Source organism: Achromobacter sp. GQ309, assembly GCF_059759315.1.
The window spans coordinates 110,189-156,346 of sequence record NZ_JCAXDP010000011.1; the positions used below are offsets into that span (position 1 = coordinate 110,189).

Consider the following 46,158-nt stretch of genomic DNA (forward strand, 5'->3'; position numbering starts at 1 on the left):
GAGGAGGGCAACTTCCCGAAGTGGACGCTAAAGGTGCAGATCATGCCCGAGGCCGAAGCGGCGACGTATCACATCAACCCGTTCGACCTGACCAAGGTCTGGCCGCATGGCGACTACCCGCTGATCGAGGTCGGCGTGCTGGAGCTGAACCGCAACCCCGAGAACTACTTCGCCGAGGTCGAGCAGGCCGCCTTCACGCCGGCAAACGTGGTCCCGGGCATCGGCTTCTCGCCGGACAAGATGCTGCAGGGCCGCCTGTTCTCGTATGGCGACACGCACCGCTATCGCCTGGGCATCAACCATCACCAGATCCCGGTGAATGCGCCCAAGTGCCCGTTCCACAGCTTCCATCGCGACGGGGCTGGCCGGGTGGACGGCAATGCCGGCGCCACGATCAACTACGAGCCCAACAGCGCGGGCGAATGGAAGGAAACGCCCTCGGCGGCCGAACCGCCGCTGGCGCTGGACGGCCAGGCCGCAGCCCGCTGGAACCATCGCGTCGACGACGACTATTACTCGCAGCCGGGCGCCTTGTTCCGCCTGATGACGCCGGCCCAGCAGGAATTGCTGTTCGGCAACATCGGCCGTCACATGGCCAGCGTGCCGGAAGTCATCCAGCGCCGCCAGCTGGATCACTTCCGGAAGGCCGATCCGGCCTATGCCGAAGGCGTCGCCAAGGCGTTGGGGCTGAAGCTGTAAACGCTACGCACCATCCATGAGAGGGGGGCGGCATCATGGCCGCCCCCCTTTTTCATTCTGATTGCACGATCGCTGCAACAATCGCCTCAATCATCCCGCAGCATCCGCCGCAAACCGCACGCCAATCACCGCTGCATCCCCCACCGCCGCACCGTCAGCCGCTCCAGCGTATCGAACGCCAGGTTTTCCACAAGCAGACCAATGATGACCACCGCGGCCAGGCCCGCGAACACCCGGTCTGTGTATAACTCGTTGCGGTTCTGAAAGATGTACCAGCCCAGCCCGCCCTTGCCGCTGGACGCGCCAAACACCAGTTCGGCGGCAATCAGCGTGCGCCACGCAAACGCCCAGCCGATCTTCAATCCGGCCAGGATGGCGGGCAGGGCAGCCGGCACCAGAATCTGCAGGACGTAGCGCAACCCGGTCAGCCCGTAATTGCGCCCCGCCATCCGCAGGGTGTCAGACACCCCCAGAAAGCCCGCATACATGTTCAGCGCCAGCGCCCACAGTACCGAGTGGATCAGCACGAACACCAGGCTGCCTTCGCCCAGTCCGAACCACAGCAGCGCCAGCGGCAGCAGGGCAATCGCCGGCAGCGGATTGAACATCGCCGTCAGGGTGGACAGCAGATCACGGCCGAACCGCGTGGACACCGCCAGCGTCGTCAGCACAAAGGCAAGCACGACACCCGCCAGGTAGCCCTGCACCAGCACGCGCATCGACTGTCCGGCGCGCGCCAGCAGCTCGCCGCTGGTCACGCCATCGACAAAGGCCTGGGCGGTCTGCCACGCGCCAGGCAACAGCAGATCATTGTCGGTATAACGCGCCGCCAGCTCCCACACCGCCGCCAACAGGACAAGGATCACGCCCTTGCGCAGGGCGGCGTGCTGCCACAGCCGCTCGTGCAACAGCAGCGGCGCTTCGGCGGCCTGCGGGGGCAGGGGCGGCAGGTCGTATTCCACCTCGGGGCGAATGAACGCCGATCCGGCATGGCTGATGCTCATGCGCGCTCCTTTCAGGCCGCCGCGCGCTCGGCCTGAGCCAGCGGGGCGGTTTCGAACAACAGGTCGTGAATGCGGCGCGACGCCGCCTGAAACGCCGCCGAGCCCTGACTGTGCAGGTCAAAGCCGTGCGCATTCAGTTCGGCGCGCACGCGGCCCGGATGCGGGGACAGCAACAGGATGCGGCTGCCCAGCACCAGCGCCTCTTCGATCGAGTGCGTGACGAACAGCAGCGTGAACCGCACGTCGTCCCACAGCGCCATCAGTTCTTCCTGCATGCGCCGCCGCGTCAGCGCATCCAGCGCCGCGAAGGGCTCGTCCATCAGCAACACGCGCGGCTGCATGGCCAGCGCCCGCGCAATGGCCACGCGCTGCTTCATGCCGCCCGACAGCGTATGCGGATAGGCATCGGCAAAGGCCGCCAGCCCCACCTTGTCCAGGTAATGCATCGCCCGTTCATCGGCCTCGCGCCGGTTGAGCTTGCGCGAGGCCAGCAGCGGAAACGCCACGTTCTGGCGCAGCGTCTTCCAGGGCGGCAACTGGTCGAATTCCTGGAACACCACGATGCGGTCCGGGCCAGGCCCTTGCACGGTCTTGCCATCGATCGCGATCCGTCCCTCAGTGGGTTCGATGAAGCCCGCAACCGCCTTGAGCAGCGTCGATTTCCCGCAGCCGGACGGCCCGAGCAGAATGAAACGCTCGGCGCCGTGCACGTCAAAACTGACCTGATGCGTCGCGCGAACACGCCGTTCGCGCGTCTTATATTCGATAGACACCTTATCCACAGCCAGCAAAGGCGTGGGCCGTTGAACGTTATCCACAGGGGCGGCGGGGCTCACAGCCATGTCAGCTGCCCTGCGCCGTGACGGGATCGTCGAAGAAATAGTCGCGCCAGCTTGCCGGTTCGTTCTTGATCGCGCCGACCTTGTGCATGAACTGCGCCAGCGCGAACGTGTTCTGCGGCTGCAGCTTGAACTGCACGTCGGGATTCTTGATGACCTTGATGAGGAAGTCGCGATCCTGCTTGGCGCCGGTGACGCGCAGGTAGATGTCCGCGGCCTTCTCCGGATTGGCGGCGGCAAAACTGGCGGCTTCCTTCAGCGCTTCCTGGAAGGCCTTGTAGGTCTTGGGATTGTCGCGGCGGAATTTCTCGGTGGCGAACAGCACCGTCGACGAACTGGGACCGCCCAGCACGTCATACGAATTGAGCACGATGCGCGCCTTGGGGTTCTCGGCCAGCTCCTGCTCCTGGAAAGGCGGGTTGCCGAAGTGGCCGGTGATTTCCGTGCCGCCGGCAATGATGGCCGCCGCGGCGTCCGGGTGCGGCAGCGCCACCGAGATCTTGTCCAGCTTGTTGTACTGCGCGTCGCCCCACAGCTTGGACGACGCCAGCTGCAGCACGCGCGATTGCACCGACACGCCCACGGCGGGCACGGCGATGCGGTCCTTGTCCGTGAAATCGGCAATCGTCTTCACGTTCGGGTTGTTGGTGACCAGGTAGTACGGAAAGTTGCCCAGCGACGCCACGCCTTTCACGTTCTGCTTGCCGTGCGTGCGATCCCAGATCGTCAAGAGCGGTCCCACGCCCGCCCCCGCGATATCCACAGCCCCCGACAGCAGCGCGTCATTCACCGCCGAGCCGCCGGACAGCTTGGCCCACTCGACCGAGATATCCACACCTTCGGCCTTGCCGTGCTTTTCGATGAGCTGCTGATCGCGCGCCACGTTCAGCAGCAGATAGACGATGCCGTACTGTTCGGCAATGCGGATGCGCCCTTCGGCCATGGCCGGCGTCGGCGAAGCCAGCGCCAGCACGGCAAGTATCAGCGCGAGGCCCGCGCCCGTGGCGGTCTGGACCAGTCGATCCCGTAGCGTGGAGGTCAAACGCATGGCGTTCCTTGTGGATAAGTGGTTTAAGGCCGAAATACGCGCGTCAGAACGGCACATCGCCTTCGATCGTGGTGCGGTAGAGCTTGCGGCGCAGGTGATCCGGCGTGCCGCCCGCCAGGTGGATCAGCGAGCGGTTGTCCCAGAACACCAGGTCATGCGGCTGCCATTTGTGGCGGTAGATGTGTTCCGGCCGCACGCTGTGGGCGAACAGCTCGGCGAGGAGCGCGCGGCTCTCGTCTTCGGGCAATCCTTCAATGCGAGTCGTGAAGCCTTCGCTCACGAACAGCGCGCGGCGGCCGTTCTCCGGATGCGTGCGCACGACCGGATGCACCACCTCCTGCACCTGCGCAATCTGCTGCGCGCTCAAATTCGGGCGCCAATTGCCTTCCTTCTGCAATTGCCCGTATTGGGCCAGGTAGGAATGCACGCCGCGCTTGCCGTCGATTGCGTCTTTCAACGCCTGCGGCAAGGTGTCGTAGGCCAGGTGCATGTTGGCGAACAAAGTGTCGCCGCCTTCGGCCGGCAGCTCCTGCGCATGCAGCAACGACCCCAGGCTGGGCAGTTCCTTGTACGAGATGTCCGAGTGCCAGTATTTGCCCGCGTCGCCCAATCCGATGGGCTTGCCATCTTCCAGAATGTTCGAGACTGTCAGGATCTCGGGATGGCCCGGCAGGTGGAATTGGTGCAGCACGTGGATCATCAGGCGGCCGAAGCGGCGGCTGAAATCGATGTGCTGCTGGGGCGTGATGCGCTGGTCGCGGAACACGAGCAGGTGATGGTCCAGATGCGCCTTGTGCACGCGCGCAAAATCGGCGGGCGCCAGTTCCTGCGACAGGTCCAGGCCGATGATCTCCGCGCCAAGGGGACCGGGCAGGGGGCGCACGTCAAAGGACTGCGGCTGGGGGGCGGCGTGCGCTTCGCGCCGCAAGGCATTGCTCTGGGACATCGATCGCTCCGAATTCGCCTTGCGGCATGGCTGGAACGACCGATTATGAAAACCGCGCCATGTATCTCAAACGAAGATATCGGCGTTTGATCAAAGCTTTACGTCATATAGCAAAAAGCCGCGGGGCGCCCCCGCGGCTTCATGGCCATCCGCATATAAGCAAATAGCGTATTGGTCCTTACTTGGCCGGCATGAAGGCCTCGACCAGCTTCACCCAGTACGTCGCGCCCACCGGCAGCAGCGCGTCGTTGAAGTCGTAGTTGGGGTTGTGCAGCTGGCACGGACCCATGCCGTGATACGACTCCATGCGGTGATCGCCGTCGCCGTTGCCCAGGAACAGATACGAGCCCGGCACGGATTCCAGGAAGAACGAAAAGTCCTCCGCGCCCATGAACGGAGGCATGTCGCGCAGCACGTTTTCCGCGCCAAAGGTGTCTTCGGCAACCTTGGCTGCGAAGGCGGTTTCGTTTTCCCAGTTCACCAGCGGCGGGTACGCGCGCACAAAATCCAGCTCGCCCGTGCCGCCATAGACCTGCGGCAGGGTGGTGGCGATGCGGCGCATGTCGGCTTCGATCTTGTCCAGCGTCTCCACGGAATACGTGCGCACCGTGCCGCGCAGCACCGCCTCGCCGGGAATCACGTTGTAGGCATCGCCCGCGTGAATCTGCGTGATCGACAGCACCGCCTGATCCAGCGGATTCTTGCTGCGCGAGATGACCGTCTGCAGCGCGTGCACCATGTCGGCGGCCACGATGATGGGGTCAACAGACGAATGCGGCTGAGCCGCATGCCCGCCGACACCCTTGATCACGATGTCCCAGCGATTACTTGACGCCATCGTCGGCCCCGACCGGAAGCCGAACTGATTGACCGGCATGCCCGGCATGTTGTGGATGCCGAACACCGCATCGCAGGGAAACTTGTCGAACAGCCCGTCCTGCATCATGGCGCGCGCGCCGGCGTTGCCGCCTTCCTCGGCCGGCTGGAAGATGAACACGACCGTGCCGTCGAAATTGCGATGCGTGGAGAGGTATTGCGCGGCGCCTAGCAGCATCGTCGTGTGCCCGTCATGACCGCAGCCGTGCATGCGCCCGCTGATCGTGGACTTGTGGGCAAACCGGTTGTGCTCCGGCATCGGCAGCGCGTCCATATCGGCGCGCAGGCCGATGGTCTTGCCGCCGCTGCCGGCGCGCAAAATGCCCACCACACCGGTTTTCCCCAGCCCCGTGTGGACTTCGAGTCCCCAGCCGCGCAGGCGTTCGGCCACCAGGTTGGACGTGCGCGTTTCCTGGAACGCCAGTTCCGGATGCGCATGGATGTCGCGTCGCAGGGCCGTCAGATCCCCGTGTACGCGTTCGATTTCGGCAATGGTTTTCATGGCTGTGGATAAGCTGTCTGGATTGAAGGAGGGCGCACGCGCAAATGGCCTGCTGGTCGGGGAATTCTCGCGCTGCCCCGCGTGCCGCGTCCAGCCCTTTTTCGGCGCAGGTCAGGCGGCATCGTTCAAATGGCAGGCGCTGAACTGGCCTGGCGTGATCTCGCGCAGGAGCGGGCGCTCGGCCTTGCAGCGCGGCATGGCATGGGGACACCGAGGGTGAAACGCGCACCCCGTGGGCGGATCCAGGGGCGAGGGCAGCTCGCCCCGGATGGGCTGATACGCACGCCGCCCGGGCACGAGCGTCGGCAGCTCCTTGAGCAGCGCCTGCGTGTACGGATGATTGGCGCGCGCGAACACCGTATCGGTATCGGCCAGCTCGACGATGCGTCCCAGATACATGATCGCCACGCGGTCCGAGATATGGCTGACCACGCTGAGGTTATGGCTGATGAACAGATACGTCAGGTCCAGCTCATCGCGCAGCCGTTCGAACAGATTCAGCACCTGCGCCTGGATCGACACGTCCAGCGCGGCCACGGCCTCATCGCAGACGATGACCGATGGTTTCAGCGCCAATGCCCGCGCAATGCCGATGCGCTGACGCTGGCCGCCCGAAAACTGATGGGGATAACGCTGTGCAAAGCTCGGATCAAGCCCCACCTGGCGCATCAAACCGGCCACGTACTCCTGCTTGTCCCGCGACCGGATCAGGCCATGCGCCGCGGGCGCCTCGCCGATGATCTCGCGCACACGCATGCGCGGATTCAGGGACGCGTACGGATCCTGGAAGATCATCTGCACGCCCAGCTCGTAAGCGCGCCGCTCCGGGCCCTTCATGGCTTGCACGGGCTTGCCCTGATAATCCACCTGCCCGGCGGTCGGCGGCAGGATGCCCGACACGATGCGGCCCAGCGTGGATTTTCCACAGCCTGATTCACCGACGATGCCGATCACTTCGCCCGGTCTGACCGCCAAGTCCACGCCGGCCACGGCATGCACCACCTGCGTCTTCAGTCCCGCGCCCAGCAGGTTGGCGATGCGGCCGGCCAGATCCACCGGCTGCACGAAGCGTAGTTCGACGTCGCGCAGGGCGAGGATCGGCGTGGGATTGTTCAGGGCGTCGTTCATATCGCGTCCGGCGCTCCAGCATGCCAGCAGCGCACCCATTGCGCCGGGCGGACTTCAACAGGCGGCGGTTCGACCAGACAGGCGTCCGTCGCGCGCGGACACCGCCCTCGGAATGCACAGCCCTGCGGCAGGTTGAGCAGCGACGGCGTCATGCCGGGAATCGGCACCAGTGGCTTGCCGCGCGACTGCGGCGTCGGGATCGACGCGATCAACCCGTGCGTGTAGGGATGCATCGGGTGGCGGATGACCGCCTCGGTGCTGCCGGTTTCCACGACACGCCCCGCATACATCACCGACACGCGATCGGCCAGACCCGCCACCACGGCTAGGTCATGCGTGATCCAGATGAGACCGGTCCCCGTTTCGCGGCAGAGTTTCTGCACCTCGAACAGGATCTGGCCTTGAATCGTGACATCCAGCGCCGTCGTGGGCTCGTCCGCAATGATGAGGCGCGGAGAATTCAACAGCGCAATGGCGATGGCCACGCGCTGGCGCATGCCGCCCGACAGCTGATGCGGATACGTCCGCAGTCGCTCTTCGGGCGACGGAATGCCAACCATGGCAAGCGTCTGCAGCGCGCGCTGACGCGCCGCTTCGCGAGACACCTTGGCATGCGCCTGCACCGCTTCGATCATCTGCGTATCCACGCGCAGCACCGGGTTAAGCGTCATCATCGGGTCCTGGAAGATCATCGCGATCTCCTGTCCCCGCAACTGCCGCCATCGCGCAGGCGTGGCCGCGCGCAAGTCTTCACCGTTAAGCAATACTTGGCCTTCGACGATACGGCCGGGTTCATCCAAGAGGCCCATCAAGGAAAAACCCGTGATGCTCTTGCCCGATCCGGACTCGCCGACTAGGCCCAGAATTTCGCCCTCGGCCAGCGTCAGGTCCACGCCGTCCACGGCCTTGACCACGCCGTTGCGCGTGAAGAAATGCGTCTTCAGCCCATGCACCTCAAGCACCGGGGAACGGTCAGGCAAGGGGCGTTGCGCCGCAAGTGTCTGCATCGCTCCCGTCCTCAATTCGCATGCCGCGGGTTGAGCACATCGCGCAGGTGGTCGCCCACCAGGTTGATGGCGATGATGGCCAACGCCAGCGCGATACCGGGAAAGAACGAAATCCAATACTGGCCCGACAGCAGGTATTCAAAGCCGTTGTAGATCAGCATGCCCAGCGACGGTTCCGTCACCGGCACGCCGACACCCAGGAACGACAGCGTGGCTTCCAGCGCGATCGCGTGCGCCAGGTCGATCGTGGCGATCACGATGAGCGGCGGCATGCAGTTCGGCAGCACGTGCCGGAACAGCACGCGCGACCACGACAGCGACATGCAGCGCGCCGCCTCCACATATTCCTTGCCGCGCTCGACCAGCGCCGCGCCGCGCGCCGCCCGCGCAAAATACGCCCACTGCACGACGATGAGCGCGATGATCACCTTATCCACACCCTTGCCCAGAATCGCCAGAAGCATCAGCGCGACCAGGATCGCCGGGAACGACAACTGGATATCCACAACCCGCATCAGCAGGGCATCGATGCGTCCGCCAAAATAGGCGGCAATCAGCCCAACCGTCGCGCCAATGCCGAAGGCGGCCAGCACCGACACCGTGGCCACCATCAAACTGGTGCGCATGCCGTACAGAATGGCGGAAAAGAGATCGCGCGCCTGGCCGTCGGTTCCTAGCAAGTAGCGCATCGAACCATCCCCGCTTTCGCTGCCAGGCTTGAGCTTTGAATCCATGATGTCCAGGCTGGCCAGATCGTACGGATTCTGCGGCGCGATCCAGGGCGCCAGCAACGCCGCCCCCACGATCACGATCAACATCACCAGCCCCAGCGTGGCGAGCTTGCTGGCGAAGAAATCCGACACGAAGCGGCGCCAGGGCGTCTGCTCTTTCGTCGGGGCCGGGGGCGAGGCGACGGTGGCGGGCGAGTTCATCGGCGGCTATCCAAACGTACGCGGGGGTCCAGCACCGTGTAGATGATGTCCACCACCAGATTCAACATGACCAGGAAGAACACGATCAGCAGCAGATACGCCACCACCACCGGACGATCCAGGTTAATGATGGAATCGATCAGCAGCTTGCCCATGCCCGGCCACGAAAACACGGTCTCGGTCACGACGGCAAACGCCATCACCTGGCCGAACTCCAGGCCCGCCACCGTCACCACCGGAATCAGGATGTTCTTGAGCAGATGCACGCCCAGCACGCGCTTTTCGGACAGGCCCTTGGCGCGCGCGAACTTGATGTAATCCATGGGCAGCGCTTCGCGTGTGGCGGCGCGCGTCACGCGGATGATCATCGCGCACTTGGCGAAGGCAATGGTCGCTGCAGGCAACACCAAGCTAAGCCAGCCATCGAACGTCAGCACGCTCAACTGCAGCGAACCGAGGCTGACCGTGTCGCCACGGCCGCCGGCCGGCACCCAGCCCAGCATCACCGCGAACACCATGATGAGCATCAGGCCCACCCAGAAGTTCGGCAACGAGAACCCCAGCACCGAGCCCGTCATGATCGCTCGCGAACCCACTGCTGCAGGTTTCAGACCGGCCAGAATGCCGAGCGGCACGCCGATCAGCACCGACAGCAGCATCGCCACACAGGCCAGCTCCACCGTTGCGGGCATGCGTTCCAGGATCAGGTGCATGGCCGGCTCGCCGGTCAGGAAACTGTTCCCGAAATCGCCGCGCACGGCCTGGCTCATGAAGATCAGGTACTGCCGCCACAACGGCTGGTCCAGTCCCAGCGACGCGCTAATCGCGGCGCGTTGCGCCTCGGTCGCTTCGGGACTGGCCAGCATCGAGACGGGATCGCCGACCATGTAAATGCCGGCAAAGACCAACGCCGACATGACGAGCATGACGACGATGGTCTGCAGCAGCCTTCTGACAATGGTTGCAAGCACGAGAGATCGCCCGGCGCGCTTACTTCTTCAGCGTTGCGTTCTGCGCCAGCGTGACCTGGTCCGGACGGCCCTGGTAGCGGATGTCGTTCTTCATGGCCCAGACCGACAGCTCGAAATGCACGGGCAGCATGGCGAAGTCATCCATCGCGATATTGCTGGCCGTCGACAGCAGTTCCGCCCGCTTGGCGTCGTCCATCGTGGACGAGGCCTGCTTCACCAGCTCGTCCATCTTGGGATTGGAATAGCGGCTGCGGTTCGTCGTGCCCTGGCCGGCTTCCGGATTGCGCGTCATCAGCAGCGACGTCAGCGCGTTGGACATTTCACCGCTCGTCACCGACCATCCCGCCAGATATGCCGAGAACGAATAGCTGTCACGGTTCTTGAAGAACACCGGGGGCGCCATCGCGTCCACGCTGGTCTTCACGCCGATGCGCGTCCACATCGATGCAATGGCCTGCGCCACCTTCGAATCGTTGACATACCGGCCGGACGGAGAGCCCAGCGTGATCGAAAAGCCGTTCGGATAGCCCGCTTCCTTGAGCAGCGCCTTGGCCTTTTCCACATCGGCCTTGGGCGCCTTCGAGTGTTCCTTGCTGGCGCCAAACATTGGATACGGCAGCAGGTTGCCCGCGGGCAGGGCGACACCGCCCATCACGCGTTCGACCAGCGCATCGCGGTTGATCGCCAGCGACAAGGCCTCGCGCACACGCTTGTCCTTCATCGGATTCTTGTCGGTGCCTTGCACGCCGGGCGACGGCTCCGCGTACTGGTCCAGCGCCACGTACACCACGCGCACCGACGGCGTTTCCTCGACAAAGAGCTTCTTGTCGGACTTGAGCTTGGGCAGGTCGTCGGTGGGAGGATCTTCGATCATGTCGACGTCTCCCGCCAACAGCGCGGCAACGCGCGCGGCCGCGTTGCTGATCGGGCGGTAGACCACGCGATCCCATTCGGGTTTCTTGCCCCAGTAGTTGTCGTTGCGCGCCAGCACGAATTCCGCGCCGCGCTTCCAGGACACGAACTTGTAGGGTCCGGTTCCGATCAGGCCATCGCCGCTGTTCAATTCGGTCGTCGTCTTGCCTTCCGCAGCCGGGCCCGACGCGGCCTTTTTCGACAGGATGGGCAACTGCGCCAGATTGACCAGCAGGTTCGGCGCGACTTCCTTGGTGGTGATGCGGATGGTCATCGGATCCACGGCTTCGGTCTTGGCGACGGACCCCAGATACAGCGTGAACGGCGACGGGCTGTTCGGCACCTTCGGGACGCGGTCATACGTGAACACGACATCCTCGGCGGTGAAGGGCGTGCCATCCGAGAATTTCACGTTCGGCCGCAGCTTGAAAGTCCAGACCTTGCCATCCACGGTCCACGATTCCGCCAGCGAAGGCTGCGGCTTGAGTTGCGCGTCCGTGGCAACGAGCGTATCGAAAATGGTTTGGGAGATCTGCGTGTTCGGGGTCAACGCGTGGTATTGCGGATCCATCGACGAGGGCTCGGTCTTCAACCCGATCACCAGGTCGCGAGCCATGGCCGAACTGTATGTGCCACAGGCCATCACCACCGCGGCAGCGCCGCAGGCCAATACACGCGAAAACCGAGATGCCATCGTGATCTCCCAGAGTTGTTTCGGGTTTTGAACCTCGGGGCCACAGTAACCAGCAAACAACGCGCCGCGCAACAGTTATATTCCCCTATTGTTTAGCCCTGTCTTCTGCCCCTGATATGTCCGCCTACGCCCCCATCGCCGCCATCGCCACCGCCCCCGGAAGAGGCGGCATCGGCGTCGTGCGCATTTCTGGTGCGGACCTGTCCGGATTGGTGCGGCGCCTGTTCCAGCGCGATCTCACTCCCCGCCATGCGCACTATCTCCCCTTCAAGACGGTGGACGGCGAACTGCTGGATGAAGGCATTGCCATCTACTTTCGTGGGCCTCATTCCTACACCGGCGAAGACGTGCTGGAACTGCAGGGCCACGGCGGCCCGGCCGTGCTGCGACGTGTGCTGGATAGCTGTCTGGTCGCCGGCCGAGATCTGGGCGTGCGATTGGCCGAACCCGGCGAATTCACGCGCCGCGCGTTTCTGAACGACCGCATGGATCTGGCGCAGGCCGAAGCGGTTGCCGACCTGATTGAAGCGTCGTCCGTGGCGGCCGCGCGCGGCGCCATGGCGTCGCTGTCAGGCGAATTCTCGGCGCGTGTGAACGACCTGTCCGATCGCATCATTCATCTGCGCATGCTGGTCGAGGCGACCCTGGACTTCCCCGAAGAAGAAATCGACTTCCTGGAAAAGTATCAGGCCCGTCCGACGTTGGACGCGCTGGCGAGCGATCTTTCCGCATTGATTGCGCAGGCGCGGCAGGGCGTCATCCTGCGCGAAGGCCTGCATGTGGTGTTGGCCGGCCAGCCCAACGTAGGCAAGTCGAGCCTGCTCAACGCGCTGGCCGGCGACGACATCGCCATCGTCACGCCCATCGCCGGCACCACGCGCGACAAAGTGGTGCAGGAAATCCATATTGATGGCGTGCCGCTGCACATTGTCGACACGGCCGGCCTGCGGGAAACCGAAGACACGGTGGAAAGCATCGGCATTGCCCGCACCTGGCAAGAGATCGAGCGCGCCGACGTCATCCTCCATTTGCAGGATGCCACCCAGCCAGGCGACGAGCTGGACGCGCAGATCACCGCGCGGCTGCCGCCGCGCACGCCGGTGCTGAAGGTGTTCAACAAGGTGGATCTGTTGCCCGAGCCCTTTTCCGCCGGCCCCGGCGAACTGGGCATCTCGGCCAAACGCGGCGCCGGCCTGGATGCGCTTCGCGCGGAACTGCTGCAAATTGCGGGCTGGAATCCGGGTGCGGAATCGCCTTGGTTGGCGCGCGAACGTCATTTGCATGCGTTGCAGGAGGCGGCGGAGCATCTGGAACTGGCTGCCGCGCATGCCAGCCAGGATGACCGGGTGTTGGACTTGTTTGCCGAGGAACTGCGGTTGGCGCATGACAGCTTGTCGAGCATCACTGGCAAGTTCACCAGCGATGATCTGCTGGGGGAGATTTTCTCCAGTTTTTGTATTGGGAAGTAGCGGTTTCATTGCGTGCACAAAGCCGCGTCCTGCCGCAATCCAATGGAAACCTGCAGTCTGACTGAAACCACCTGACGAAGATCAAAACTCGTTGGGCTGGGAGTGTCTATTGTCACTTAACCGCATCCACGCCTCTCTGCGAAATCACCAGTCTGGTTTTCAGCGGCACGGATCGCGCACGCGTCGCGACGATAGCCACAACAACCCCGATACCCACCGGAGGAGACCCAGCACGATGGATGTGAACTTCGACGACTACCATTACTTCCCCACCCTCCGGGCGCGACAAGCGGAGCTTAAGGGCTTGGAGATGCTCGATCCTGCCCGCAAAGCGAAAATCATGCCCATCCTGACTTTGGGCAAGTGGCGCAATGCACAGGACTTCGGCAGGGGCGCGGAAAAGGCGCAAGAGGCCATGGGCGGTCTTCCCTACTTTCTCGACCTCACCACCGACGCAACGCACTTACCTGAACAACAGAAAGCTTTGCGCGACCGAACCGGCGCTTTTGGTGCATGGCGAGAGTTTGCAGCCACGTATCCAGGTGCAATCCCCGTCGTTCAAATCAGTTCAGACTCCGGCGTTCGTGACGTCATCAAGCAAGGCCAGCAGATCGAACGAACGTGGGGAAGGGTGGCGTTCCGAATTCGTGACTTCGACGCACAGACGTCAATCGTCGTGAACGCGCTAAGCGCGCTCGACGACGCCAGAAGTGCCATAGTGTTTATTGATTGCCAATACGTACGCGAGGCGATGACCGCTTACACGACGGCATGCATCCACACCATCAATCAAATACGTGCCGAATTCCCGGAAGTCGTGATCTCGGTGTTAGCCACCAGCTTTCCCTCTTCAACAATTCCGTACACGGATGACGACGGAAAAAGCCGAGGATCCATCGGAATCCTCGAGCGCCAGTTGCATGCCCGCATTGGTGGCGACACGGTTGCAGTATATGGTGACCACGGCTCGATTCATTCGGTCGTCTACGACGCTGTGCCGGCGGTAATGAAGATCGTTCCCCGCATCGACTATCCGCGTGAACTAGAGTGGTCATTCGAAAGGCGACCCAGAATCAAAGACCTTGAGGAAGGTTATCGATCAGCGGCGGAGGCGATTCTGGACGCAGACCACGACATTGGCGCCAGGAAAATTTGGGGTGAATCCAAAACCGTCGATACGGCAAAAGGCGATCCATATGCCCGCGCAGCAGGCCCCTGGATTGCGGTGAGGGTCAATATTCACCTCGCCCGACAAATAGATTTTTCCGAGGCCATTGCCAGCGGTGCCATTAGCCATGGTGAAGACGACGACCTATAAAGCGGCGACCTTACGCGGAATCGCGACCGGCGCGGACTGCTGAATCTTCAGGAGGTATTGCGCCATGCGGGAAAGGGGATCGGCGCAATCGGATCCCCGCAGCATTCCCTTTTTTCGCTCTTGCAGGTTGTGAATTCGTTGCGCCCGCCGCTTCATGTATGACAGCACATACGCACGCACAACCTTCACGGGAACACTGTCGATTGCCTGCACCAGTTCGCCGCGAGTACCAACTGCGCGTATTTCATTCATACGCAAGAGCGCCCGCAACTCGTCGACCGGCAAAAAGCTGACCCAGCTTTTTTTCGAGGATATGCTTCGGGCGCGTGCCCGTCGGACGATGCGCATCGATCCATCACCTTGAGCTTCCCAGATCCCTACGCCACTCGGCGCCACCGCTTCGACACCTGCGAGGTGCTTTGAGGCGCACACGATCGTCACGTGTTCAAAAAGGAGCAAATAGGTTTCCAACTGGCCTACCAATCGATCGAGCGTGTCGCGGCTGCTTTTGATTTCAAAAACTGCCAGCTTGCCGTTAGCCATCACAAGATCCGCTCGACGCGAAAAGTTATCGAGGAATAGCTCAGAAATGAATGACGCGTCTGCGCCTGCCGGGGAGGAGGCCAACCGCGTTATCAGTGAATTGCGGATCTCTACTTCTGTCATGGCCCTGTATGGTTCGATTGCAAGAAAGAAAGTTCCTTGCGTAGCCCGCGCTAAATTTTACGAATCATAGACTTTCTGGCAAGAGCTATGCGATACGCGGAAGCACTATCTGGGGCAATTTTCGCGTTCTCAACACTCTAACGCGCTGCGTTGACCGACACCGCTTCTTTCTGTCCTATCCTGCGCAGCACCTGACTTGCAACGGTCGTTAGGTCTGCTCACCACCATCGTTCGCGTTCGGCTATTGGAAAAGCGAACATCACCAGGACGAAACGATCGCGCACGCCGCACTGAATTCCTTTCGGGATATTCTCGATCACGTCGACCGCGAAAAAGCCTGGATTGTCTCGCCGTGAATAAGAATCCCCTCGCACTTCTTATCCGCGTCGCCCTCGCCGGCGACGTCCCCGCCCTCGAGCGCATCGTCCGCGACGCGTACACCCCTTACATCGCACGCAACGGCGCCACGCCTGGTCCCATGCTGGACGACTATCCGGCGCGCGTCGCGCAAGGCGTGGTTCACGTCCTGGAATCGGAAGACGGCATCGAAGGCCTCATCGTGCTGATTCCAGAAACCGACGACAGTTGCATGTTGCTGGACAACATCGCCGTATCGCCAACCGCGCAAGGCAAGGGCCACGGCCGGACGCTGCTGCAGTGGGCCGAAGACGCCGCGCGCCGCGCCGGCTTTTCACGCATCCGGCTTTACACCCAGGAAGTGATGAGCGAGAACATCGCCATCTACACGCGGCGCGGCTATGTGGAAACGCATCGCGCCACGGAGATTGGGCTGAAGCGCGTCTTCATGCAAAAGCCCCTTGATTAATGGGCTCTTGCAAAACTCTCAAATATCCAAAGAGCCGATTCGGAAATATGAGCTTTTACTCATAATTTATCGGCCTGCCTTTTCTGGCCTTAAAATGCGCGGCGATCCTGTTTTTCGCCAGCGATTTCGCATAGACGGACTCCGGCCGGATGCGCTGCGCAATGACGTACCCCGTCATGCACGCCAGCATCAACGGCAACATGACTTCATAGCTCAGCGTCATCTCGAAAATCATCAAGATCGACATCAGCGGCGCATGCGTGGTGGCCGCCAGCAGCGCGCCCATTCCCACGACGGCATAACTGGACACCGCCGACAAACTGCCGGTCGGAAACAGGCCCTGCAGCGCAGTCCCGTACAAGGCGCCCAGCGCCGCCCCCACGAACAAGGTCGGCGTGAAGACTCCACCTAGAGCGCCGGACCCGACACTGGCCGCCGTAGCCAATGTCTTGAGCAACAGCAGTGCGGCTACCGCCTGCCACGCCCAATCCGTATGCAATATGCTGTTCACCACGCTGTAGCCGTTGCCCCACACCGCGGGATCGATCACGGACAGCGCGCCGACAACCAGCCCGCCTACCGCCATCCTCACCCAGATCGGAAACGGCAACCGGCGAAACGCCGCGCGGGACAAGTCCAGAAATCGCAGGAATTGGGGCGCGGCCAGACCTGCAATCAGGCCAAGTCCCAGGTAATTGATCACTTCCCACCCCGACACGAACTCGAAATGCGGCATCTGAAAGACCGCGTCGTAGCGCAGCACCTGGCGCGTCACGATGTTGGCGACCACGGAAGCGACGGCCAGCGGCACCAGCGTCGCCGTTGAAATCACGCCGTACACAATCTCTGAAATGAACACCGCGCCGGCAATCGGCGCGTTGTATGCGGCGGTGATGCCCGCCGTCGCGCCGCAGGCCACCAGCAGCCGGAGATGGCGGGGCGGCAAGACCAGATAGCGGCCCGTCAATGATGCACACATTGCCGCCAGTTGCACCATCGGTCCCTCGCGGCCGATCGATGCGCCGGATCCGATTGAAAAAATCGAGGACAGGCTGCGCGCGACCGTCTGGCGAAAGCCGATGACGCCACGGCCGATCGAGATGGCTTCCATATAGTCGGCTGCCCCCCGCCGGGGCAGCCATCGGGTGGCAGCCTGCAGGATCAGGCCGGCGATCGCGCCCCCGGCCGCTGGCATCAGAAACCGCTGCCAGGGGTCCAGCCCACGCGCCAGCGACACCATGCCGTGGGGAACCTCGTCGCCCCCTACCAATAATTGCATCCAGCCAAGCAGTTCGCGAAACACCACCGTTGCCAGCGCCCCCAGGGCGCCAACCAACGCGGCCGCACACAACGTCAAGGCTAAATTTTCCGCCAAAAGTCCGCGTTTCAACCGCCTGGCCCAGGCCGGTCGGCGCAGTTTCAAGTCGCTATCCATGGCCGGATTCTACGGCGGATCCTGCTCACTTTTTGTTCAGCGCACCGTCAACAAACCGCTCAGGTCACCCCTCGAATACCCGATTCCAATCGCCGCGTAGCGGCCCGTTTTGGGGCGCTGCAAGGGCAAAAATCCGGGTAGGCGTAGGGCGGTTTTCCGGAGTAAAAGGGCGCTTCCCGGGACCCAGTTGCCAAAAATGCCCTGTGGATAACTCCTAAGTAGCGCGCTTGTGCACATGTTGTGGAGGCAAGTTGAACAAGCAGGGGTTTCGGACGCGGTCCAAAATCTTGTCCAACTTCAGCTTTTTTCCCACACAGAGTTCTTGCACAAGCAAAAACGGACGCAAGGCAATGAAAAGAAAGAGGTTTTCAGGGTTAAGGTAGTTATCCACAGCCCTTATTAATCATTAGTCTTTATATAAAGAAAAAAAAAGGAAAAGCCAAACATGCTTTCCCATTCCGCCCATCCACCGCCCCCCGGACTGCGTCCATGCGTATCCTCCTGATCGAAGATGAAGCTGAACTTGCCCGCTGGCTGTCTAGAAGCCTGGCCAGACATGCCGGCTTTGTCGTGGAATGGGCTGATGACGGACTTGTCGCCGAAAGAAGGCTGGCCGTCGAAGATTTCGATGCGGTCATCCTGGATCTCGGACTTCCCGGCATGGATGGCCATACTTTGCTGGCGAAGATTCGCGCGCGGGACGACCGTACGCCGGTGCTGGTCTTGACCGCGCGCGATTCACTGGCCGAGAGAATCGGAACACTTCACGAGGGAGCGGACGATTTCCTGCCGAAACCCTTTGTTGTGGAAGAGTTGGAAGCGCGATTGATTGCGCTGATTCGCCGCAGCCGCGGGCGCGAACATCCGCGCCTCGCGCTGGGAAACCTGGTTTTTGAAACTTCCGCGCAGAAATTTACGGTCAATGGACAGCCTTTGCAGTTATCCCCACGTGAACATGCGGTCCTTCGGGTGCTGATCCAGAAAAGCGGCGAACCCATCAACAAGCAGCAGATCCTGGACCGCATCCTCACGGACGATGCCGACATCAACCTGGAAGCCATCGAGGTCCTGGTTCACCGATTGCGCAAAAAATTGGCGGAAACTGGTGTGCAGATCGTGACCATGCGCGGCATGGGCTACTGCCTGGAGAACCTTGTTGACAACTAGAAGTCCGCAAAACAGCGTTGATTTTTCGGCGAAAAAACGCGCCCGAACGCTGAAAACGCAGTTGCTCTGGTGGCTGATTCCGACTCTCGTCTTCGTGATGATGGGTGCGCTCTGGCTGTCCAACCACCAGCTGCGCAACCAGGTCGACAATGCCTACGACCGGTCTCTCGCCGGCGCGCTTCGCGCGATCGACCACAACATATCCACAGCCAGCGGTGGATTAGCCATGGAGCAGCCCTACCTGATGCTTGAATTTTTCGAGCTGACGGCCAATGGCAGCGTGTTCTACCGGGTGGCAACCGAAGACGGGCTGGCCGAGATCGGCCATCCCGGGCTGCCTCTGCCGGAGCAGCCCCTCGTGTCGGGCGAACCGCGGTTTTTCTACGCGACCTACCAGGGCCAGCCCGTCCGGGTGGCGGCATTGGCCCGGCCCATGGATCCGCCGCTGTATGCGAACCAGGGCGGCCGGGTGATCGTGCAGGTCGCGGAGGGCCTGGAAAGCCGTCAGGCGTTCCTCCACAAGGTTTTGGTGCGGTCGGTGGAGCGGGACCTTGCCGTGATCCTCATCAGCGTCCTGGTGATCATCCTGGGCGTTTTCATGGCCCTGCGCCCCCTGGAGCGGCTGCGTCAGGAAGTCAAAGGACGCTCTGCAGACGATTTAAGCCCCGTCAGCGCGTCCGACATGCCGGGGGAGGTCCTACCCCTGGTGGCAGCCGTAAACCTCCATATGGCCCGTTTTGCGGCCTTGGGGAGGGTGCAGGCGCAGTTCCTGGACGACGCGTCGCACCAATTGCGCACGCCCTTGTCCGTTTTGCGGACCCAGACCGCCTATGCCCTGCGCGAAACAGACCCCCAGGAGGTCCGTACAGCCCTTCTGGCGATGCAAGAGGGGTTGGACAGGGCCGTACGCACCACCAACCAGATGCTCGCGCTGGCGCGCGCTAAAGACGCTTCTCTGGCCGAAGGCGGTTTGGCGCCCGAATCGGTGGACCTGGTGGACCTCGCGGACGGGGTGATCCGTACCCAATTACCCAATGCCCGAGGCCGGCAGTTGGACATCGGCCTGGAGGCGGACTGCAGGCCGGTTGTCGTCGGCGGGGCGGAGTGGCTGTTGCGGGAAGCGGTCAGCAACCTGGTCGACAACGCCATCCGCTATGCGTGCGCCGGTGGTGTGGTCACCGTCCGGATCGAGACCGGCACAGACCAGGCCCGGCTACTGGTGGAAGACGACGGCCCGGGCATGTCGGACGAGGACATTGCCCGGGCGTGCGTACGCTTCCGGCGAGGCGCGGCAGGCAAGAACACCACCGGGGCCGGCCTGGGCCTGGCGATCGTGGGCACCATCGCTGAAATCCTGGGCGCCCGGCTCGTGCTCGAGAACCGGGTGGGGCAGCCGGGCCTGCGCGCGGCGTTGGTGTTTACCCTGCAAACGGGACCGGATGCTGCGCCGCGTCACGAAATCGGCCGAAATTGAAAGCTTATGGAAAGCTTCGGTTTTGTACGGTTGCGTCCACTGGAGCCGCTGGACGCGATCATTCGCCGTAGCCGCTGCCAGCGATACCTAGACCTATAAATCCTGGAGACGCAAGAATGCAGACGACCCTGAAGCTGCGCATCGCAGCCATGGCGGCGCTTGGCGCCATCACCCTGTCCCTCGGCGCGGCCCATGCGGCCGATGAACCCCGCCGCCCGGAGTGCATTGCGCCGGCGCAGCCTGGTGGCGGATTCGACCTGACGTGCCGCCTGGCCACCGAAGGCCTGAAGCAGAGTGGGGCGCTCAAGAGCGCCATGCGCATCGTCTACATGCCGGGCGGCATTGGCGCGGTGGCATACAACAACATCGTGGCCCAGCATCCGAATGAGCCGGGCACCATCGTTGCGTTCTCCGGCGGCTCGCTGCTCAACCTGGCGCAGGGCAAGTTCGGCAAGTACAACGTCAACGACGTGCGCTGGCTGGCCGCGATCGGCACCGATTACGGCGTGGCCGTGGTGCGCAACGACTCGCCGTACACCGACCTGAAGAGCCTGATGGACGCCTTCAAGCAGGATCCGACCAAGATCGTGCTGGGCGCGGGTGGCACCGTGGGCAGCCAGGACTGGATGAAGGCGGCGCTGACAGCCAAGGCGGCGGGCGTGGACTTCAAGAAGATGCGCTTCGTCGCCTTCGAAGGCGGCGGTGAGGCCGTGACGGCGCTGCGCGGTGGCCATATCCAGGCCTACATGGGCGATGCGGCCGAAGCATTCACGATGCTGGAAGGCGGCGCCCCGATTCGCGTGCTGGCGGTCTTCAACGACCAGCGCCTGCCGGGCAAGCTGGGTTCCGTGCCCACCGCCAAGGAACAGGGCTACGACATCGTCTGGCCGATCATCCGTGGCTTCTACGTGGGTCCCAAGGTGTCTGACGCCGACTACCAGTTCTGGGTGGACGCGTTCAACAAGACGACGGCCGCACCCGAGTTCGAGAAGCTGCGCCAGCAGCAGGGCCTGTTCCCCTTCAACAAGACCGGCCCCGAACTGGACGCCTACGTCAAAAACCAGGTCAAGCAGTACGGCGAACTGGCCGACACCTTCGGCCTGATCAAAAAGTAAGCCGGCCGCAAGGCCCGACCCCCGATCGCGCCCGCCAGGGCACACCTGCCGCCATTTCAGGCCGGCGGCAGGTCCCGCTGCGCCGCGCGATCGGATTTGAACGGAACCTGGACCATGAACGATCGAATTCTGGGCATTGCCGCCCTGGCGCTGGCCGTCTTCATGACGGCGGCCGGATGGAGCATCGAGGCGCCTTTCGCCTACGAACCCGTCGGGCCACGCGCCTTCCCGCTGCTGCTGGCGCTGATCATCGGCCTGTGCGGGCTGTGGCTCGTCTACAAAGGCGGCCACGCCGTCGAGCGCAACCCTGTCGGCGCCAACGGGCGCATCGCGCTGATGGTGGTGTTTGTGACCGCCTATGCGTTTCTCTTCCAGTGGCTGGGCTTCATTGTCGCCACGTCGCTCATGACGATCTTCGTGGGCCGCCTGTTTGGCGGCAGTTGGCTCAAGTGCGCGATCGGCGGCGGCGTCATGAGCATTTTCTTTTTCGTGCTGTTCGACAAGGTGCTGGACGTAGTCCTGCCCGGCGGACTGCTGGAGAACCTGATATGAGCGGCATTCTCGATCATCTGTCGATAGGCTTTGGCGTCGCGTTTTCGCTGACGAACCTGCTGGTGGCTGCCATCGGCTCCTTCATCGGAACCATGGTGGGCGTGTTGCCGGGGCTGGGGCCGGTCAATGGCGTGGCGATGTTGATCCCCATCGCCTTCGCCATGAATCTTCCGCCCGAAACGGCGCTGATCCTGCTGGCCGCGGTATATGTGGGCGCGGAGTATGGCGGCCGCATCACCGCGATCCTGCTGAACGTGCCGGGCGAAGCGAGTGCCATCATGACGACGCTGGACGGCTATCCGCTGGCGCGGCAGGGCCTGGCCAACGTGGCGTTGTCCTTGTCTGCATGGTCCGCATTCTTTGGCGCCATCGTGTCGGTCGTGGGCATCATCCTGCTCGCGCCGCTGCTGGCGAAATGGGCGCTCGCATTTGGCCCCGCCGAATACTTCGTGCTTATGATCTTTGCGTTCTGCTGCCTGACCAGCCTGCTCGGCAAGCAGCCGGTCAAGGGCGTGCTGGCGGCGATGATCGGCCTGTCCATTTCGGTGGTGGGCGTGGATTCGAATTCGGGCGTTTACCGCTATACCTTCGAGTCCGTGCATCTGGCCGACGGCATCGATTTCGTCGTGGTCGTCATCGCGTTGTTCGCGGTCAGCGAGATGCTGGAGATGCTTGAGAAGGTGATGGCCGGCCACAGCGTCGAGGTCAAGCCCAGCGGCCGCAAGCTCTTCAACCTGAAGGAGATGGCTTATACGTGGTGGAGCGTGGTGCGCAGTGCATTCGTAGGCTTCGGCGTGGGGGTGCTGCCCGGCGCAGGCGCCAGCGTGGCTGCGGCGGTCGCGTACTCGCAGGAAAAGCGCATCATCGAAGCCAAGGATCCCGAGGCCAAGTTCGGCAAGGGCGACATGCGTGGACTCGTCGCGCCGGAAGCCGCCGCCACGGCGTCGGCGATCGGTTCCTTCGTTCCGATGCTGACGCTGGGCGTGCCCGGTTCCGGCACCACCGCCGTGATGATGGGCGCGCTGACGCTCTACAACATCACGCCGGGACCGGTCCTGTTCGATACCAAGCCGGAATTGGTGTGGGGCCTGATCGCATCGTTGTTCGTCGCAAACGTGCTGCTCTTCGTGATGAACGTGCCGCTGGTGCGGTTCTTCTCCAAAGTGCTGTCCGTGCCGGGCTGGCTGATGGTGCCGGGCATCCTGTGCATCAGCTACATCGGCGTCTATGCAATCAACGCGGGCACCTTCGATCTGCTGCTGGTTGCGGGCATTGGCACGCTGGGCTACTTCCTGCGCAAGTTCGGTGTGCCGATGGCGCCGCTCGTGCTGGGTGTCGTGCTGGGCAACATGATGGAACAGAACCTGCGCCGTGCGCTGTCGATGACGGATGGCGACGTGGGCGTGCTGTTCGCAAGCCCCGTGTCGATCGCCCTGTGGGTGGGCGCGGCGGCAGTGGTGATCGTGCCGCAGATTTTGCGCCGTGTGCGCGCCGCAAGAAAGGTTGCCGCTGGGCCGGTCTGATGAAGCGGGTCCGCGCACCGGCCGATGCGCGGGCTGACGCATTGCGGGACCGGCAAATGCTTAGGGGTGCCTTTTGGCGCCCCTTTTTTTTCAAACATAATGAGGTCGATTCGACCGCATTTTCATATGTGAGCTTTTACTCAGATATTGACCCTCAGACCTGCTTCAGACGCTCCAGCGCCGCGTCCAGCGTTGCGTCCTTCTTGGCAAAGCAGAAGCGCACGATCCGATGATTCGATTCAGGCGCGTCGGGCTGGCGATAGAACGCGGACACCGGAATCACGGTCACGCCATGGTTGACGGTCAGGTCGCGCGCGAAGTCGGCTTCGTTCTGTTTGGAGATCTGGCTGTAGTCAGCCAGCAGGAAGAACGTGCCGGGACTGGGCAGCGGCCGGAATCGCGTCTGCGCCAGGCCTTGCGACAAGCGGTCCCGCTTGGCCTGATAGAACGCCGGCAGATCCAGGTAAGGCTTGGGATCACGCATGAATTCCGCCAGCGCAAACTGCATCGGCGACGGCACCGTGAACACCATGAACTGGTGCACCTTGCGCAGCTCGGCGCTCAGTTGGCGCGGTGCGCAGCAATAGCCGATCTTCCATCCGGTGGTGTGATAGGTCTTGCCGAACGACGAGATCACGAACGCATGTTCGGCAAGCAGCGGGCGGCGCGCCACACTGGCATGAGGTTTGCCGTCGAACACGATGTGCTCGTAGACCTCGTCCGAGACCAGCAGCACGCCCGTATCGCGGACGATCGCTTCAAGCGCGTCCAGGTCGCTCTCGTCAAGCACCGCGCCGGTGGGGTTGTGCGGAAAGTTCAGCATCAACAGACGGGTCTTGGACGTGATGGCGTCGCGCACACGCTGCCAGTCGATGCGGTAGTACGGATCGGCTTCGGTGGGCGCGCGCAGCGGCACGGGGACGGCGGTGCCGCCGGCCAGGCGAATCGCCGGCAGGTACGAGTCATAGCAGGGCTCGATCACCACCACTTCGTCGCCGCTGCCTACCGCCGCCAATACCGTGGCCATCAACGCCTCGGTGGCGCCACTGGTCACCGTGATTTCGGTTTCGGGATCGTATGCATGGCCGTAGAGTTCGCGCGTCTTGGCCGCGATGGCTTCGCGTAGCGGCGCGACGCCCGGCATGTATGGATATTGGTTGTGGCCGTCGGCCATCGCCTTGGTGACCAGCGCACACAGCGCTGGGTCCGGATCGAAGTCAGGAAAGCCCTGGCCCAGGTTGATGGCCTTGTGCTCGATGGCCAGGCGGCTCATCACGGTGAATATGGTGGTGCCGACGTCGGGGAGTTTGGAGCGGATCATGTTGGACGCGAAGTGAACACGGGTAGCCGAGGAAAGTTTTCGTAAGTATCCCACTAACTCATAATTCATTTTTCATGAGCTTCTAACGCGGATCGGATTGTGGTTCAGAACATGCGGGTGCGAGTGCTGGGCGGGTTTGGTATTGCGCTGGCCGGCGCGTTGCTTGCGGTGTGGGCCCACCTGCCGCTGCCATGGATGTTGGGCGCGCTGCTGTTGACTGCGGCCACGCGGATTGCCGGCATGCGCACTGCGTGTCCGCGGCCGGCGCGCAATGCGGGCCAATGGGTCATCGGCGCATCGCTGGGGCTGTATTTCACGCCACAGGTTATAGGACACATTGGCAGCAACGCAGGCCCTATTGTCGTGGGGATGCTGTTCGCGCTGGCGCTCGCATTTCTGGGCACCGCCATTCTTCGGCGTTTCACGGATGTGGACTTCAAGACGGCGTGGTTCTCATCGGCCATCGGCGGCGCAAGTGAAATGGCCAACCTGGCCGAACGCCATGGCGCGCGGATCGATCGCGTTGCCACCGCGCACAGCGTGCGCGTATTGCTGGTGGTGGTGACGGTGCCCTTCATATTCCAGTGGTGGGGCGTGGCTGGCCTGGATCCCACCGTGCCGGGACCGCGCGACGTGCATGCGCTTGGCCTGGCCGGGTTGGTGGCCCTGACCATTATGGGCGGTGCCACGTTTACGAAGCTGCGGTTGCCCAATCCCTGGGTGCTTGGGCCCATGCTCGTCGCAATGGTGCTGACCGCGTCCAGCATCGAGCTTTCCGCATTGCCGGACTATGTGCCGAAAGCAGGGCAACTGCTTATCGGCTGGTCACTTGGCGATCGGTACCGGCCAGACTTTTTCCGCGCAGCGCCGCGTTTCATGGCGGCAGTGGCGGGCTTTACGGTGCTGGCATTGGCGCTGGCCTTCGGCGTGGGCGCCTTGCTGTCGTTGTGGTCTGCTGCGCCCATTCCCACCTTGATTCTGGGCACGACGCCGGGCGGTATTGCGGAGATGGCGATCACCGCCAAGGTGCTGCAGCTGGGCGTTCCGGTGGTGACAGCGTTTCACGTCACGCGCATGGTTTTTGTGGTGATCGTGACGGGTCCCATTTATACGGTTTTGGCGCGTCGGCATGGCTAATTCCGCCTGGCGGTACTGCCGTTCCAGTGAAAAAAAAGCGACATTGGGGTAAACAACTATATGACTCGGTAATGCCGGATGAGTATGCTGATTCCGCAGTTGATTCAAGCGCGAGCAGACTCGTTTCTGCCGCTCTGGCGACAAGCGGGAACACTGGTTTTGCACCGATCGTTCAGTTCGCACGGCGTCCTTGATTCATTGCATTTCGATTTAATTACAGGACGCTAGAGAAAATGGCTCAGAAGGGCAAAGTCAAGTGGTTCAACGCTGACAAGGGTTTCGGTTTCATCACGCCGGACGTGGGCGGCACCGATGTGTTCGCACACTTTTCCGCCATCCAGGGTCGCGGCTATCGCAGCCTGAACGAAGGCCAGGAAGTCGAATACGAAGTTAAAGATGGTCCGAAAGGACCTCAAGCGGCCGAAATTCGCCCGCTCTAAATCGGGAAATCCCAATTTCCCGTCAGCCAGGCTAGGCCTGGCTACAACGCCCCAAGACCTCACGGTCTGGGGCGTTGTTTCATTTGGGCAGCCATTTCGGTTTGTGAAGTGATTTTGCTGCAGCTCTGCAGCGCTCGTTTCTATCTGCTCAATAACGCTGAACCGCTCGCGTCGCGACGTGCGCTGCAGCCCTCAACCCTGGCGTGTATCTTCACACTGTTAGTGTTCACTAACATATCCTCGAGCACTGGATAACTCTGTGGATAATTATTTCCGGACATGAGCTCGCGGGTGATCAGTTATGAAGCAATCGCGCGTCAGTGAACGGGGTTTTGCACAGATTTCTGCATTAATGCAGGCGATGTCTTTTTGCTCCCCGTGAATAGATTCCCTGCTTGCGTCAGGCGTGCTTAGAAGCCGTTTAATCAACGTTTTCATAGGGAAACTCGTCTTTTGCCCGGGTGTTCGCGAGGTTTGTTTACCCGAATCCGAGCGTCTACATGCGACTTTGGCGTCGGTCATCGTGCGTAAATTCGTGGTTTGGCGTTTGTTGTTCACAAAGATATCCCCATGCCGGTTATGCACAGAATTACGCCACTCACTATCCAAATTGACGGCCTGCGCCTGTGGATAGAAATGGGGATATCGCCGAAAGGGTGAGGTCGCGGGAACAGGAATTGCGGATGATTCGGCGGCTCGGGTTGACCGGTTGGGGGGTTGCGCGCTGCGCTGGGCAAACTAGTTTTCGCGTCGGAATTTTCCTTGCGACCTGTCCACAGGTTTCACATGAAGCCAGAGGCGCCTCGCCCATATGGATGATGGCGGCGCAGCGGGAGTGCGAGCAAGATTAGCTTCGGGTCAGTGACCATGCCCGATGGCCGCGAACCGCTCATTCAATATTGGGGTGGGGATAATTTTGTGCATAAATCGCCCCGATGTTTAGGCTGCGCGATTTGACCGTGCACTCGTGGAAGAGTTCAGCGGTTATTGAACTCCGCTTCCGCAGTGGCCTCAGGTTTCGCTTTTCGGCTTTCTCTTTGATTTCTAACGCGGAATTGCTTTCGTGATTTTGGGTCCGCCGGCAACCAGTTGCCGTCGTGCATCGGTGTGCACCGCATTGCCATCTTGAGCTCGTTGCCTTCGAGGCTATGGATAAGAGATCTCTCTCTCTGAATAGAGGAATGGGCGGGTCAGGGAAGATACTCGGGTGCCCGGCTTCTCGGGGCTGACAGGTCCGCCTGTGTGTTCTTGTGGTGATTCGGCCGCTGCGTCCTGGTCGTTTCGCGGCCTTGCCTGTTGATAAGAATGTGCGTAACCCTGGCTTTGCGCTTCGCTATCCGATTCTTTTCATAGAGTCTTGTCGTTGATAGGCGTCTGTGGATAAACCCAATGTCTGATTGGGAGCATCACAGCCGGATCTGGCCGACGTCCCGAATTTTGGTCGCGTCGCCGAACTCAATGGACGAAGGACTGTTGGCAGCTTGATCTGGTTTGTGGACAACGCTGTGGTTAACACTTCGTCGAAGCACGCGCCGACATGCGAATTCAGAAACGACCTACCGCCGTTGGTTTGGGCTATCGCTCACAGTTCAGCGAGCCATGAACAAAAAAATATGAATTTTCGGGTAGGGGGTAGGTAAGGGGGGAATAAATCGATATTTTTCATCTTTCTTACCTTTTCGCCGCGGTGACGTCAGGTATCGACGATCTGTCGCGACATAGGTTGGGGGGCCGTGAGGGCAGCTATCCGCATGCGGGCTGGCACCTGCGGCAACTGAGATCCCGACCCAGGCGTTTAAAGCCCGGAACGCTCTGAGGGGTGTTTCACGTGAAACACCGACGCTACTTTTCCTCATGCCCGTCAATGTGTTTCACGTGGAACTTCCTCTACGAAGCGAGGACGCGTAAGGGAATCGGCTTTTTGGGGTTTTTTGTTGGAGCGCAGCGCGGCCTTTGTGGCTCTCAATATCGGCGTTCATTTCTGAAAAGGCCAGAAGCCTTGATACGGCCGTCGCTCCAATGAAGCTGCATCGGCTTGCGTGGCCTACCGCCAGACTCGACGTATCAGGGTAGTGATATGCCTTCTCAATGTTGCAGGCCGGGTAGTGTTCCACGTGAAACAGCCTTTTTCCCCCTGACTTTGCAGCGCGTTATCGCACGCATGCCCAGCCCATTCGCACGATTCAGCGAGTTTATGCAGCGCACATCCCGAAGCGAAACGCTGTCTTCAGCTCTTTGCGGACGGCCGGACGCAGAGAAAATGGCACGTTGACGTTCCAGTAAACGGTTGAACAACGTAGCAGTCGACCGAAGCCGTTGTTTCACGTGAAACAACGATCGGCCGTTGGCTGCGAGGGCGGGGAACCGCAGCCGGTGAATGAAGGCAGGGGGGCCAACAGCATTTCTCCACACGCGCTGAGACGTTCTCCTCAGTCTAGCCAGGTGGAGTGTCGCTGCCCGGGGTTCCGTGCATAAGCGGACCTCTTGCGCGCGTCTAGAGCAGGATACGGAATAGAGCAGCCAAATGGACTTGGATGCCCCTTCCAGAACGTAATCGCGGGACCAGGCAAGTGATGTGAGTGTTCTGGCTATAGCCGGACGCACTTGGCAACGGCCTCTGTCCGATACTCCCGCGTCGGCGATCTCTGATATCCGCAGTGTGGGACGGCCGCGTGTAGCGGGGTCCAATTGGGTGTGCGATGTTCCACGTGAAACTTCGCAGCGACCAGAGTTTGGATATGTGCAAAACTTGCGACGTGTGGGCGAATACGTTTGCCAGACAGGCCCTGCGGTGGACTTGCGGGATTGCTTTGACCAGGGTGTATTGGGCCGCCGACTATTGAATGTTCAATTGTTATCGATCATTCAGGTCAGTTGCAGCAGGGAAGGGCGGGCCGAGTCATTCCTCTGGTGCCCCGGATGTTTCACGTGAAACATCGGCTAGGTCATCCTCATTGGCCTTCGAAGCTCGCACTTGGCGACACCTACGGCAGCCGAGCTTGCTGAGGCCACTCCCGACGCCGCCGACATCATCAGAGAGACCACACTCGACTCGCTCCCAATTCAGAGCGCCTCGGTCCAGCTACTCCCGATAGCCGTCCCTATTCCACGTGAAACGTTTTACCGACTGGAGCATCGTACTCAGTCGACAAACGACCCAGGTGTTTCACGTGGAACACTCCGATAAACACCGGCAAATGCCGATATCCCTGGCTACCCCAAGCTAAGGATCACATCCCCCCGAGCCACCACGCTTCAAACAGCACATAAAACAACCAGCCCTCATGTTTCACGTGAAACATGCAACCCCTGCCTCTATAATGAGCGCCGATCGCTCTCTTCTTTACCTCCCCCCATCATGGACTATCCCCGCGAATTCGATGTCATCGTCGTCGGTGGCGGCCACGCCGGCACCGAGGCGGCACTGGCTGCTGCCCGTACCGGTGCGCAGACGCTGCTGCTCACGCACAACATCGAGACCCTTGGCCAAATGTCTTGCAATCCGTCCATCGGCGGAATCGGCAAGGGTCACCTCGTCAAAGAGGTGGACGCGCTGGGCGGGGCCATGGCTCTGGCAACCGACGAGGCCGGCATCCAGTTCCGCATCTTGAACGGATCGAAAGGTCCGGCCGTTCGCGCAACGCGGGCGCAGGCTGATCGTGTCCTGTACCGCAAAGCCATCCGCGGACGCCTCGAGAATCAACCGAACCTCTGGTTGTTCCAGCAGGCTGTCGAAGACCTGATGGTGGAGGGTGATCGTGTCGTCGGCGCCGTCACGCAAGTTGGGCTGAAGTTCCGTGCCAAGACGGTAGTGCTGACCGCCGGCACGTTTCTGAATGGCCTGATCCACGTGGGCCTGCAGAACTACTCCGGTGGCCGCGCTGGTGATCCGCCCGCGATTTCGTTGGGCCAGCGCTTGAAGGAACTGCAGCTTCCCCAAGGCCGCCTCAAAACCGGCACGCCGCCGCGCATCGATGGACGCACGATCAACTACGCCATCCTTGAAGAACAGCCCGGCGACTTGGACCCGGTCCCCGTGTTCTCTTACATGGGCAACGTGGCCATGCACCCGCGCCAGCTGCCGTGCTGGATCACCCATACGAACGCGCGCACCCACGACATCATCCGTGGCGGCCTCGATCGCTCGCCGATGTATAGCGGCGTCATCGAGGGCGTGGGTCCTCGCTATTGCCCGTCCATCGAGGACAAGATCCATCGGTTTGCCGACAAGCAGTCGCACCAGGTCTTCCTGGAACCGGAAGGGCTGGACACGCACGAGGTCTATCCCAACGGCGTGTCGACCAGCCTGCCGTTCGATGTGCAGCTGGATCTGATTCATTCGCTGCCCGGCCTTGAAAACGCGCACATCATGCGGCCCGGCTACGCCATCGAATACGACTACTTTGATCCACGTGGACTCAAGAGCACGCTGGAAACCAAGGCCATTGAAGGGCTTTACTTCGCCGGGCAGATCAACGGCACCACCGGCTACGAAGAAGCCGCGGCCCAGGGGCTGCTGGCTGGCGTCAATGCCGCACTGAAGTCTCAGGACCGCGAGCAGTGGACCCCGCGCCGCGACGAAGCGTACCTCGGCGTGCTCGTCGATGATCTGGTCACGCGCGGCGTGACCGAGCCGTACCGCATGTTCACGTCCCGCGCCGAATACCGCCTCAGCCTGCGCGAAGATAATGCCGATCTGCGCCTGACCGAAATCGGCCGCCAGCTCGGTATTGTCGACAATGCGCGGTGGGATGCGTTCAACCGTAAGCGCGACGCAGTCGCTGCCGAAGTCGAACGCCTGAAGTCTTCGTGGGTCAATCCGCGCCTGCTCCCGGCCGAGGTGGCCGAACCCCTGCTGGGCAAGGCAATTGAACGTGAGTACTCACTAGCCGACCTGTTGAAACGGCCGAACGTGACCTACGAAGCCTTGATGGCCGCCCAGAACGCGGACGGCACGTTGCTGGCCGGCCCGGGCGTTGTCGACGACGACGTGCTCTCGGAGCAGGTCGAGATCCAGGTCAAGTACGCCGGCTATATCGCGCGCCAGCAGGACGAAGTGCAAAAGCACATCGCCCATGAACAGCAGCCGATCCCGGCGGACGTCGACTACGACGCCGTGACCAGCCTGTCCTTCGAAGTGCGCCAGAAACTCAAGACGCATCGTCCGGAAACGATCGGCCAGGCCGCGCGCATTTCCGGTGTCACGCCGGCTGCCATTTCGCTCCTGCTCATTCACCTGAAGCGCCTGCATTACGGCTCGCGCAAGCAAGCGGCATGAGCGCGCCCGCCAATCAGGCCGGCATCGACATGGCCGGCCGACTCACTCGCGCATGCGAGCAGCTGGGCGTGACCGCCGATGACGGCGCCATCGCCAAGCTGCTCAATTACCTGGCGCAGATGCAGCGCTGGAATCGCACGTACAACCTGACCGCCATCCGCGATCCGCAGCAGATGCTTGTGCAGCATCTGTTCGATAGCCTTGCGGCCGTAAAGCCCTTTAGCGAGGCGCTGGCTGCGCCCGATGCGCCGGCCAAGGTCTACGACGTCGGCTCGGGCGGCGGGCTGCCTGGCGTCGTTCTGGCCATCATGCGGCCCCAGTGGTCTGTGACCTGCGTTGACGCTGTCGAAAAGAAGACCGCGTTCGTGCGTCAGATGAGCGGTGCGTTGGGGCTGCCCAACCTGCAATCGCAGCATGCGCGCATAGAAACGATCGATCCTGCCGAGTGCAACATCGTGACGTCGCGAGCGTTTGCATCATTGGATGATTTTGCGCAACTCGCGGGTCGCCACGTAGCCAAGAATGGTACCCTCGTCGCCATGAAGGGCAAGCTCCCCGAAGAAGAAATCCAGGCGCTGCACGCGCGCGGGGAATGGCAAGTCGACCATATTCAGCCGCTCCAGGTCCCGGAGCTGCAAGCAGAACGCTGCCTGATCTGGATGCGCCGCAGTCAAGGAACCCTATGAAGAACATACCCCCCAGCACATCCGCCCGCGTCTTCTGCATTGCCAATCAAAAGGGCGGAGTGGGCAAGACGACGACCGCCATCAATCTGGCGGCGGGCCTTGCCACGCACAATCAGCGCGTGCTGCTGGTGGACCTGGACCCGCAGGGCAACGCCACGATGGGTAGCGGCATCGACAAGAATTCGCTGGAATCCAACCTGTACCAGGTGTTGATCGGCGAATCCTCCATTGAACAGTCACGCGTGAAGTCGGAGTCCGGCGGTTACGACGTGCTGCCCGCCAACCGTGAACTATCCGGCGCCGAGATCGATCTGGTGCAGATGGAACAGCGCGAGCGCCAACTGAAGGCCGCCATCGACACCGTCGCGACCCAGTACGACTTCGTGCTCATCGACTGCCCGCCCACGTTGTCCCTGCTTACCCTCAACGGTCTGGCTGCCGCGCACGGCGTCATCATTCCGATGCAGTGCGAATACTTCGCGCTCGAAGGCTTGTCCGACCTCGTCAACACCATCAAGCGCGTGCATCGAAACATCAACGACGACCTGCGCGTCATCGGCTTGCTGCGCGTGATGTTCGACCCGCGCATGACGCTGCAACAGCAGGTGTCCGCGCAACTCGAATCGCATTTCGGCGACAAGGTCTTCAAGACCGTCGTGCCGCGCAATGTGCGCCTGGCCGAAGCACCCAGTTACGGGATGCCGGGCGTCGTGTATGACCGTGCGTCACGCGGCGCGCAGGCCTACATTTCATTCGGCGCCGAAATGATAGAGCGCGTCAGGAAGGACCTGAACTAGCCGTCCCCCATGTCCGACGCCGCGCTCTTTTTTCCGCCCCAGACAGCCCTCTCCACGCCGCCCGCCGACGTGCGCGATGCGCTGCGCGTGCGGCTGGAAGACGCGGCGCTCAATGCCACCGCCGTCGGCGCGCAGGTGATCTATGATGGCTGGCTGGTGCGTTTCGCCCAATCGCCGGCCAAGCGGGTACGCAGCGTCAATGTGCTGGGGTTATCCACACGTCCTTTGGATGAGCGGCTGGCGTATTGTTCATCGTTGTATGCGCGCCAGGGTTTGCCCATGGTGCTGCGCATCACCTCCATCGGCCCCGATTTTTCGCTCGACGCCGACCTGGAGGCCCGCGGCTATATCTATACCGGTGAGACTCGCGTCATGAGCACGCCGCTCGCTCCGCGCGCAAGCGCCAGGAGCGATCTGCATTTCAGCATGGTCGATGCCGAGCGCTTCGCAGCGGCGGTCGGGGCGTTGCGCGGCTCGTCAGCCGCGCACATCGAAGAACATCAGACTCGCCTGCAAGGCCTGGCTGTGGATAAGCAGCCGGTGCTTGCCACCGACGCGGCAGGGCAGGTGGTGGTCGCGGGCATGGCCGTGCGCGAAGGTGACTTGCTCGGCCTGTTCGACATCGTTACCCATCCTGGACATCGGCGCAAAGGCTACGCCGCCGTCCTGATGGAGCATTTGCTGGCCGAAGGGGCCGCCGGCGGCGCCAGGACGGCCTACCTGCAGGTCGAGCCGGAAAACACCGCGGCGCGGACGCTGTACGCCCGCTACGGATTCAAAGACTGTTACGCGTATTGGTACCGCCTGCCCGCCGAGCAGGCGGACACCTGAGCCTGGCGCTCAGGACACAAAGACAGAAGGAAAGAGGATTTAATTATGGCCACCAAGAAACCCAAGGGATTGGGTCGCGGACTGGACGCCTTGCTGGGCGCCGATGCGCCCGCCATCGACAACATCGGCAAGGCTGTCGCCAAGCCCGAGGGTCCGCCGTCCACCCTGCCCATCTCGAAGATGCGCGCCGGCAAGTATCAGCCGCGCACGCGCATGGACGAGGGGGCCCTGGGCGAGCTGGCCGAATCAATTCGCACGCAAGGCATCATGCAGCCGATTCTCGTGCGTGCGCTGGGCGACGCGCCCGGGCATTACGAGATCATCGCGGGTGAACGGCGCTTTCGCGCGGCGCAGCTTGCCGGCCTGAAAGAAGTGCCGGTGCTGGTGCGCGAGGTCGCCGACGAAAACGCGGCCGTCATGGCGCTGATCGAAAACATCCAGCGCGAAGACCTGAATCCGCTGGAAGAAGCGCACGGCGTGCGCCGTCTGCTCGACGAGTTCGGCCTGACGCACGAACAGGCCGCGCAGGCCATCGGCCGGTCGCGCTCCGCCACCAGCAATCTGCTGCGTCTATTGAACCTGGCCGCGCCCGTGCAGACCATGCTGCTGGCCGGCGACGTCGATATGGGCCATGCCCGCGCGCTCCTCGCCGTCGACGCGGCTACGCAGATCCAGCTTGCCAACCTCATCATCGCGCGCCGCCTGTCGGTGCGCGAAGCTGAAAAGCTCGTCGCAAAGACCGCCAAGGAGGCCGAAGCGTCGGCCTCGCCCAAGAAGAAAACCAACGGCGTGTCGCGCGACCTGACGCGTCTCGAAGAAGCACTGTCCGACCACCTGGGCACGCGGGTCGCGCTGAAGGTGGGCGCCAAGGAAAAGGGGCAGATCGTCATCGATTTCCACGGCTGGGAGCACCTGAACTCGCTCCTCGAACGCCAAGGCCTTTCCGGAGCCGTGGATGCCTGAACGCGCATTGCCCGTCATTGCGGTGCTCGCAACGGGCGGCACGATCGCAGGGGCCCAGGCCGACGCCACGTCCGCGGGCTACAAGGCCGGCACGTTTTCCGTAAACGATCTGCTTGGTGCGGTGCCGCAGCTTGCCGGCATCGCCGAAATCCGCGCCGAACAAGTGGCCAACGTCGGCAGCCAGAACATGACGCACGACGTCTGGCGCACACTGGCGCAGCGCGTGGATACGCTTTGCCAGGACCCCTCGGTGGCCGGCATCGTCATCACCCACGGCACGGACACGCTCGAGGAAACCGCGTATTTCCTCAGCCTGGTCAACCGCCATGACAAGGCCGTCGTGTTGGTCGGCGCGATGCGTCCGGCCACGGCGCTTGGCGCCGAAGGCCCGGCCAACCTGTATAACGCGGTGGCGCTGGCGCGTCACCCCGACGCGCGCGGCCGCGGGCCGCTCGTCGTCATGAACGAAGACATCCACTACGCCCGCGAAATCCAGAAGATCGCCAGCGCGGGTCTGTGCGCCTTCTCGTCGCCCAATCGCGGCCGCGCCGGCGTCATGCACGGCGGCGTGCCCAACTTCTATTCGCGCAACGCCACCACGTTCGGCGAGCAAAGCGAGTTTTCACTCGCATTGCTGGAAAAGACCGGCTGGCCGCGTGTCGACATCGTCTACGCGTACGCCAACCTGCAGGCCGATCTGATCGATTTTCTGGCCAGCGCGGCTGACGGCATCGTGCTGGCGGGCGTGGGCGATGGCAACGCCACCGACCTGGCCATCGAAGGCCTGCGCCGCGCGGCGGACGATGGCGTGGCGGTCGTGCGGTCCAGCCGCACCGGCAGCGGATTCGTGGCGCGCGATGTCGAAGTCGACGACGCCGCCTTGGGTTTTGTCGCGGCGCGCGACCTGAACCCCCAGAAGGCGCGCATCCTGCTGATGCTCGCCCTGACGGTCACGCGCGATCCGGCTGCCCTGCAGCAGATCTTCGACCGTTACTGAACCATGGACCGCGGCGGCTAGGCCGTCGCGGCGCCTTGCTGCGCAAGCCCCAGGTTGGTCCGCAGCATGTCGTACACCTGCCGCGTCAGCGGATTGATGAGATCACGCCTTATCCACAGGAAGTACGTCACATCCGGCAGCGGTGGCAGTCCTTCCTTTTCTCCCAGCACCCGCATCTCCGGCCCCAGCAGTTCCACGCTGCGCGCCGTCACCCCCAGGCCCGCGCGTAGCGCCGCCTTGATCCCCACCAGATTCGGCGCCACGTAGTTCGTGTGCCAACGCACCTGCGCCTGCTCCAGTGCATTGAGCGCCAGCCGGCGGAAGATGCTGGGCTCGTCCGCCAGCACCAGGGGTACGGGCGAGTGGGCATCGTGCACGTAATCTGCGGACGCCAACCATACCGTCGGCGACGTGCGCAACGCCACGCCCTCGAAGTCCTGGTCAAAGCGCGTCGAAATAGTCAGATCGATTTCACCGGCGCGCAGCGCGTCCATCAGGAAAGGACTGCGATCCACCCGGATCTCCAGTTTCACGCGGGGCGCGACGCGTGCGATGTGCGTCAGGAGCGTCGGCAGGATCGTGTCCGCCACGTCCAGCGGTGCACCCAATCGCAGATCGCCTTCCAACGGCCCGGCCTGCAACGCCCGCAACGCCTCGTCATTGATGGCCAGCATGTGCCGCGCGTATTCGACCAGCCGCCGGCCGTGGGAAGACAGCACCTTGTTGCGGCCCTGCTTTTCAAATAGGGGCAGGCCGATCATGGACTCGAGCCGCTGCATCTGCTGCGTGATGGCCGACTGCGTCTTGTGCAGCCGGTTGGCGGCTTCCGAGAATGTTTCATGCTGGGCGATTGCCGTCAGCGTGCGTAGCAGGTCAAGGTCAAGGTTCCGCATCAGGGCGTTGAAAACGGGTTCAGGGATAACCCGACACATTAGCAGCCCTAATGGAATGTTCAAGCAATTTAAATTGTTGACGCGTGAACCCGGCGATACAGTGAGTGCAATAACTCATGAAACAAGAGGGAATGTCGACGTGAGCACTGCACATCCTCAACAGGCCGGCATCGATAGCGCGGTCGAAAATATTAAAAAAACTGTAGGAAATAAGGGCCTGAACCGCGACAGCCTGCAATCTGTCCTGGACGAGCTGGTTGCCCTGGCCGGCAACACCGCCTGGTGGGGCGCCGATCGCTATCCGCCGCCTGAAGGCGACGAACGCCAGGCCCGTTACCTCATCGCCGAGGACGCCGACAAGAGCTACGCGCTCTATCTGAACGTGATGCGCCCCGGCAAGAAGATCGTGCCGCACAACCACACCACCTGGGCGTGTATCGCCGCGGTCGAGGGCGTGGAATACAACTACGTGTACGACCGCATCGACGACGGCTCGCAACCCGGCGTCGGCAAGCTGGAAAAGGTCGACACCGTCGTCGTCGGCCCCGGCAGCGGCATCGCCTTGATGCCCGACGACATCCACGCCGTGGAGATCCAGGGCGACAGCGTCATCCGCCACCTGCACATGTACGGGCGCGCGCTGGAAACTTTGGACCAACGCCTGGGCTTCGACCTGGAGACCGGCACCTGCAAGATCATGCCCATCGGCGTGCAGACGCGGCGCTGATCATGAGCAAACCCTTCCGGTCCGCAACGCGCCTGCTGCGCGCGGGACGTCCTCATCAAGGCTGGGTCAATACCCCGGTCACGCGCGCCAGCACATATGTCTTTGACAGTGTGCAGGCGTGGCGCGATACGCGGGCGCGCCGCGAACAGGAGCGCCTGCCATCCTACGGCGCGCGCGGCACCGACAGCACGCACGCATTGGAAGACGCGCTGATCGAACTGGAAGAGGGCTATCGCGCCAAGCTGTACCCCACGGGGCAGGCCGCGATCGCCACTGTGCTGCTCGCCTATCTTCGCGCGGGCGATCACGTGCTGCTGACTGATGCCGTGTACGAGCCGGTGCGGCGGTTCTGCGCCGAACACCTGACGCGCCTGGGCATCGAATTCACGTACTACCGCCCCGACGGCCAGGGCATCGAGCCGCTGATCCGGCCCAATACCCGCATGATCTACGCCGAGTCGCCCGGGTCCCTGACGTACGAGATGCCGGACCTCACCGAGTTATCCACAACTGCAAAAAAACACGGCTGCTGGCTGGCTGTGGATAACACGTGGGCGTCCGGTTTGCTGCAAAAACCGCTCGCATTGGGCGCCGACATTTCGATCCTGGCCGCCACCAAATACCTCGGCGGCCATGCCGACGTGATGATGGGCGCGGTCATCACCAACGATCGTGCCTGGCGTGCACTGGAACGCGCAACGATCGACTTCGGCCAGACGGTTGGGGCCGACGACGCTTACCTGGTGCTGCGCGGCATGCGCACGCTGCCGTTGCGCATGGCGCAGCACGCCCGCAGCGCGCTGCAGATCTCGCAGTGGTTGCAGGCGCGGCCCGAAGTCTCGCGCGTCTTGAATCCCGCCTTGCCGGGCGATCCCTCCCACGCTATCTGGCGGCGCGATTGCAATGGCGCCAATGGCCTCCTGACGATCGAACTGTCGGACGCCTACACCGAGGCCGATGCCGAAAGGCTTATCGACAGCCTGCAGCTCTTTGGCATCGGCGCATCGTGGGGCGGCTTCGAAAGCCTGGTGATTCCGGTCTTTCTGCAGAACTCGCGATCGCTTCCCGGCTATCAGGCCAGCGGTCCCATGCTGCGCCTGCATATCGGCCTGGAAGATCCTGACGACCTCGTCGCCGACCTGGAACGCGGTCTTGCCGCGCTGACCCAACCCCTTCGCTCCCTCCGAATCTCATGATGCAGTCCTCTCACGACCAACAATCCGCCAGCGTCGATTCGCATACGCTCAAGCAGTGGCTGCACGATGGCGGCGAGATCGCGCTGCTGGACGTGCGCGAACATGGCCAGTATGGCGAGTCCCATCTCTTCTACGCCGCGCCGGTGCCGTACAGCAGGCTCGAAATCGACATCGTGCGTCTTGCGCCGCGTCGTGGCGTGCGCGTTGTCGTCTACGACAACGGCGGCGATGACGACACTGCGGCGCGTGCTGCGCGCGCACTGGCCGCGTTGGGCTACACAAACGTGCACCGATTGGCGGGCGGGCTGGCGCAGTGGCAGCGTGATGGCTACGCGGCATTCGCGGGCGTCAACGTGCCCAGCAAGACCTTCGGCGAACTGGCCGAAGAGGTTTTCCACACCCCCCGCATCGGCGCCCGCGAACTGGCCGAACGTCAAAGCCGCGGCGACGACCTGATCGTGCTGGACGGCCGTCCGTTTGCGGAATACCAGAAGATGAGCATCCCGGGCGGCATCTGCTGCCCCAACGGCGAACTGGCGCTGCGCGCTCATACGCTCGCGACGCGGCCGGACACCACCATCGTGATCAACTGCGCCGGCCGCACCCGCAGCATTATCGGCGCACAGACGCTGATCAATCTTGGCGTTCCCAATCCCGTCTACGCGCTCGAAAACGGCACGCAAGGCTGGTACCTCGAAGATCTGCAGCTCGAACACGGCGCGCGCCGCCGCTATGCCGACGACGTTCCGAAGGACGACGTTCCGGCGCTGGCGCAGCGCTCCGCGCAGCTCGCCCGGCGCCATGGCGTGCCGTCGGCAAACGCGGCGCAGGTACAGGCCTGGCTAGGCGATTCCGCGCGCACGACGTTCCTGTGCGATGTGCGCAGCGCCGAGGAATTCGCGCAAGGCTCGCTGCCGGGCGCGCAGCACGCACCGGGCGGCCAGCTTATCCAGGCGACGGACCAGTACATCGCCGTGCGCGGCGCACGCATCGTCGTGTTCGACGCGGAAGGCGTGCGCGCCCCTGTTGTCGCGAGCTGGTTGCGGCAGATGGGCTGGGACGCCTGCACGCTTGACGAAGGAAGCAGCGCGTCGCTGCGGAACGACGTGGCCGCGGCGCTGGTGCCGCCGATCACCGTGTTGTCCGATGCGCAGCTTGCGGACGCGCTGTCTCACGGCGCGCAGGCGATCGATATCCGCCCCAGCATGCGGTATCGGGCGCGCCACGTCGCCGGCGCGCGCTGGTCGATCCGGCCGCGTCTGGACCGGCTGACCCTGGATCCCGCACGTCCGGTCATCCTGCTGGCCGAGGACGCCGCACTGGCGGCCTGGGCGGCAAACGATCTTCGCGCATTGGGCGTTTCAGACGTCAAGGCGAACACGGGCACGCCCGAAAGCTGGACCGCGCAAGGGATTGCGCTGGAATCCACGCCCGCCGACCCACCCGACAGCGACTGCATCGACTACCTCTTTTTCGTGCATGACCGCCACGACGGCAACAAAGCGGCGGCGCGCCAGTACCTGGCCTGGGAAACCAACCTCGTCAAACAGATCGACGAGCGGGAACGTGCCACCTACCGGTTCCCCGGGGCTCCGGCCGGCTGACGCCCGCCGCCGCGCTGACACGCGCGGCGATACCCACGCTTCAACCTGATCAGTACGCCCCGGCGGCCTTTGCCGGCGGGGTGCGGACGGTTCATGGCGAACCGGAATGCAAAGGACGGCCGAGTATCCGGCCGCCAACTCAAGGGGAAATCCAGATGAAGCAACACGCATTGCACGCTTGCAAGACCGCCGCCGCCGCGATGGCCGGCCTGTTGTGGGGCGTCACGGCGCACGCGCAGGCGCCAGCGCCGTTGGCGGACTATCCGAAGCAGGCCATCACCGTGGTCTCGCCGTTTCCTCCCGGCGGCGGCAACGACGGCGTCGCGCGTCTGATCGCGCAGGAACTGGGCGCCATCACGGGCCAGAGCGTGGTGGTCGAGAACCGGTCGGGGGCGGGCGGCAACGTCGGCACCGCGCAGGTCTCGCGCGCCAAGCCCGACGGCTACACCCTCGTGATGTCGCAGACCAGCGTCATGGCCGTCAATCCACGCTTGTACAAGAATGTGGGCTTCGATCCGCTCAAGGACTTCGTGCCGATCTCGCAGATCACCTCGGCGCCGCTCGTGCTCGTGTCGCGCGCGGACGGGCCGTACAAGACGCTGGACGCCTATCTGGCAGCGGCGCGCAAGCAGCCGGGCGTCATCACGTATGCCACGCCCGGCAACGGCACGATGAGCCACCTGATGGGCGCGCTGGTGTCCAAGAAGGCCGACGTGAAGCTGGTGCATGTGCCGTACCGCGGCGCCGCGCCCGCCGTGACGGATCTGCTGGGCGGTACCGTCGACATGCTGATCACGTCACCTGCATCGGCCGAGCCCATGGTGGCCGCCGGAAAACTGCAGATCCTCGCCATGAGCCATGGCGACGGCGTCGGCGTGTTCAAGCGCGCACCCACGTTGAAGCAGGCCGGACTTGAAGGCATCACCGCCGACGACTGGTACGGCCTCTTCGCACCCGCCGGCACGCCGCCCGAGCGCGTTGCGTACCTGGCGCGGGCCGTGGACCGCGCCATGAAGTCGCCCGCCGTGATTGCCAAGATCAACAGCGGCGGAAGCCAACCCGTCGGCAGCGCGCCGGACGCCTTCAAGAGCCGGCTGCAGCAGGACACCGCGTACTGGGCCGAAATGGTGAAGACGGCGGGCGTGTCGCTGGACTGAACGCGTTTGCGCACCCTAGGGAAACCACGGGGAGCGGCGTGTGTGTGCAGGGCGAGCCAGCGGGGATGCCGTTCAATTACAGGGCAGGGCACGTTTGCCAACATGTGGCATCGTGACTAGACTGGAAAAACGTGCAGTCCCGCGCAACGCTTCAGCCACAAGGTGAACAAGCATGCACGCACTAGGGGTAGCAACGCTGGAAGACGCAGAGCGGCTGGTCCAATCCAGCCCGCTCTCGCATATCAAGGTGGGCCTGTCCGACGTTGACGGCGTCATGCTGGGCAAGTACCTGCGGCGCGACAAGTTTCTGGGCGCCTTGCGATCCGGCCTCGCGTTTTGCGACGTGGTCCTTGGATGGGACCTCGACGACCAGCTCTACGACAACACCCGCTACACCGGCTGGCACACGGCATACCCCGATGCAAAAATGCGGATCGTGCCGCAGAGCGCGCGCCGGCTTCCCTTGGAGCAAGGCCCCGGCGGCGAGGACATGCTGCTGTTCCTGGCCGAATTCGAAGGCGATGCCGCCGCCATCTGTCCGCGCCGTCTGCTGCACCGCGTGATCGATCGCGCGGCGAACATGGGATACGACGTCTACGCCGCACTGGAGTACGAGTTCTTCATGTTCCGCGAGACGCCGCACTCGGTCCGCGCCAAGCACTACCGCAACATGGAGAATTGGACGCCGGGCAATTTCGGATACTCGGTGCTGCGCAGCACGGTCGAGGGAGACTTCTACCGCAAGCTGCTCGACCTGTGCGAACGCATGGACATGCCCATCGAAGGCCTGCACACCGAAACCGGCCCGGGCGTGCTGGAAGCGGCGCTTGCCGTGGACCGGGCGGCGGCCGCGGCCGACAAGGCATTTCTGTTCAAGACCTTCACCAAGGCGCTCGCGCAGCAGAACGGCCTGATGGCCACCTTCATGGCGAAGTGGTCGCACGAGCATCCCGGACAGAGCGGCCACATCCATCTGTCGCTGCGCCACCACGACTCGGATCGATCGGCCTTCTTCGACGAGTCGCAGCCGCATGGCGTCAGCAGCACCCAGGCCGCCTTCATGGCGGGTGTGCAGCACTATCTGCCCGAGTTCACCGCGTTGTACGCGCAGACCATCAACAGCTATTCGCGCCTGGTGCCCGGCTACTGGGCCCCGCTGGACGCCACCTGGGGCATGGAAAACAGGACGACGGCGCTGCGGCTCATTCCGGGCAGCGACAAATCGCAGCGCGTCGAAGTGCGCATCGGCTCGGCCGACGCCAATCCCTATCTGGCCCTGGCCGCGGCGCTGGCGTCCGGGTTGCACGGCATCGAGGAGGGACTGACGCCCGAGCCCATGGTGCAGGGCAACGCCTACACGCAGGAGTTTCCGGCGCATCTGCATCTGCCCACCACCTTGTGGGAGGCCGCGCAGCGTCTCCGCGCATCTGAAGCGGCGCGCCTGCTGTTCGGCGATGCGTTCGTCGAGCACTATGCCGCGACGCGCGAATGGGAAGAGCGGCAGTTCCGGCGCCATGTGACCGATTGGGAGTTGGCGCGCTACTTCGAAATCATCTGAACTGTTCATCGCCACCAGGGCCGCCATGACCGACGAACTGATCACCATCAGCCCGATAGACGGACGCGAGGTCGTCCGCCGCGCATATGCCAGCGATGCGCAGATCGCGCAGGCGCTGGCCAACGCACAGGGCGCGCAGCCGGAATGGCACGCGCTCGGCATTGCGGCGCGGGGGCGCATCGTCGAGGCCGCCGTGGCGCATTTCGTGGCGGCCAAGGATGAGATTGCGCGCGCCATCACCATCCAGATGGGCCGCCCGTTGCGCCACACGCCCGGCGAGGTGGACGGCTTTGCGGCCCGGGCGCGTCACATGATCGGCATCGCGGAAACAGCGCTCGCGCCCATCGCCGCGCCCGCGCAAGCCGGCTTCACACGTTTCATCAGCCGCGAGCCCATCGGCGTGGCGCTCACCATCGCGCCGTGGAACTATCCCTTGCTGACCGCGGTGAACAGCATCGTGCCCGCGTTGATGGCGGGCAACACCGTCATCCTCAAGCATTCGGACCAGACGCCGCTGTGCGCGGAACTCCTCGATCGCGCGTTTCGAGACGCGGGGGCGCCGAGAGGCGTCTTTCAGTACCTGCATGCCAGCCACGACATCACCCAGCGGCTGATCCGCGCTCCCGAGATCGGCCATGTGTCCTTTACCGGCTCGGTGCGGGGAGGGCGCGTCGTCGAGGAAAGTGCGGCGGGCCGCTTCATCGGCGTCGGGCTGGAGCTGGGCGGAAACGATCCGGCCTATGTGCGAGAAGACGCCGACCTTGACGCGGCGGCAGAGTCGTTGGTCGACGGCGCTTTCTTCAATGCCGGCCAGTCCTGTTGCGGCATCCAGCGCATTTACGTGGCGCGCGGCGTACATGACGCGTTTGTCGAGCGCGCCGTTGCCTTGACGCACCGCTACGTGCTGGGCAATCCGTTGCAGCCGGACACGACGCTTGGCCCCGTTGTGCGTGCCCGCGCGGCGGCAGAGATTCTCGACGTCATCGAACAGGCGGTCAGTTCAGGTGCGGTAAATCTGATTGATCGCTCGCATTTCAAAAATGCGAGTGAAGGCTCATCTATGAGCAAAAGCTCGTGTTATGTGGCGCCCGCTTTACTGACTCAGGTTGACCACCGGATGCGCATCATGACCGACGAATGCTTTGGTCCGGTAGTTGGCATCATGCCGGTCGACAGCGACGATCAAGCCATTGCGCTGATGAACGACAGTCCGTATGGATTGACCGCCGCGGCCTATACGCAGGACGAAGCCGCCGCGTTGCGTATCGGCAGGCAGCTGCGCACCGGCACGTTCTTCATGAACCGCTGCGACTACCTCGATCCGGCGCTGGCGTGGACGGGCGTCAAACAATCGGGACGGGGCGTGTCCTTGTCGGCCGTCGGATACGAACAGCTCACGCAGCCCAAGTCTTTTCATCTGCGCAGCCTCTGACGCCGCGCCATCAGGATTCGCATCATGACCGTCCCCGCCGTCAACTGGAACTATCCCACCAACATCAAGGCAGGCCCCGGGCGCATCAAGGAGCTTGCGGGCTATTGCCGCGAGCTTGGCATGACACGCCCATTGCTCGTGACGGATCCGGGGCTCGCTGCGTTGCCCATGGTTCGCGACGCGGTAAGCGCATGCTGCGATGCGGGGCTGAATTGCGCGGTGTTCCACGACATCAAGGGCAATCCGACCGGTCGCAACGTCGATGACGGCGTGGCTGCGTTCAGGCGAGGGCAACATGATGGTGTGATCGCATTCGGCGGCGGCTCCGCGCTTGATGCGGCAAAGGCCATTGCATTGATGGCCGGGCAGGACCGGCCGCTATGGGACTTCGAAGATATCGGCGACAACTACCTGCGCGTCAATGCCGCTGCCATGGCGCCCGTCGTGGCCGTGCCCACCACCGCGGGCACGGGCTCCGAAGTCGGGCGCGCCTCCGTCATCACCGATGAGGCCGCGCAAGTAAAGCGCATCATCTTCCACGCCCGCATGCTGCCGTCCATCGTGATCCTGGACGCCGAACTCACGGTCGGCCTGCCGCCGAAAATCACGGCTGCCACGGGCATGGATGCGCTATCGCACAATCTCGAGGCCTATTGTTCGCCGGTCTTTCATCCCATGGCGGCCGGCATCGCACTCGAAGGCATGCGCCTCATCAAGGAGTATCTGCCGCAGGCTGTCGCCGATGGCGCCGACCTGCAGGCGCGTCAGCAGATGCTTACCGCCTCATGTATGGGCGCCACCGCGTTTCAGCGCGGCCTGGGCGCGATGCACGCGCTCGCACATCCGCTTGGCGCGCTGTATGACGCACACCACGGGATGCTCAACGCCATCCTCATGCCTTATGTCTTGAAAGCCAACGAGCATGCGGTCGCGCCGCGTCTCGAATCGCTCGCTCGCTACCTCGGCCTGCCGCAGCAGGGACCCGGGGCGGTGCTTGAGTGGGTGCTGGGGCTGCGCCAGGCAGTCGGCATCCCCCACACGCTGGCGGAAATCGGCTTGGACGATGCCCAGGCCGAGCGGGTAGGGCACATGGCGAGCCAGGATCCGTCCGCCGGAACCAACCCGGTAAATTTCTCCGCAGAAAAATATTCTCAGCTTTTCCGTGCAGCAATTCGCGGAAACCTGTAAGCTTCGCCCCCTCTGCGCGGAAACGCGGCGGAGGTGGAACTGAAATTTTGAATTTTTCGTCCGAATGGTTTGACAGCGGATTTGAAAGTGTTCATAATCTCAAGTTCTCCGCTGGAGGGGTGCCCGAGTGGTTAAAGGGGGCAGACTGTAAATCTGTTGGCCTTGCGCCTACGTTGGTTCGAATCCAACCTCCTCCACCAGAGACCCATACCTAAATCCAGGCGCGGTTTGCCTGGATTTGCAATGTAAGGCCCGAAAAACTGGGCGGCCTTCGCAAAGAAGGCGGCAAAGTTTTAAGGGCCTACGTTTCGAAGGGTTGGGAAGCGAGAAGGTGAAAGGGTTTGCCGCGGGTGTAGCTCAATGGTAGAGCAGAAGCCTTCCAAGCTTACGACGAGGGTTCGATTCCCTTCACCCGCTCCAAGATTTTTAAATGCCCATGTGGCTCAGTGGTAGAGCACTCCCTTGGTAAGGGAGAGGTCGCGCGTTCGATCCGCGCCATGGGCACCACAAATTCCAAATTCTTTTCTTCAGTCAGAAGCGCAATCCAGGTCAGGAGTCAGCCATGGCAAAAGGCAAGTTTGAACGTACCAAGCCGCACGTGAACGTGGGTACGATTGGTCACGTTGACCACGGCAAAACGACGTTGACGGCGGCAATCACGACCGTTCTGTCGACCAAGTTCGGCGGCGAAGCCAAGGGCTACGACCAGATCGATGCAGCTCCTGAAGAAAAGGCCCGCGGCATCACGATCAACACGGCTCACGTCGAGTACGAAACGGAAACGCGTCACTACGCGCACGTTGACTGCCCGGGCCACGCTGACTACGTCAAGAACATGATCACGGGCGCT

General features: G+C 62.8%; 39 protein-coding genes and 3 tRNA genes (1 of these 42 running past the window's edge). 28 read left to right on the forward strand and 14 right to left on the reverse strand.

Annotation, left to right across the window (positions count from 1 at the left end; genetic code table 11):
- On the forward strand, positions 1 to 699 hold the final stretch of the coding sequence (locus AC6CIE_RS26715) for a catalase (RefSeq protein WP_175124830.1). The gene continues 747 nt to the left of window position 1, outside the view; the window shows 699 of its 1,446 coding nt (coding positions 748-1,446); its start codon lies off the left edge, out of view; it ends in the stop codon at positions 697 to 699.
- Between the two features lie 125 nt (positions 700 to 824).
- Here AC6CIE_RS26715 and AC6CIE_RS26720 read toward each other — a convergent pair whose 3' ends face one another.
- The 10 genes from AC6CIE_RS26720 to AC6CIE_RS26765 form a co-directional block, all read right to left on the reverse strand.
- Entirely contained in the window at positions 825 to 1,703 is an 879-nt protein-coding gene (locus AC6CIE_RS26720) for an ABC transporter permease (protein ID WP_498094765.1), read from the reverse strand.
- Positions 1,704 to 1,714: 11 nt separating this feature from the next.
- Complete coding sequence (locus AC6CIE_RS26725; RefSeq protein ID WP_175124828.1) at positions 1,715 to 2,545, reverse strand: ABC transporter ATP-binding protein; 831 nt, start codon at positions 2,543 to 2,545, stop codon at positions 1,715 to 1,717.
- 1 nt (position 2,546) lies between these two features.
- On the reverse strand, positions 2,547 to 3,590 hold the full coding sequence (locus AC6CIE_RS26730) for an ABC transporter substrate-binding protein (protein ID WP_498094767.1): 1,044 nt from the start codon (positions 3,588 to 3,590) through the stop codon (positions 2,547 to 2,549).
- Positions 3,591 to 3,633: 43 nt separating this feature from the next.
- Entirely contained in the window at positions 3,634 to 4,536 is a 903-nt protein-coding gene (locus tag AC6CIE_RS26735) for a TauD/TfdA dioxygenase family protein (protein ID WP_175136953.1), read from the reverse strand.
- Positions 4,537 to 4,714: 178 nt separating this feature from the next.
- Positions 4,715 to 5,914, reverse strand: coding sequence for a M20 aminoacylase family protein (locus AC6CIE_RS26740; RefSeq protein WP_218342476.1), 1,200 nt, complete (start codon positions 5,912 to 5,914; stop codon positions 4,715 to 4,717).
- 111 nt (positions 5,915 to 6,025) lie between these two features.
- Entirely contained in the window at positions 6,026 to 7,042 is a 1,017-nt protein-coding gene (locus AC6CIE_RS26745) for an ABC transporter ATP-binding protein (protein WP_498094769.1), read from the reverse strand.
- Positions 7,039 to 8,049, reverse strand: coding sequence for an ABC transporter ATP-binding protein (locus AC6CIE_RS26750; RefSeq protein ID WP_498094771.1), 1,011 nt, complete (start codon positions 8,047 to 8,049; stop codon positions 7,039 to 7,041). The genes AC6CIE_RS26745 and AC6CIE_RS26750 overlap by 4 nt, the downstream gene beginning before the upstream one ends.
- Positions 8,050 to 8,060: 11 nt before the next feature.
- Positions 8,061 to 8,981 (reverse strand): ABC transporter permease, encoded by a 921-nt coding sequence (locus tag AC6CIE_RS26755; RefSeq protein WP_218342479.1) that lies wholly within the window; start codon positions 8,979 to 8,981, stop codon positions 8,061 to 8,063.
- Positions 8,978 to 9,952 carry an ABC transporter permease gene (locus AC6CIE_RS26760; protein ID WP_498094773.1) on the reverse strand — a complete coding sequence of 325 codons (975 nt, stop codon included), beginning with the start codon at positions 9,950 to 9,952 and terminating at the stop codon, positions 8,978 to 8,980. Before AC6CIE_RS26760 ends, AC6CIE_RS26755 begins: the two co-directional genes overlap by 4 nt.
- A gap of 19 nt (positions 9,953 to 9,971) precedes the next feature.
- Positions 9,972 to 11,558 carry an ABC transporter substrate-binding protein gene (locus AC6CIE_RS26765; RefSeq protein ID WP_218342480.1) on the reverse strand — a complete coding sequence of 529 codons (1,587 nt, stop codon included), beginning with the start codon at positions 11,556 to 11,558 and terminating at the stop codon, positions 9,972 to 9,974.
- Between the two features lie 116 nt (positions 11,559 to 11,674).
- Here AC6CIE_RS26765 and mnmE point away from each other — a divergent pair, with 116 nt between their 5' ends.
- Both mnmE and AC6CIE_RS26775 read left to right on the forward strand, forming a co-directional pair.
- The gene (mnmE, locus tag AC6CIE_RS26770; protein WP_498094775.1) at positions 11,675 to 13,027 is read left to right on the forward strand and encodes a tRNA uridine-5-carboxymethylaminomethyl(34) synthesis GTPase MnmE; all 1,353 of its coding nucleotides are present in this window, start codon (positions 11,675 to 11,677) and stop codon (positions 13,025 to 13,027) included.
- Positions 13,028 to 13,262: 235 nt separating this feature from the next.
- Positions 13,263 to 14,345: a beta family protein gene (locus tag AC6CIE_RS26775; protein WP_498094777.1), complete on the forward strand. Its 1,083-nt coding sequence runs from the start codon at positions 13,263 to 13,265 to the stop codon at positions 14,343 to 14,345.
- Here the strand turns inward: AC6CIE_RS26775 and AC6CIE_RS26780 are convergent.
- On the reverse strand, positions 14,340 to 15,011 hold the full coding sequence (locus tag AC6CIE_RS26780; RefSeq protein ID WP_498094779.1) for a sce7726 family protein: 672 nt from the start codon (positions 15,009 to 15,011) through the stop codon (positions 14,340 to 14,342). The genes AC6CIE_RS26775 and AC6CIE_RS26780 overlap by 6 nt on opposite strands.
- 352 nt (positions 15,012 to 15,363) lie before the next feature.
- On the opposite strand from AC6CIE_RS26780, the gene AC6CIE_RS26785 reads away from it, so the two are divergent.
- On the forward strand, positions 15,364 to 15,837 hold the full coding sequence (locus AC6CIE_RS26785) for a GNAT family N-acetyltransferase (protein WP_498094781.1): 474 nt from the start codon (positions 15,364 to 15,366) through the stop codon (positions 15,835 to 15,837).
- A gap of 55 nt (positions 15,838 to 15,892) precedes the next feature.
- Here the strand turns inward: AC6CIE_RS26785 and AC6CIE_RS26790 are convergent, their stop codons facing one another.
- Positions 15,893 to 17,272: a ClcB-like voltage-gated chloride channel protein gene (locus tag AC6CIE_RS26790; RefSeq protein ID WP_498094783.1), complete on the reverse strand. Its 1,380-nt coding sequence runs from the start codon at positions 17,270 to 17,272 to the stop codon at positions 15,893 to 15,895.
- 489 nt (positions 17,273 to 17,761) lie between these two features.
- Between AC6CIE_RS26790 and AC6CIE_RS26795 the strand changes: the two genes are divergently transcribed.
- The 5 genes from AC6CIE_RS26795 to AC6CIE_RS26815 all read left to right on the forward strand — a co-directional run bounded on the left by AC6CIE_RS26795 (position 17,762) and on the right by AC6CIE_RS26815 (position 23,103).
- Positions 17,762 to 18,439, forward strand: coding sequence for a response regulator (locus AC6CIE_RS26795; RefSeq protein WP_056566075.1), 678 nt, complete (start codon positions 17,762 to 17,764; stop codon positions 18,437 to 18,439).
- Complete coding sequence (locus tag AC6CIE_RS26800) at positions 18,429 to 19,913, forward strand: sensor histidine kinase (protein ID WP_498094785.1); 1,485 nt, start codon at positions 18,429 to 18,431, stop codon at positions 19,911 to 19,913. The genes AC6CIE_RS26795 and AC6CIE_RS26800 overlap by 11 nt, the downstream gene beginning before the upstream one ends.
- A gap of 149 nt (positions 19,914 to 20,062) precedes the next feature.
- The gene (locus AC6CIE_RS26805) at positions 20,063 to 21,028 is read left to right on the forward strand and encodes a Bug family tripartite tricarboxylate transporter substrate binding protein (protein ID WP_239215877.1); all 966 of its coding nucleotides are present in this window, start codon (positions 20,063 to 20,065) and stop codon (positions 21,026 to 21,028) included.
- A 114-nt stretch (positions 21,029 to 21,142) separates the two neighbouring features.
- A complete protein-coding gene (locus AC6CIE_RS26810; protein ID WP_498094787.1) occupies positions 21,143 to 21,580 on the forward strand; it encodes a tripartite tricarboxylate transporter TctB family protein in 438 nt (145 codons plus the stop codon).
- A complete protein-coding gene (locus tag AC6CIE_RS26815) occupies positions 21,577 to 23,103 on the forward strand; it encodes a tripartite tricarboxylate transporter permease (protein ID WP_239215837.1) in 1,527 nt (508 codons plus the stop codon). The genes AC6CIE_RS26810 and AC6CIE_RS26815 overlap by 4 nt, the downstream gene beginning before the upstream one ends.
- A 154-nt stretch (positions 23,104 to 23,257) precedes the next feature.
- On the opposite strand, the gene AC6CIE_RS26820 is transcribed toward AC6CIE_RS26815, so the two are convergent.
- Positions 23,258 to 24,424: a pyridoxal phosphate-dependent aminotransferase gene (locus AC6CIE_RS26820; RefSeq protein ID WP_175124809.1), complete on the reverse strand. Its 1,167-nt coding sequence runs from the start codon at positions 24,422 to 24,424 to the stop codon at positions 23,258 to 23,260.
- A 111-nt stretch (positions 24,425 to 24,535) separates the two neighbouring features.
- On the opposite strand from AC6CIE_RS26820, the gene AC6CIE_RS26825 reads away from it, so the two are divergent.
- From AC6CIE_RS26825 to AC6CIE_RS26860, 8 genes are all read left to right on the forward strand, one after another.
- Positions 24,536 to 25,561, forward strand: coding sequence for an AbrB family transcriptional regulator (locus AC6CIE_RS26825; protein WP_279971631.1), 1,026 nt, complete (start codon positions 24,536 to 24,538; stop codon positions 25,559 to 25,561).
- Between the two features lie 233 nt (positions 25,562 to 25,794).
- Positions 25,795 to 26,001, forward strand: coding sequence for a cold-shock protein (locus AC6CIE_RS26830; RefSeq protein WP_056566091.1), 207 nt, complete (start codon positions 25,795 to 25,797; stop codon positions 25,999 to 26,001).
- Between the two features lie 3,358 nt (positions 26,002 to 29,359).
- Entirely contained in the window at positions 29,360 to 31,279 is a 1,920-nt protein-coding gene (gene mnmG, locus AC6CIE_RS26835) for a tRNA uridine-5-carboxymethylaminomethyl(34) synthesis enzyme MnmG (protein WP_175124864.1), read from the forward strand.
- Positions 31,276 to 31,965, forward strand: a complete 690-nt coding sequence (rsmG, locus tag AC6CIE_RS26840) for a 16S rRNA (guanine(527)-N(7))-methyltransferase RsmG (protein WP_367353489.1) — start codon at positions 31,276 to 31,278, stop codon at positions 31,963 to 31,965. The genes mnmG and rsmG overlap by 4 nt, the downstream gene beginning before the upstream one ends.
- Complete coding sequence (locus tag AC6CIE_RS26845) at positions 31,962 to 32,762, forward strand: ParA family protein (RefSeq protein WP_105241282.1); 801 nt, start codon at positions 31,962 to 31,964, stop codon at positions 32,760 to 32,762. The genes rsmG and AC6CIE_RS26845 overlap by 4 nt, the downstream gene beginning before the upstream one ends.
- 9 nt (positions 32,763 to 32,771) lie before the next feature.
- Complete coding sequence (locus tag AC6CIE_RS26850; protein WP_279971478.1) at positions 32,772 to 33,593, forward strand: GNAT family N-acetyltransferase; 822 nt, start codon at positions 32,772 to 32,774, stop codon at positions 33,591 to 33,593.
- A 45-nt stretch (positions 33,594 to 33,638) separates the two neighbouring features.
- Positions 33,639 to 34,556, forward strand: a complete 918-nt coding sequence (locus AC6CIE_RS26855; protein ID WP_062839279.1) for a ParB/RepB/Spo0J family partition protein — start codon at positions 33,639 to 33,641, stop codon at positions 34,554 to 34,556.
- Positions 34,549 to 35,553, forward strand: coding sequence for an asparaginase (locus tag AC6CIE_RS26860; RefSeq protein ID WP_279971480.1), 1,005 nt, complete (start codon positions 34,549 to 34,551; stop codon positions 35,551 to 35,553). Before AC6CIE_RS26855 ends, AC6CIE_RS26860 begins: the two co-directional genes overlap by 8 nt.
- Positions 35,554 to 35,570: 17 nt before the next feature.
- Here AC6CIE_RS26860 and AC6CIE_RS26865 read toward each other — a convergent pair whose 3' ends face one another.
- Positions 35,571 to 36,446, reverse strand: coding sequence for a LysR substrate-binding domain-containing protein (locus AC6CIE_RS26865; RefSeq protein WP_175124805.1), 876 nt, complete (start codon positions 36,444 to 36,446; stop codon positions 35,571 to 35,573).
- Positions 36,447 to 36,585: 139 nt separating this feature from the next.
- Between AC6CIE_RS26865 and AC6CIE_RS26870 the strand changes: the two genes are divergently transcribed.
- From AC6CIE_RS26870 to AC6CIE_RS26920, 11 genes are all read left to right on the forward strand, one after another.
- Complete coding sequence (locus tag AC6CIE_RS26870; RefSeq protein ID WP_239215833.1) at positions 36,586 to 37,173, forward strand: cysteine dioxygenase family protein; 588 nt, start codon at positions 36,586 to 36,588, stop codon at positions 37,171 to 37,173.
- Positions 37,174 to 37,175: 2 nt separating this feature from the next.
- Entirely contained in the window at positions 37,176 to 38,369 is a 1,194-nt protein-coding gene (gene metC, locus AC6CIE_RS26875) for a cystathionine beta-lyase (protein ID WP_286896517.1), read from the forward strand.
- Positions 38,369 to 39,973, forward strand: a complete 1,605-nt coding sequence (locus tag AC6CIE_RS26880; protein ID WP_498094802.1) for a rhodanese-like domain-containing protein — start codon at positions 38,369 to 38,371, stop codon at positions 39,971 to 39,973. Before metC ends, AC6CIE_RS26880 begins: the two co-directional genes overlap by 1 nt.
- A 155-nt stretch (positions 39,974 to 40,128) precedes the next feature.
- Positions 40,129 to 41,130, forward strand: coding sequence for a Bug family tripartite tricarboxylate transporter substrate binding protein (locus AC6CIE_RS26885; RefSeq protein ID WP_498094790.1), 1,002 nt, complete (start codon positions 40,129 to 40,131; stop codon positions 41,128 to 41,130).
- A 172-nt stretch (positions 41,131 to 41,302) separates the two neighbouring features.
- On the forward strand, positions 41,303 to 42,688 hold the full coding sequence (locus tag AC6CIE_RS26890; protein WP_498094792.1) for a glutamine synthetase family protein: 1,386 nt from the start codon (positions 41,303 to 41,305) through the stop codon (positions 42,686 to 42,688).
- A gap of 25 nt (positions 42,689 to 42,713) precedes the next feature.
- Complete coding sequence (locus AC6CIE_RS26895; protein ID WP_498094794.1) at positions 42,714 to 44,120, forward strand: aldehyde dehydrogenase family protein; 1,407 nt, start codon at positions 42,714 to 42,716, stop codon at positions 44,118 to 44,120.
- A gap of 24 nt (positions 44,121 to 44,144) precedes the next feature.
- The gene (locus AC6CIE_RS26900; protein ID WP_498094796.1) at positions 44,145 to 45,308 is read left to right on the forward strand and encodes an iron-containing alcohol dehydrogenase; all 1,164 of its coding nucleotides are present in this window, start codon (positions 44,145 to 44,147) and stop codon (positions 45,306 to 45,308) included.
- Positions 45,309 to 45,421: 113 nt separating this feature from the next.
- Positions 45,422 to 45,508, forward strand: a tRNA-Tyr gene (locus AC6CIE_RS26905).
- A 146-nt stretch (positions 45,509 to 45,654) separates the two neighbouring features.
- A tRNA-Gly gene (locus tag AC6CIE_RS26910) sits at positions 45,655 to 45,728 on the forward strand.
- 12 nt (positions 45,729 to 45,740) lie between these two features.
- Positions 45,741 to 45,815 (forward strand) — tRNA-Thr (locus AC6CIE_RS26915).
- A 55-nt stretch (positions 45,816 to 45,870) separates the two neighbouring features.
- Positions 45,871 to 46,158, forward strand: a 288-nt coding sequence (locus AC6CIE_RS26920; RefSeq protein WP_233256742.1) for a GTP-binding protein, incomplete at its 3' end; no start/stop codon positions are given.

What these genes read in the sequence shown, in the direction of transcription:
- AC6CIE_RS26865 (WP_175124805.1), bottom strand. Translation starts at nt 36,446, where the DNA reads ATGCGGAACCTTGACCTTGACCTGCTACGCACGCTGACGGCAATCGCC.
- AC6CIE_RS26855 (WP_062839279.1), top strand. Translation starts at nt 33,639, where the DNA reads ATGGCCACCAAGAAACCCAAGGGATTGGGTCGCGGACTGGACGCCTTG.
- AC6CIE_RS26830 (WP_056566091.1), top strand. Translation starts at nt 25,795, where the DNA reads ATGGCTCAGAAGGGCAAAGTCAAGTGGTTCAACGCTGACAAGGGTTTC.
- AC6CIE_RS26735 (WP_175136953.1), bottom strand. Translation starts at nt 4,536, where the DNA reads ATGTCCCAGAGCAATGCCTTGCGGCGCGAAGCGCACGCCGCCCCCCAG.
- AC6CIE_RS26815 (WP_239215837.1), top strand. Translation starts at nt 21,577, where the DNA reads ATGAGCGGCATTCTCGATCATCTGTCGATAGGCTTTGGCGTCGCGTTT.
- AC6CIE_RS26765 (WP_218342480.1), bottom strand. Translation starts at nt 11,558, where the DNA reads ATGGCATCTCGGTTTTCGCGTGTATTGGCCTGCGGCGCTGCCGCGGTG.
- mnmG (WP_175124864.1), top strand. Translation starts at nt 29,360, where the DNA reads ATGGACTATCCCCGCGAATTCGATGTCATCGTCGTCGGTGGCGGCCAC.
- AC6CIE_RS26895 (WP_498094794.1), top strand. Translation starts at nt 42,714, where the DNA reads ATGACCGACGAACTGATCACCATCAGCCCGATAGACGGACGCGAGGTC.
- AC6CIE_RS26775 (WP_498094777.1), top strand. Translation starts at nt 13,263, where the DNA reads ATGGATGTGAACTTCGACGACTACCATTACTTCCCCACCCTCCGGGCG.
- AC6CIE_RS26900 (WP_498094796.1), top strand. Translation starts at nt 44,145, where the DNA reads ATGACCGTCCCCGCCGTCAACTGGAACTATCCCACCAACATCAAGGCA.
- AC6CIE_RS26730 (WP_498094767.1), bottom strand. Translation starts at nt 3,590, where the DNA reads ATGCGTTTGACCTCCACGCTACGGGATCGACTGGTCCAGACCGCCACG.
- AC6CIE_RS26755 (WP_218342479.1), bottom strand. Translation starts at nt 8,981, where the DNA reads ATGAACTCGCCCGCCACCGTCGCCTCGCCCCCGGCCCCGACGAAAGAG.
- AC6CIE_RS26810 (WP_498094787.1), top strand. Translation starts at nt 21,143, where the DNA reads ATGAACGATCGAATTCTGGGCATTGCCGCCCTGGCGCTGGCCGTCTTC.
- AC6CIE_RS26725 (WP_175124828.1), bottom strand. Translation starts at nt 2,545, where the DNA reads ATGGCTGTGAGCCCCGCCGCCCCTGTGGATAACGTTCAACGGCCCACG.
- AC6CIE_RS26890 (WP_498094792.1), top strand. Translation starts at nt 41,303, where the DNA reads ATGCACGCACTAGGGGTAGCAACGCTGGAAGACGCAGAGCGGCTGGTC.
- AC6CIE_RS26825 (WP_279971631.1), top strand. Translation starts at nt 24,536, where the DNA reads ATGCGGGTGCGAGTGCTGGGCGGGTTTGGTATTGCGCTGGCCGGCGCG.
- metC (WP_286896517.1), top strand. Translation starts at nt 37,176, where the DNA reads ATGAGCAAACCCTTCCGGTCCGCAACGCGCCTGCTGCGCGCGGGACGT.
- AC6CIE_RS26850 (WP_279971478.1), top strand. Translation starts at nt 32,772, where the DNA reads ATGTCCGACGCCGCGCTCTTTTTTCCGCCCCAGACAGCCCTCTCCACG.
- AC6CIE_RS26720 (WP_498094765.1), bottom strand. Translation starts at nt 1,703, where the DNA reads ATGAGCATCAGCCATGCCGGATCGGCGTTCATTCGCCCCGAGGTGGAA.
- AC6CIE_RS26790 (WP_498094783.1), bottom strand. Translation starts at nt 17,272, where the DNA reads ATGGATAGCGACTTGAAACTGCGCCGACCGGCCTGGGCCAGGCGGTTG.
- AC6CIE_RS26740 (WP_218342476.1), bottom strand. Translation starts at nt 5,914, where the DNA reads ATGAAAACCATTGCCGAAATCGAACGCGTACACGGGGATCTGACGGCC.
- rsmG (WP_367353489.1), top strand. Translation starts at nt 31,276, where the DNA reads ATGAGCGCGCCCGCCAATCAGGCCGGCATCGACATGGCCGGCCGACTC.
- AC6CIE_RS26885 (WP_498094790.1), top strand. Translation starts at nt 40,129, where the DNA reads ATGAAGCAACACGCATTGCACGCTTGCAAGACCGCCGCCGCCGCGATG.
- AC6CIE_RS26750 (WP_498094771.1), bottom strand. Translation starts at nt 8,049, where the DNA reads ATGCAGACACTTGCGGCGCAACGCCCCTTGCCTGACCGTTCCCCGGTG.
- mnmE (WP_498094775.1), top strand. Translation starts at nt 11,675, where the DNA reads ATGTCCGCCTACGCCCCCATCGCCGCCATCGCCACCGCCCCCGGAAGA.
- AC6CIE_RS26820 (WP_175124809.1), bottom strand. Translation starts at nt 24,424, where the DNA reads ATGATCCGCTCCAAACTCCCCGACGTCGGCACCACCATATTCACCGTG.
- AC6CIE_RS26860 (WP_279971480.1), top strand. Translation starts at nt 34,549, where the DNA reads ATGCCTGAACGCGCATTGCCCGTCATTGCGGTGCTCGCAACGGGCGGC.
- AC6CIE_RS26880 (WP_498094802.1), top strand. Translation starts at nt 38,369, where the DNA reads ATGCAGTCCTCTCACGACCAACAATCCGCCAGCGTCGATTCGCATACG.
- AC6CIE_RS26845 (WP_105241282.1), top strand. Translation starts at nt 31,962, where the DNA reads ATGAAGAACATACCCCCCAGCACATCCGCCCGCGTCTTCTGCATTGCC.
- AC6CIE_RS26780 (WP_498094779.1), bottom strand. Translation starts at nt 15,011, where the DNA reads ATGACAGAAGTAGAGATCCGCAATTCACTGATAACGCGGTTGGCCTCC.
- AC6CIE_RS26805 (WP_239215877.1), top strand. Translation starts at nt 20,063, where the DNA reads ATGGCGGCGCTTGGCGCCATCACCCTGTCCCTCGGCGCGGCCCATGCG.
- AC6CIE_RS26745 (WP_498094769.1), bottom strand. Translation starts at nt 7,042, where the DNA reads ATGAACGACGCCCTGAACAATCCCACGCCGATCCTCGCCCTGCGCGAC.
- AC6CIE_RS26795 (WP_056566075.1), top strand. Translation starts at nt 17,762, where the DNA reads ATGCGTATCCTCCTGATCGAAGATGAAGCTGAACTTGCCCGCTGGCTG.